A 57671-nucleotide genomic window follows, 5' to 3' on the forward strand; every position below is an offset into this window, starting at 1 on the left:
CCCCCTCCATGTTTTTAAATTAATTCATGATGCTTTATCAAATAACAATTGTGAATTGTTATTTGATAATTATAAATTTATACTAAGCTTTAAATTTTCTAAGTCTTAGTGCATTTGTAAGTACTGAAACTGAACTTAAACTCATTGCTGCTGCTGCTATCATAGGATTTAATAATGGACCTCCAAAGATATGAAGAACACCTATTGCAACGGGAATTCCAAGTATGTTATATCCAAATGCCCAGAATAAATTTTGTTTTATATTTTTAATAGTTGCATTGCTTAATTTAATTGCAGTTGTAACATCCATCAAATCACTTCTCATAAGAACTATATCAGCAGATTCAATTGCAACATCAGTACCTGATCCTATTGCAATTCCAACATCAGCTTGCGCTAGTGCGGGTGCATCATTTATTCCATCTCCCACCATAGCTACTTTTTGATTTTCTCCTTGAAGCTTTTTCACTTCATTTGCTTTATCTTCCGGTAGAACTTCTGCGAGTACTATATCAATTCCTACTTGTTTAGCTATAGCCTCTGCAGTTTTCTTATTATCACCAGTGATCATAGCAACTTTTATACCTATTTTATGAAGCGATTCCATGGCACTTTTACTGCTTGGCTTAACTGTATCGGCAACAGCTACTATGCCTCTTAGAATTCCATCAATTGCAATGTACATAGGCGTCTTTCCTTCACTTGCTAATTTATCCGAATCCTTGGCTAAAACATCTATATCTATGCTCTTTTCATATATTAATTTTTTATTTCCGATTAGAATAGTTTTACCATCTATATTTACTTCTATTCCATGCCCAGGAATTGCATTAAATTCTTCTATTGATTTAAGTTCTAGATTTTTTTCTTCTGCTCCTCTCACTATCGCTTCACCTAATGGATGTTCTGATCCTTTTTCAGCGCTTGCTGCTAATGCTAATATTTCATTTTCTGAAATTCCATTAGTTATAATATCTGTAACAACAGGTTTACCTTCTGTAATTGTACCTGTTTTATCAAATACAATAGTATTTATTTTGTGTGCTATTTCTAATGCCTCTCCACCTTTAATTAGTATACCATTTTCTGCACCTTTACCTGTCCCAACCATTATTGCAGTTGGAGTTGCAAGACCTAGTGCACATGGGCAAGCTATTACAAGTACTGCAATAAATATTGTTAGTGCAAATACTGGAGTTTCTCCAGCTATTAGCCAACCTATAGCTGATATTACAGCTAAAATAATTACTGTAGGAACAAAATATGCTGATATAACATCTGCAAGTTTTGCTATTGGGGCCTTTGATCCTTGTGCCTCTTCAACTAACTTAACAATTTGAGCAAGAGCAGTATCTTTCCCGACTTTTGTAGCTTTATACTTAATAAATCCTGTTTTATTAATACTCGCTCCTATTACATTGCTTCCTATACTCTTTTCTACAGGAATGCTTTCACCAGTTAGCATTGATTCATCAATTGCTGTGCTTCCCTCAATAACTTCTCCATCTACAGATAACTTTTCCCCTGGTTTAACTAAAACTATATCTCCAACTACTACTTCTTGAGCTGAAACAACTACTTCTTTACCATGACGTATAATTGTTGCAGTTTTAGGTGCTAATCCCATCAGAACTTTAATTGCTTGTGATGTTTTACCTTTTGAAACTGCTTCTAAATACTTTCCGAGTGTTATTAAAGTTAATATAACTGCCGCTGATTCAAAATACAAGTGCATTGCATATTCTGTATCACCCATGCTTATCTTATAAATACCAAATAAACCATATATAAATGCTGCTAAAGTACTTATAGCAATTAACGAATCCATATTAGGACTCAATTTAAATAAATTTTTAATCCCAATAGCATAAAACTTGTATCCCATTATCATTACAGGTAATGTTAACACTATTTGTACAATTGCAAAATTTAATGGATTCATCAAAGAATCAATTATCTCTGGAAGTGGCATTCCTATCATATGTCCCATAGTTATTATTAAAAGCGGAACTGTAAAAATTAAAGATCCTATAAATCTAAAGAACAGTAATTTACTTGCTTCTAACTTTTTCTTTCCTTTCGCTATTTCTTCTTCCTTAACTAATTTGTATCCAGCCTTTACTACTGCTGATTCAATGTTTTCATTGTTTAATTTTTTTTCATTAAACTCTACACTTAAAGTTTCTGTAGCAAAATTAACATTAGCATTATACACTCCATCTAATTTCCCAACAAATCTTTCAACTCTATTGGCACATGCAGAACATGTCATTCCTTCAATTTTTAGTGTTTTTTTATTCATAATTCACTTTCACCTCTTCACTTTTTTAATTCACTATTTACAGTTCACAATATACAATCGTTGATGAAATCTCCAAGGAGAAAGTTCGAAGAACGAGATATAAAATGCACGGTGTCAATTGTTCATTAAAATTACTATTTAGAAAGTAATTTTTCTAATACCTTATTAAGCTCTTCTATTTTTTCATCTGGATTGTTATTAAGACAAGCTTCCTTAACGCAATGACGTAAATGCCCTTGCAGAATCATTAAATCTGCTTTCTTTATTAAAGACTGCACTGCCAGTAATTGATTTGCTACATCTATACAATATCTATCATCTTCAATCATTTTTATTATTCCTTCAATTTGCCCCTTTGCAGTCTTCAATGATTGAACAGCTTTTTTTCTTTCTTCACTCATGCCTTCCCTCCCGCCCCCCCATGGGGGTGTCTTTACTATTAGTATATGCTAATAATTTATTCTGTCAATGTTTTTTAAATTAAAAGGTATGAAATTAATTACTCTTAATTAATCTCATACCTTACTTATTTACTATATATTAACATCTTGAAGTTCTCATTCTAGCTAATCATCAACTCAGTTTGTTTTAAATACTCTACAAATATTCTAACTATATCAGGATCGAATTGCTTTCCTGAACATCTTTCTAATTCTTTAATAGCATCTTTTTTACTTAAAACTTTTTTATAAAGAGAATTATTAATCATAGCATCATAGGAATCTGCAATACTAACAATTCTAGCTATTAGAGGTATACGTTCTCCTTTCGATTGGAGAGGATAACCATTTCCATCCCATCTCTCATGATGTGCTAAAACACCTTTAGCAACATTATCTAATTGATTACATGCCTTTATAATTCTATATCCCTTTTCTGTATGAGTTTTTACTATTTCAAATTCATCATCAGTTAAATTTCCTTCTTTAAGTAATATTTCTTCACTTATTCCTATTTTCCCTATATCATGAAGTTTTGCTACTATTGTAAGTTCATCCATTACAGCCATTGGAAGTAATAATCTTTCCCCAATAATCAAAGAATATTTCAAAACTCTTTCTATATGTTCTTCTGTTTCTAAACTCTTAGTTTGAAGTTCTGCTTGTAACGAAAACATCATTGAACTATTGAAACTGCTTTTCTGTAGTAATTTTTGCCTGTAAACCTTATCTTCTGCTTCTTGTAAAGCATCATATATACTCTTATCTAAACTATTAGTTATAGTTGTACCCAAAGATATGCTTATATCAATTAAGTCATGCTTATAATTCTTGCACTGATTAAATATCTTTTTGATCATATTTTCACATTCATAGTCAGTACTGTTAGGAACTAAAATTACAAATTCATCTCCACCTGTTCTAAATATTAACTGTCCCTCATTACAGACATCTCTAAGTACATTAGCTGTAAGCTTTAATAACTCATCCCCTTGAATGTGCCCTAATGTATCATTGACTAATTTCAAGCCATTTGCATCTCCCATTATAACTCCTACTGGAAGATATTCTTTTGATAAAAATTCCTTTGCCTTTTCTTCAAAATACGTTCTATTATATAATCCAGTTAAACTATCTGTAAAGCTTAAACTCTTTAATTTTTCTTCTGCTTCCTTCTTTTCAGTAACATCTAAAATAAGACCAACGACACCAATAACTTCATTATTATCATCCATTACAGGCACTTTTACGGCTTCTGTATATATCTCTTTTCCATCCTCTGAATGAAATGTTGTTTCAGCGTTTATACTCTGCTTATTTTCTATAACTTCATTATCTTCTTTTGTATATTTGATTGCTAATTCTTTCGAATGATGTATATCAAAATTTGTTTTGCCTACTACTTCATCCATACTATCTCTATTATAGAAATTATCAAATTCCTTATTTGCATAAATGTATTTACCATATTTATCTTTATAAAAAACCATCCCTGGTAACGCTTCCATTATTACCCTTAATATATTTTCTTGTTCTTCTATAATTTTATCTTTTCCATTTATAATATCTAAATTTTCATATATACCAGCTATAGCAGTTATTTGTCCATTTTCATCAATTAATGGAATTATAGTGACTTTTCTATGTTTCCCATCTATAGTCACTTCTTGTATTAATGGCTTTAGTGTATTTATAACCTTATTACAATATATATAGCAGTCTTCATTTACTGCTCCATAAATTATTTCTTCATCATTTCTCCCAATAAATTTCTTATTTCTGCCTTTATATATATTCTCATATTCTTTATTTACGTATATAAACCTCAAGTCAAGATCTTTTATCCATATAGGTTGTGGAATACTATCCACTAATAGTTTGAACATCTTGTACTCCATAGCATATCTCCCCTTTAAATTCACATAAAATAATTATACATCAAATATGTTCTCACAAAATAAAAATATATCTGAATTTAATTTATTTATTGAATTTATCATTACAATATATCCTTTTTAATTTTTATTTAAGTAATTTTGGCTGCACTTCAGGTTTCTTTTTATAGGTGAATATTTTTTTTCTAATATTTCTTTCAATACACCTTCTGCTAACTTAGCAAAATATTTTGAACAATTTAGAATTGCTTTTTCATCTACTTGATACTCTGGATGATGATGTGCAAAAGATTTTCCTGTTCCTATAGCAATAAATGCACCTGGTATCTTCTTTTGATAATATGCAAAGTCTTCTCCTTCTAACCCCATAGATATTTCCTTAACAGTATAACCTACTCTAGTTCCAAGTTTAGTACTAAAGTCAACCCATTCCTCAACGTTATTAGTTGCTGGAGAGCCTGAATGCCACGTAAGTTCTGCACTTCCACCAAAAGATTGTGCTATTCCAGTAATTATTTCATTCATTCTTTTATATATTAATTCACGTATATCTTCATTTAATGTTCTAACAGTTCCTTCAAGATATGCAGATTCAGGAATTACATTCCATGTATTTCCACCTTCTATATGTGTTACACTTAAAAGTGCTTTTTCTGTTGCACCTATGTTACGACTAATAATTGTTTGAAGGGATGTAACTATATTGCTTGCAATTATTATAGGATCAATTCCTCTTTCTGGTTTAGCCGCATGACTTCCAACTCCAGTGATTTTAATTTCAAATCTATCAACAGCTGCAGTCATAGCTCCAGTTTTTATCCCCATAATCCCAACCTCTGCATCTGAAACATTATGTACTCCAAAAATTGCATCTACATCATCTAAAACACCTGTTGATAAAATTTTCTTAGCCCCATCTGCACTTTCTTCTCCTGGTTGAAATATAAATTTTACTGTACCTATTAAAGATGCTTGATGCCTTTTAACTAAGTAAGCAGATCCTAAAATTGCCGCTGTGTGAAAATCATGTCCACATGCATGCATCTTACCCTTAATCTTAGACTTATAAGGTAGGCTTGTCTCTTCTTGAATCGGTAATGCATCTATATCACATCTAATAGCAACAACTGGACCACTCGGATTTCCTTTTATCTGAGCTACAAGACCTGTTTCTAGTGGTAAATCAAGCACTTCTATATCTGCTTTTTTTAATAACTTCTTTATTAATTTTGTTGTTTCAAATTCTTCATTAGGTAATTCAGGATTTTCATGTAATTTACGATATACACCTATAAGTTCGTCATTCAAATTCTCTATTATTGATAATAATATCTTATTCATCATATTAATCCCCCTTTGTTGATGTTTAAATTATAGCATCCATGCTTATTGTGTCAATATATATATGGATTCATTTATCATAGAAATCCCATAATATTCTGAATCTTCATTGCATTAGTTGCTATCATAAATCCAACTACAAATATTACATAAAAAGCTATATATGTTAATCCCCATGCTCCACTAAAAGCATATCTAACTTTTTCATAAGTCTTTAGTATTCTAGTATTTTCTTTTATTACTTCAATGAAATCTTTTCTATATTTAGTAACAAATAACGCAAGTGCTGAAATTCCAACTAATAAATATATACTTTCAAATATTGATTCTATTAATGGCATCTTTAATAATGATATTCCTAATAGTGTAAAAGTTATTGAGTTATTGAATATGTGTGCTATTATTGATGGCACAATAGACTTGGATTTAATTGCAATAAACGCTAAAACAATTCCCATTAGTACAGGATTAACAAATTGAACTAAATTTAAATGAAACATAGAAAATAAAATCGAAGATACAATAATTGCTGTTAAATTTCCATACTTTTGCATACTCTTAAGTATAAATCCTCTAAATATAATTTCTTCTAAAATAGGTCCTAATAAACATGCATATATTAAAAATAATATTAAATATACACTTTGTGTAGGAAAATTAAAATCCGGTTGGGGAATGGTTATGCCTTTAATATTTAAAATGGTTGAATATATGGCATATATTACACTTGAAATCATTCCTATTCCTATACAAGAAACTGTTCCTAAGAATATAAACATTTTAGGTGATTTATTTCTGCTGAATATATCTTTTTTAATTTTTACTTTTGTAGTCTTCATTGCTATAATAATTACTATAATATCACCAATTATGCACGGAAGGTATCCTAGCAAAAATTTATACGCATTACTTGAAATTCCTAAAATAGTATTTGTTTCGTCATTACTAGCTATATCTATCCCTAGAATTCTCGCCCTAATTTTAATACCTAACATAATTGCAAACCCTATTACATATACTGATATTCCTAATATAAGAAGCATCCTTGAACAATTTCCACCAGTTCTCTTTATATCTTCTTTTAGTGATAATTTTCTATTCATAATTTCTTGTTGAAAATCGTTTATCATCTCTTTACCCCACATCTCCTAACTAAGTATCTAAAAAATAGCTACTATATATTTCTTCTCTTCTATCCTTCTTTATATCAAATTTATCTTTAACATCTTTAATTCTTTCTATTTCTAAATTCTTTATAATCAACATTTCCTCAGAATTTATCTCATTTAAAATTTCTCCACTTGGGCTTACAAAAATTGATGCTCCATTGTACTGCAAGCCATCCCCTAATCCCACTCTATTTATACCAATAACATAACATTGATTTTCTATAGCTCTTGCTTTTAATAATATTATCCAATGTTGCTCTCTTGATTTGGGCCAACTTGCTGCTACAGTTATTATTTGTGCTTCTTTAGATGCTATTTGAAATATCTCTGGAAACCTTAAATCATAGCAGATAAAAGGAGTTATTTGAAACTCCTTTATTTTACAAATACATATTTCATCTCCACTATAATATTTATCGGCTTCTCCACCATAAGAAAATGGATGTATTTTAGTATACATAGCTAAAATTTTTCCCTCTTTAGAAACAATAACGTACTTATTTTTGCCTTTTTCATCAACTTTTATTGCAAATCCAAGACCTATATTTATATTGTTATTAATAGCTACTCTCTTAATCCAACTTATTATTTCCTCTTCAGATAATGAGAGTTTATTAATATTCATTGTAAAACCTGTTAATACCATCTCAGAAAATAAAATTAATTCTACTTTATTTTTCGAAGCCTTATTAATAAAGTCTTCAACCTTTTTCATATTTTCCCTATTATCTTCCCAAGTTACATTAATTTGAGCAATTCCAATAATCACTTTAAAGCACCCTTTTCCTAATTTCTTCGTTATAATCATAATTTACAGGTACACGTTTGATTTCTCCCGTAATTTTTTGCATAATATAATTTTATATCAGCTTCATGTATCATTTTCTGAATATCAAAATAACAAGTCCAAAATATATCGCATTTGGGACTTGTTATTTTCTTTCATATGCCTAAATTGAATGTTTTTATTATATTAACATCTATACTTAATTGAAAATTTTCTTATTAATTAGTTTTCGTCTCTTCGGATGGATATTTTCTAATTACAATAATTTCTACTCTTCTATTTTTAGTTCTACCTTCCTCTGTGCTATTGTCATATTTAGGCATATATTCACCATGAGCTTCAATAGATGCCTTATCTGCACTAATACCTGTGGAAGTAACCATTAGATTCATTACATTTATAGCACGCATTGCACTTAAATCCCAATTTGAGCGGAACTTAGCATTACTAATTGGTACATTATCTGTATGTCCTGCAATTTTAACCTGATTTCCTAAATCATGAAGCATATTGGAAATCTTTAAAAGCAATGGTGATACATCATTTAATATATCTGCCTCTCCTGATTTAAAAAGAACTGCATCTTGTATTGCAATCTCCAACCCTTCACTAGTAAGATCAACTTTAATCTTATCTGAATAGCCTTCTTTTCCAATTTCTTGTTCTAACATTTTCTTAATTTCAGTCATCTTATCCTCTTCAGCTTTAGCACTATTAATCCCAAATCCACCTTGACCATCCATAGGAATTACTGAGTTACCATCTTGCTGCATAACACCAGAGCCACCTGAAAAAATTGCGTTAAATTCTTTGCTCATTGCTTGAAATTTTGCTTTATCTGTTTGTCCCATTGCAAACATAACAATAAATAATGCCAATAGAAGTGTTAACATATCTGAATATGGAAGAAGCCATGCTTCATCAACATGCTCTTCATGATGTTGTTTTTTCTTACTCATCATTACTCTCCTTAATTAATTATCATTATTGCTTTCTTCAAATTTAATTCTTTCTTTTGGTGCTAACATTCCTACTAACTTTCTTTCAATACTTTTTGGATTATTTCCTGCTTGAATAGCTAAAATTCCTTCAAGCATAATATTCATATCCTTTACTTCTTCTAGAGATTTTCTTTTTAATCTGTTTGCAAATGGATGCCAAATTAAATATCCAGTAAAAATACCATAAACAGTTGCAACAAAGGCTGAGCATATACTTTCTCCAAGTTTTTCAATATCATTAAGATTTCCAAGGGCACCAATTAGTCCAATAACAGCTCCTAAAACTCCAAGAGTTGGAGCTGTACCACCTGCTGATGAAAACGCTGCGGCACCAAGACGATGTCTCTCTTCCATACTTTCAATTTCTATTTCTAATACTTCTTTTATAAGTTCTGGCTCTAAACCATCTACCACCATCTCTAATCCTTTTTTCAAAAACTTGTTTTCCAATGCTTGTATAGTACTTTCAAGAGATAATAAGCCATCTTTTCTAGTTGTTTGAGCCATTTCTACAAGCTGTGTTATAACTTCACTAGAGTCTTGTTTATTCTTATCACTAAAAAGAACACCAAAAATCTTAGGAATCTTAAGAAACTCATTTTTTGGAAAAGCATTCAATAAAGCTATTACAGTACCACCAAGAATTACCATTATAGCTTCGCCACTAATAAGTATAGAAAGACTTGCCCCTTTTTCTATCATAGCTGCAACTACAACTATAAAACCACTAATAATACCTATAATTAAAAATATATCCATGTTTGTCCTCCTTTTAATTCGTATAACTTACTCGACCTAAGGTGCTAAACTTTTCATTTATCACTTTAATTTTTATCCAAATATAATATAAAATAATTTAATTTCTACCTCATATCCTTAAAATTTCCTATAAAAATATAATACCATAATCTTTGTAAATCTAAAACTATATTATAATATATATCCGATATAATTTTCGACTTATCCTTATTTCACAAGAAATTTGTCTAGCAATAGCTTTAATTAAATGTTAATTTCATTACTATTATTCCTTATCCAAAATTGAATACTGCATATTGAATAAATAAAATAGTATAAAATTTACCTTAAGTTAAATAATAACTATATATTAGGCATATTCAAAAAATAGCAAGTCAGTATGCTAGCCTATTTTATGTTATATGCCTTATTTAAGATGAGGAGGTATAAAAAATTGAATGAAGGATTAGTAGTTTTAGTGCGTTCTATTATTGGATTCTTTTCTTTACTTATTTTTGCAAAGATATTGGGTAAGCAACAAATAAGTCAATTAACATTCTTCGATTATGTGCTTGGAATAACAATTGGATCTATTGCTGCAAGTCTTACTACAGACTTATCCAGTAGAGCATGGCCTCATTTTATAGGACTTTTCACTTGGGCTTTGCTTGGATATATAATGCAATACATCACTATGAAATGGAGATATGCTGCAAAATACATAGATGGAGAACCTACAATTGTTATCATGAATGGTAAAATAATGGAAAATGCTCTGCGGAAAATGAAGTACACAGTGTCTGATATTATGGCATTAGTAAGAAATAAAGATGTCTTTGACTTGTCACAGGTAGATTTTGCAATCATTGAACCAAATGGTCAGTTATCCGTACTTAAAAAACCAGAATATGAACCTTTAACACCTAAGGATATGAATATTCTTAAAGCACCAACTGGTATAAGTACAGAACTTATTTATGATGGAATACTTATAGATGAAAATCTAAGGCAGCTTAATAAAACCAAAGAATGGATTATGGATCAGTTAAAAATGCAAGAAATTAAAGACGTTTCAGAAGTATTTCTTGCAACGTTAAATCATTCAGGTTCCTTGTATGTAGATAAATATGATGATCATATAAAAAAAGTAACTGACATTGGTGATTTTAAAGGACCATATTAAGGAGGAAAATTATTATGAGAAAATTTTTAGTTATAACTATTCCAATAGTAACATTAGCTTTTTTTATATTAATTATGCTTACTAGCAGTATTTTAAAAGGACCTCTAGGAAAAGATGATAATATCCCTAAATCAATAGAATTAATCATTCAGGACATAGATTCAGAAAATTGGGAAGAGGCGAATAATAAAACAGAGAAGTTATCAAACACTTGGGAAAAAATAATTAAAAGAGTTCAGTTTAGTTCAGAAAGAGATGAAATAAATTCATTTAGTACAAATATAGCTCGTCTTCGAGGTACAATCATGGCAAAGGATAAATCAAGTTCATTTGCTGAATTAAATGAAGCTTATGATCATTGGAAAGAATTAGGTAACTAGATTTTAAAGGAGTTATTGATAAAAGTATCAATGACTCCTTTAAATATTCTATACGTTAATTATGCTACTAATGTTAGTCAACAATTATTTTTTATATTGTGAGTTTATTTATTTAATTAATTCATAATTTAATAATTCCGAAAGAACTTGAAATTACATTATATATTAATATACTCCCATATCTATAAAATTTAAATTTAACAGATACAGGAGTATATTAATTATTTGTTATATTGTGGTTCTTCTTGTTTTACAAAGTCAAATCTTGATTGAAGTGTTTGTGCTACGTTTTCCATTGTGCTTGAAAGTTGATTAAACATTTGTTTTGCTTCTTGATTATCTGTATCTAAAGAGAATGTCTTCATATCAGAAGCTAATCCTTTAGCACTAGCTAATGCTGTTTCAAGTTTGGTTCCTGTTGGCATAAAAATTCCTCCTTAATATTTTATTACAACTATATTTTGCTCATAACTAATTTAAATATTCAATTTATCCATAATAAAATATATACCTTTTTATTTATTATTTTCTTTTTGATTAAATCTTGTACAAATTCAAGTTATTATTCCAATTTAGGAATATCAACCTATTTCTTCTCAATCTTCACCACACACTCCACATGCTTAGTATTTGCAAACATATCCACTGGCTGTACTTCTATAGCCTCATACCCCAATGTCTCCAGATGTTTTAAATCTCTAGCCAAAGTACTAGGATCACAGGATACATATACTACTCTTTCAGGTTTTGCTTCACCTATTGCATCTAGCAATTTGACATCACACCCTTTTCTTGGTGGGTCTACAACTATTACATTTGGATTAACACCCTCTCCTATTAGTCTTGGAATTACTTCTTCTGATTTACCTACACAAAATTCAGAATTAATTATTTTATTTTGCTCAGCATTAACTTTTGCATTTTCTATTGCTTGTTCTAGAATTTCTACTCCGTAAACTTTTTTAGCATTTTGAGATAAAAATAGTGTTATTGTACCTGTACCGCAATAAGCATCAAATACAATTTCATCTCCACTTAAATTAGCATATTCTAAAACCTTATTATAAAGGACTTCTGTTTGAATTGGGTTTACTTGAAAAAAAGATAATGGAGATATATTAAACTTATATTCCTCTATGTGATCAGATATATAATCTTCTCCCCATAAAGTAATACATTTATCTCCAAGAACTAAATTAGTATCTCTAAAATTTATATTTTGAATTACACTCTTTAAATTCATAACTTCTTTATTCAATCCATCAATTAATTCATCCTTATGAGGAATTTCTTTATCAGTAGTAACTAATACAACCATAACTTCATTAGTCTTAAAGCCTTTTCTAATCATTATATTTTTAATTAAGCCCTGATCATAAAATAATCCCTCTTTTTTAGCTGGTACTATTAAATTCTTTTCCATCCAAACTCTTATGAATTTTATAATTTTATCAGCTTCTTCATCTTGAAGGAGGCAAGTATCCATGTTAATTATTTCATGAGTTTTTTCACTAAAAAATCCGATTGCAATTTTATCCTCTACTAGTCCAACCGAATATATAGCTTTATTTCTATACCTATATCCATTTTCCATACCTAATGGATATTTTACGATTTTTTCATCTAACCCCGCAATTTTCTTTATGCAATCTTTTACTCTGTCAAACTTAAAATCTAATTGACCTTCATAACTTAGATGCATTAATGTGCAACCACCACATTCCTTATAATTAGCACATTTAGGTTCTTTTCTTTCATTACTTTTTTCTATTACTTCTATAAGCTTTCCATAAGCATATTTTTTCTTGGCCTTAATTATTTCTGTTCTTACAGTTTCACTCTTTAATGCTCCAGGTATAAATATTGGATATCTATCTATTTTAGCAACACCTTCACCTTCATAGCCCAAGGAGTCAATCTTAACAGTATAATGTTTATTCTTTTCTAACACACACACACATCCTTCGTTAAATTTTCATTTATATTAAATGTTTTCTTGTTTTTTATGATTTTAGGCATAATAAAAAAATAAAAAGAGCACCTTTCGGTGCCAATACAGAATCAGTTGCCATTTAATTCCATAATCATTAAATTATTATTTCTCCTTTTGAGCAATAATATACATTATATATTATATATTCCTCATACAAATGTCAATTTTTCGTTAATTTTTATAATACATAATGATACAATCTTTTTTCTAAATTCTTTAATGCCTAATACAATACTTTTTATCTCAATTGAAAATATTATCTTAAGCTCAGAGCTCAAATTTATTTTTTATAAACTCCAGTAAAAAGTTTATCCCTTCATCCTAAATTAAAAACAAAAAGAGACTTCAGTAAAATAATTGCCAAAGTCTCTATGTATTTTAGACTTATTTTACAACGCTAACCTTTAATAGGTTTGTTGCTCCAACTTGATCAACAGGTACTCCTGCTGCTAATATAACTGTATCTCCATCTTTAACAAATTGATTGCTCTTAGCTATTTCAACTGACTTTTCTAACATTTCATCAGTTGATTCCATTTTATTAGCAACTATTGGATATACACCCCATGAGAATGCTAATTGTCTAGCAACTACTGCATCTGGAGTAACAGCTATAATTGGACATTCTGGTCTGCATTGAGAAATTCTCTTAGCAGTTGCACCAGTTTGAGTTGAACTTATTACAGCAGCTGCACCTAATTCATTAGCTGCATTACTAGCTGCTCTTGAAATAACTCCTGCAATAGCTGGAATATGTGATTTAGCTTGGGATACTGCTACTTTATATTCTAAAGATTTTTCAGTTTCTAAAGCTATTTTAGCCATTGTAGCAACAGCTTCTACTGGATAATCTCCATTAGCACTTTCTCCTGATAACATGATTACATCAGTACCATCTAAGATAGCATTAGCAACGTCTGAAACTTCTGCTCTTGTTGGTCTTGGATTTCTCATCATAGAATCTAACATTTGAGTTGCAGTTACAACTGGTTTTCCAGCAGCATTACATTTTTTAATTATCATCTTTTGAATTGCAGGAACTTGTTCTATTGGAATTTCAACTCCTAGATCTCCTCTAGCTACCATTATAAGGTCAGAAACTGCTAGGATTGAATCGATGTTATCAACACCTTCTTGATTTTCAATCTTTGAACAGATTAATATTCTGTCTCCACCATTTTCATTAAGAATTTTTCTAATCGTTTGTACGTCAGATGCTTTTCTTATGAATGAAGCTGCAATCATAGTAACTCCAACTTCACAACCAAAGATTAAATCAGATTTATCTTTTTCAGTAAGAGCTGGTAATTTAATAGATGCTCCTGGTACGTTAATTCCTTTATGAGTCCCAATAAATCCAGTATTTTGAACTTCACACTTTATAGCATTTCCTTCAACAGATTTAACAGTTAATCCTACTAAACCATCATCTATTAAAATAGTGCTTCCTGGTTTAACATCATTTGCTAATCCTTCATATGTAACAGCACACTTAGTAGTATCTCCAACTATTGACATATCTCCGGCATATATTGTAAATTCTGCACCTTTAGTTAATTCAAGTTTCTTTGGTTCTAACTTTCCAGTTCTGATTTCTGGCCCCTTAGTATCAAGGATTATTGCAATTTCCCTATTAAGCTTCTTTGATAATTCCTTAACCTTTGCAATTCTTCCACCATGTTCTTCATGATCACCATGTGAAAAATTATGTCTTGAAGCATTCATTCCTGCCAAAATTAATTTTTCTAATATTTCCATATCCTCACTTGCTGGCCCAATTGTACAAATCATTTTAGTTTTTCTCATTAAACTAACACTCCTCTTTATTTGATTAGTCACATGAAATAAAATAACAATCATACTGTTCTGCTATTTTTTGAATGTGTCCTTATTTATAAAATCTATATAAATAAGCTATATTATTATGATAATACTTGAGCAATATCATATAATTCTTGATCAAAAGCACTTTCCATATCTAAAGCTTCATCTATATCTTGATCAATAATCTTGTTATTCTTAATTCCTATTACTCTAGAAGTTTTTCCTTCTATTAATACTTCAATAGCTCTTGTTCCCATTCTTGAAGCTAAAACTCTATCTACAGCAGTAGGGCTTCCACCTCTTTGAATATGACCTAAGATTGTTGCTCTTGCTTCAATTCCTGTTACTTCTTCAACATATTTTGCAAGTTTAAACGCTCCACCAATTCCTTCTGCAAGGATTATTAAGTTGTGCATTTTCCCTTTGTTTTTGCCTTCTAAAATAGTTCTACAAAGATCATCTTTATTAAATTCAATTTCTGGTATTATGATTGCTTCTGATCCACCACAGATACCTGAGTATAAAGATAAATCTCCGCACTCTCTTCCCATAACTTCTACAATTGAAACTCTTTCATGAGAAGTAGAAGTATCTCTAATTTTATTTATAGCATCTACAACAGTATTTAAGGCTGTATCGAATCCTAAAGTGAAATCAGTGTAAGCTAAGTCATTATCAATTGTTCCTGGTAGACCTATTGTTTTAATTCCAAGCTTTGATAATAATTTTGCTCCCATAAATGAGCCATCTCCGCCTATAACTACTAAAGCTTCCACACCATAGGCTTGTAATATTTTAGCAGCTTTTTTTCTTACTTCTTCATTTTTAAATTCAGGGCATCTAGCAGTTCTTAAAATTGTTCCACCTCTTTGAATTATATCAGATACTGAATTTCTATCCATACTGAATAATTCTCCATTTATAAGTCCACTATATCCTCTTTGTACTCCCATAACTTCAATTCCTTTATGAAGTGCAGTTCTTACTACTGCTCTTATTGCAGCATTCATTCCTGGTGCATCCCCACCACTTGTTAACACAGCTATCCTTTTCATAATATATATTTCCTCCTTAAATACCGTCAGGGACACCTAAGGTCCCTTATGTACAAAATAGAACCATAATTTATTAACTAACAATTATTTTACATAAATTTCTATGAATTAGCAATAATATTTAACTAAATTAAAATATTGTTCTAAAATAAATATTTTAACTTTATGAAAAATTTCAAATTATGCATATATTCCTCATTATTTTACCTATTTTGCTATTTCATATATATTCTTAATTATAAATTTATTAATATAGTTACGTAAATTCTTAATTAGGATGCTAGATACATTTAATGTTCTATATTTCTTTATAACTATATACTAAACTTTAATTTACTTTCTTTATTATACCCAATAATCGATAAAATTATATAAATTAATATCATTTTTGCAATATTAATTTTTGCAATATTTTTCATTTACATATTTGATAATTCAATTAACAATTTAAACCTTACAATTCACAGTTTAATTGCTTTTCAATGTAGAATGGACTTTTTATACTTTACATCCAATGGACAATTTTTATTCTTGTACTTTTACATTTTCTTTACCTAAATTTTCTTTTAGCAAATCTATGACATCACTTTCCAATGACACCCATCTATCTCTTGGTATTCTGAATTTTTGTTTTTCTCTACTTGCAAATATATAAATAGGTGTATCTCCAAGATATTCTTTTATTAATAGCTCTTTAAGTTTTTTACTAAGCTCTTGCGCTGATATTGTATCCTCTGCTCTCAAATATACTTTTGAATTATCTATTTTTTCTAAAGGTTCTATACTTTCACAGATAAGCTTAGGTGGTTCATCTTCTTTTAAGCTTAATCTACCCTTTATTATAACTAAGCTATCAGTTACACATAGTTCTTTAACTTTATCTAAAGTTTTAGGAAAGACTATTACTTCAATTGTTCCTGTTAAATCTTCAAGTTTTAAAAATGCCATTATTGTATTATTTCTAGTTACCTTTTGATTAACTGATGCAAGTATTCCACCAAGAATTACTCTATCATTGTCTTGAAGAGTATCTTCTCTATTAAATATGGCAACTTCATCTATATCAGTTCCTAATGTATCATCAAGGGTCTCTTGAACTAAAAATATTTTAGATATTTCATTTGAAGTCTGCATCTTTAAGCTTTGAGCATAATCATCCAAGGGATGTCCTGTAATATAAAGTCCTGTCATTTCTTTTTCCATAGCTAATAAATTTTTTTTATTAAATTCTTTTATATTAGGATATTTCACTTCTGGATTCTTCAATTCTTCATTTGCAAATAAGCTTATTTGTCCCTCAATATTTCTTCTTTTATCACTGGATATATTTTCAATCGTCTTTTCATGAACTGCTAACATTTTTGATCTAAAAACTTTAAAATTGTCTAAAGCTCCAGCCTTTATTAAGCATTCAACTGCACGTTTATTTATTGTTGATGGTTCCATCTTATTTATAAAGTCTACTAACGATTCAAATTCACCATTGTCTTCTCTTGCTTTCACTATACTATCTACAACATTAGCTCCAACATTTTTAATAGCAGCTAAACCAAATCTGATTTTATCACCCTTAACTGTAAATCTTGAGAAGCTTTCATTTATATTAGGTGGTAATACTTGTATTCCTAATTCTTCTGCTATTCCAATGTAATATGCTACCTTTTCATTTATTCCCATAATTGAATTGAGCATAGCTGCAAGCATTTCTACAGGATAATATTTCATAATATATGCTGTTTGATATCCTACAACTGCATAAGCTGCTGATGTCGATAGGTAAGTCTTTGATACTATCTCCAACTTTTCCCCCGACCCAAACGGTACGTGCGACTTTCACCGCATACCGCTTTCCATCGAAATAGTTTTCCATCTAATGACTTCTTCTTTTAAATTAAAGTTGCCTTTAATTCAAAGTTTCACCTATTTTAATTAAGTTATCTTCTTCGAAAATTATATTTCTTAATTCTAAAATCTTTTTATTTTTAGTTTCTGTATTAGAATGAACTAACTCGTGACATTCATCACATAGAGTTATTAAGTTTGGAACTTTATTTATCTGATTTAAAGGAAGTTTCCGTCTTTTATGATGACATTTAACTATTCCAGTATATACAGATTTCTTACATGCCATACACATTCCCTTATCTCTGTTATAAGCATATTCTCTATTCATTACATATTCAAAATTATAAATGTTTCCTTTTCTTTCTTGATTTCCTGCTATTATAAATAATTCATATGGATTATATAGTGTTGGTCTAAGTTTCCCTCTTTGTTTTTTAGAGGTATTACTTTTCAATTCTCTACCTTCTTCTGTATATGGTGTCATTTTAGGATTAAATTTTCTTGCATAAATAATTGGTGTTATTGATGCTTTGGTTAATCCTATTTTTAAATCCTTATAATCAAAGAAGAATGTTTTTTGTTTATATCCCATATGTCTATTAGTAAGATTATTAACTTTGTCTATATCTATAAGTCTATCTTTTCCACTTCCGTATAACCTTCGTACCGTTTTATATCCAGTATAATATATTTTATTATCTATATTTTGTAATATAGATTTTGCAATGCTTATTTTATAATAATTTGCAATTCTAATAATCATACTATTTATTTTTTCTACAAGTACAACTGTCTTTAACGGTGTTTCTTGATATCTTATAGCCTCGACTTTATCTAATATTTCTCTGGTTTTAGTCTTAACCATTTCTCTATTAGGCATAACCTTACATACGAGATTGTTTGTTAATCTCTTTTTCTCTACAAATAGTTCAAATCCAAGAAATTTAGCATTTTCTTCTCTTAAATCTGTAATCATAGTTTTATCATCAGATAATTCTAATGATAATCTATGTTTGAAGAATTTCTTACATTGATAAAGTAGTTTATTTGCTTCGTTTTTACTTTCAGTTAATATTATCCAATCATCTGCATATCTTATTAAATACTTTTGAACATGTTCCTTTTTCAGTTTCTTCCTTGCATTATCCAATGCAACTTTTCTTACTGATGATTTTGCTTTGTTTATATAATCATCTAAAAAGGGATGTTCTTCATATTGTGTTGCCACATATTTATCAAATGCGTTTAGGTATATATTGGCTAATAACGGTGATATTATTCCACCTTGTGGAGTTCCAATGTCAGATTTATTATATTTTAAATCTTCCATTATTCCTGCTTTTAGCATTTTCTTAATCATATTTAGCACTCTTTTATCTCTTATTCCAAGTCCCCACATCATTTTAATTAATATGTTGTGATTAACATTGTCAAAGAAACTTTTAATGTCACCTTCAATTGCAACATAACATTTAGTTGTATTAACTAAACTTACAATTCGTGCAATTGCATGTTCTGTGTTTCTGTATGGTCTAAAACCATAACTATGATTAAAGAACTTTGCTTCCACTATAGGCTCTATAACAATTCTCGTTATCTCTTGTATAATCCTATCTATCATTGTTGGGATACCAAGAGGTCTTAGTTTCCCACTCTTTTTAGGTATATACACCCTTCTAACTGCATTTGGTTTATAGTTGTCGATACACTTTCTTATTAGATTTATTAACTTTGTTGTATCCATTTGCAAATATTTATCAATATTAACTTTATCTATTCCAGCAGTAAAACTACCTTTATTAGATTTAATATTGTGTATTGCAGTAATTATTGTTTGTTCATTCTTCATTACTTCAACTAAATCATAAAATTCAGTATTCTTTTTAGAATTTTCATACATTTTATCTAAAACATTAACTAATTGTTTTTCATTTTTAATAACATAACTTTTTAAACACATCTGCAAGGTTATCACCTCCGATTGTTTTTACTATTAAATTCCCACCTTCATTTGAAGGGTTCATGATGATATGTTATTAAATAGGCTACTTACTATTCCGACTGGTGTCCTTCGCTCCAAGTAGTTTTATCCATCCTTCTTACATTACTGTAAATAGTGACTATCGGCTACTCATCAACACTACTATGACACCTCTGACTCCTTCTAATTTTCATAGATATAGCAAATCTCCAATTAGAAGGTATCTCCAGTTCCAATAAAACTATCCCTTATTTTACTTCAGTTTAGGTTTCCTCTCTATGCCGAGGGCTACATTATAACTGACTACCATAATCATTATAAGTTGTAACTTTTATAAGTTATCATATACAACCGAACCACGAACGTTTGTATAAACCCTAAGATCCCACCTTCTGCTGTGGGGCAACAATTACGACATTTCACACGAGGATTCGTTGTCTAACCATGCTAAAGTTTTTAAGGATGCCCACTCCATTTAGTTACGTATGTCAAGTGTGTAACATCAGGCTCTGTCCTTACCGTGCTCTATACACCTTCGAGTGCTATCTGTTGAGTGCATAACGGGGTATCAGCAATATCACTACTGGTAGTTGTGATAGAAAGGATTTTCACCTTTCAATTCGTTTTATCAGTTTGAATTAATTATATTAATCCACTTGCTTTTATTCCTTATCTAAAGGCTTTTATATGCAAGAACTGGACGCACCATGGGATTTATTGAATGCATAAGACGCAAAATCCATCATAGAATCAAAAATTTTATTTGCCGCTTCCTCTGTAATTCCATTTCTTATACATCCTGGAACTACTACTTCATCATTTTCAACAATACCATGAATGAAATTTTTTCTTTCTTCTTCCATGACTTTGTGTTTTTTCTTAGACATAGCTCTTCGAACCATATCACTTCGTCCCATAGAGTATCCTGCTAAATCTCTAACAGCTTGCATTACTTGTTCTTGATATACCAAACATCCATAGGTTACTTTTAATATGTTTTCTAATTCTTTAGTTAGATAAGTAACTTTTTCTGGGTTTCTCTTCCCATCTATGTACCTTGGTATTTCAGCCATAGGACCTGGTCTATATAGTGAAATCCCTGCAATTATATCTTCTATAGAATCAGGTTTTAATTCTTTCATGAACGATGTCATACCAGCTGATTCTAATTGAAATACACCTGCTGTATTACCTTCACCAATCATTTTATAAACTTCTTTATCACTAAAATCTATCTTATCAAGGTCTATGTCAATATTTCTATTTTCTTTAACCATATTAATAGCATCATTCATAACAGTTAAAGTTCTAAGTCCTAAGAAATCCATCTTTAGTAGTCCAAGTTCTTCTAAGGTTCCCATACCAAATTGAGTTACTATCATTTCATCATTTTTTTGCAAAGGAACATACTCAACTAATGGTCTTGATGCAATAACTACACCTGCTGCATGGGTTGAAGAATGCCTTGGTAGACCTTCTAAGTCCTTTGCAACATCTATTAAGGTTTTTACTCTTTCCTCACTATCATAAGCTAATTTGAGCTCTGGATTAAATTCCAATGCCTTTTCTATAGTTATACCTAACATAGTTGGTATCATCTTAGCAATTCTATCAACTTCTGAATAATTGTAGTTCATAGCTCTTCCTACATCTCTTATACATACTCTAGGAGCCATTGTACCAAAGGTTATTATTTGTGAAACATTGCTTGCTCCATATTTCTCTACTACATAGTCAATTACTTCTTGTCTTCTTTCATAGCAGAAATCACTATCAATATCTGGCATAGATACTCTCTCTGGATTTAAAAAACGTTCAAATATTAAACTATATTTGATGGGATCTATCTTAGTAATTCCTAAAGTAAAAGCTACTATTGACCCAGCTGCAGAACCTCTACCTGGTCCTGTTGGAATTCCACTTTCATAAGAAAATCTAATGAAATCCCAAACAATTAAAAAATAATCAACATAACCCATTTGTTTTATTATTTCAAGCTCATATTCTAATCTATCTATATATTCTTTTGCCTTTTCACTAACTTCCATTATCTTATCTATTTCTTCATAATTTAAAGGTTTGTCAATTAATCCTTCAAATACATCATACCTATCTATAAGGCCTTTATAACAAGTATCTCTAAGATATTCATATGGTTCTTGCCCTTCTTCTAATGGAAATTTAGGCAACTTAGATTCATGAAACTTATATTCATAATTACACTCATCTGCAATTTTAATAGTATTTTCCAAAGCTTCTGGCACATATGAAAATATATCCCACATTTCTTCTGCTGACTTTAAATAAAATTGATCTGAAGGATATCTTCTTCTATGGGGATCATCTATAGTTTTAGCTGTTTGTATACACATTAGAACATCATGTGACTTAGAATCTTCTTTATTTATATAATGGACATCATTAGTAGCTACTAATGGTATCCCTGTTTCCTTAGATAATTTTATATTTTCTTCATTTACTTTTTTTTGTTCTTCCATTCCATGATTCTGTACTTCAAGATAAAAATCACCATTAAATATCTCTTTATATATTAAAGCTGTTTCTTTAGCTTTTTCATAATTTTCTTTAAGGTGATAAGATTGTACTTCTCCACCTAAACATGCACTTAAAGCAATTAATCCTTCACTATGCTTTCTTAAATAATCATGGTCAACTCTTGGCTTATAATAAAAGCCTTCAATTGATGCCGCTGATACTATTTTCATTAAATTTTCATATCCAATTTGATTTTTAACTAGTAAAACTAAATGGTACGTTGAATTTTCTTTATCTGGTTGCTTAATATGCATAGATTTTGGTACTGCATATACTTCACAACCTAAAATTGGCTTTATTTCATTTTCCTTTGCAGCCTTATAAAAATCTACAAGTCCATATAGAACTCCATGATCTGTTATAGCTACGCTCTTCATCCCTAATTCTTTAGCTTTTGCCATAAGCTTTCCAATTTTGCCTGACCCATCTAATAAACTATACTCTGTATGAAGATGTAGATGTACAAATTCCTTTTCTTTATCCATATAAATCCTCCTTTCTTTATTATAATTATATCAATAAATTCTTTGAAATTATCTACTTTTTTATTATAACAATCTATGACTTTTTTTTATATAAAAAAAACGAAAATTCCAGTCCATTGTTTTGACTGGAATTTTCAGCAATCATCCTATTATTGCATCTTAGAAATCTATAGTTTTACTTTTTTCCAAATAAGGTCCTATAACCTTCTTAACATTTTCCACATGAAATTCATTAACATCATAAGCTAAGTAGTCTTCTTTAGAATCAAATCTTGTTATAATAGCCACATCATAGCTTCTATCACTTCTTATAACATCTACTCCTACTTCTAATTCCTTTAATTCCTTTATGTTTCCTTTCATTGATAAAAGTGTCTTTCTTAAAAACTCTAAATTTTCACCTGTAGGTTCTTTTGCTTTAAATAATACAATATGTGTAAACATAATATCCTCCTTTTTCAATTAACTAATTAAACTATCTGCTACTTCTCAATTCTTCAGCTATTTTCTCTATCTTTCTTAATCTATGATTTATCCCCGATTTTCCTACAGGAGGCTCTAACATTTCTCCTAATTCCTTTAGTGACTCATCTGGGTAATTCAATCTTAATTCTGCAATTTCTCTTAAGTTATCTGGTAATCTTTGAAGACCTATTTGCGATTGTATTAGTTTTATGCTTTCAACTTGCCTTACAGCTGCATTTACTGTCTTTGAAAGATTTGCAGTTTCACAATTAACAAGTCTATTTACATTGTTTCTCATTTCTTTCATTATTCTTATATTTTCAATTTCTAATAAAGATGAATGAGCTCCTATTACATTAAGTAAATCTACAATTTGTTCTCCTTCTTTAAGGTATACTATAAAACTGTTCTTCCTTTGTATTACTTTTGAATTTAAATTAAAAGTATTAATAAGATTAGATAAGTCTATAGCATATTCCTCACTATGAGTTACAAATTCTAAATGGTAAGTTTTTTCCGGATTGCTTATGCTTCCCCCACCAATAAAAGCTCCCCTAAGATATGCTTTTTTTATACCTTCATCTTTAAAAATGTGCTCCTCTATTCTGTAATCTAAACTCATTATTCCATCAACTTCTTTAAGTATACCAGTTTCACTTAGTAATCCTCTAACACCCATTTCTTCTGTAATCACTACCATATAAATGTTATTCTTTTTTAATGAGTTACTCTTTTTTACCATTAATTTCGAATGAATATTAAAATACTCTTTTAAAAGTGTAAAAATCAACCTAGCACTAGCTGGATTTTCTGTGGTCATTTTAAAACTAAGTCCACTTCCACTAAAAGCTAATGTGCCACCAACTTTCATTATAGCTGATATTTCTGCCAACGCTTCTTTCTTAGAAATATCTATATATCTGCATATTTCTCCTTTAACTTTTGATGAAAATGACATCTTGTTTCCTTCCTTATCTATAAATATTGCAATGTACAATTAAATTTAATCAATTTCTTTTCCTTTTTCTTCTCTCACTCTTTCTTTAATACGTTGTGATAAATACATATATTCAATAATCTTCTTTTTGTCATACAAAAGTTTCTTTTCCATTATTGTATCTACTAATACTTCTGCTAACTTATCTGCATCATGTTTTATTAATCCATTTTTAATTTTCACTAAATTTTCCCCAACTATTTTTACTCCTAAACTATTTATATCTTCTCTATCTAACTTAACAAGTTCTGCACCATCTTGTTGATATTTTTCTTTTAACTCGTCTGTTATTTCTCCAGTATTGGCGATTACATAGTCAACAATATCTTTTCCACCATATTTAAACAAAACCTTTAAGTGATCCGATGCTTTAAAACCTGTAGTTTCACCGGGTTGGGTCATTATATTAGAAATATAAATTTTAATTGCGTTACTTTTTCCAATTTCTTTTGCAATGTCTTTAACAAGTAAATTAGATGTTATGCTGGTATATAAACTTCCAGGTCCCATAACTATAGAATCAGCTTCTCTTAATGCATCTAGTGCTTCTTTTAATGCCTCTGCATTTTCTGGATTTATTTTGAGTTCTTCTATTCTCGAATTCTGCCTAATAGCTTCTTCCGGAATTTGAGATTCACCTTCCACAATATTGCCATTTTGAAGCTTTGCTACTAATTGCATGTTATCTAAGGTAACTGGTATAACCTTACCTGTTACTGCAAGGACTGAGCTCATTTTTTGAACTGCTTCTTCAAAATTATCTGATATTCCAGCCATAGCGGCTAAAAATAAATTTCCAAAACTTTGATTTTTCAATCGTCCATCTTTAAATCTATATTGGAGTAAATCTTCTAGTATAGGTTCAGTATCTGCAAGTGCTAAAATACAATTTCTTATATCTCCTGGTGGTAACATTCCTAAATCTTCTCTTAAATCTCCAGAGCCACCACCATCATCCCCTACTGTTACTATTGCAGTAATATTAGATGTATAGTATTTTAATCCTCTAAGCATTGTTGAAAGACCAGTTCCTCCGCCAATTACAACTATTTTAGGACCTTTAACTAATAATCTTTTTTCATATATTAAACTCTCAATTTTTTTACTATCTAATGATACTTTAAGATATCCTCTATTAACTAGTGCAATTATAGACTTCATTATTTCTGTAACTGAAATATATAATACAAATATTCCTGTGATATTTAGAAATACATAAAAAATCTGATAGTATAAATCATAAACTCTATGCGTTACTAATTCTGTGAAACCAAATGCTATTAATAATACTCCAAACACTCCAAATGCCAGCCATCGTTTTACTTTAATACCTACTTTAAGCCAATCTCGTATTCTCATAGCTTCTTTTCCCCTTTATGAAGATCTTCTGCTACATCTCTATGCTCTATTCTAGAATTATAGTTTTCCCTATTTAATCTTTCATAAACTTCATTAGCAATTGCAACAGAGCGATGTCTTCCCCCTGTACATCCTATAGATATTATTAGCTGCCTTTTTCCTTCTTTAATGTAATTAGGAATCAAATACTTTAACATATCCACTAATTTTTCTATGAAATTAACAGTTTCTGTTTGCTTTAATACATATTCTTTAACTGGATCATCATTCCCTGAATACTGCTTTAATTCTGGAATATAAAATGGATTTGGTATAAATCTAACATCAAAAACCAAATCAGAATCTACAGGTATTCCATATTTAAATCCAAAGCTCAATATTGTCACTGATAATTGCTTTTCTGGATAAGTATGATCTCCGTAAGCTTTATTTATCTTTTCTCTCAAATGTCTTATTTCATATTTAGATGTGTCAATTATAATATCTGCCACATTTTTAATCTCTCTTAGCTTCTCTCTTTCTTGAATAATACCAGTTAAAACTCTGCCATCAGGTGATAATGGATGGCTTCGTCTTGTTTCTTTAAATCTTTTTATAAGAACTTCATCGGTTGCCTCTAAAAATAAAATTTCATATTTAAACTCATTTTGTTTTAGATAATTTAGAGTTTCAAAAAAATCATCAAAGAAAACTCCACCTCTAATATCTATAACTAATGCTACTTTTTCAATATTTCCGCCACTTTGCGTACACATTTCTGCGAACTTTGAAATTAACTTTGGTGGAAGATTATCTACACAAAAATACCCCAAATCTTCTAACGCTCTTGTTGCTTGTGTTTTTCCTGCTCCTGATAATCCTGTAACTATAACAAATCTCATATTACACACTCCCCTTTGCCAAAGATAGCTTTTTAGGCACATGTGCCTGTTTTCTTAAATGTGCCTTAACATTAGAATTATATCATACTATTATAATTAAATCATAAAAAACCCAAAAGTCATAAACTTTTGAGTTTCAATATTCAACTTAACATTGGTATCTTTAAATACCTTTAGCATATAAAAAAATAACAAGTACGTAGCTAGATATTTGACTTGTTATTTTCTTTCACATGCCTTAATCTTCACCTAAGATTCTAACTTCCGGATGCAATTCTACACCAAACTGTTTTTTCACTTCATTTTTAACATGATATATTACACTTAGCACATCTTTAGCAGTTCCATTTGCGCTGTTAATAACAAAACCAGCATGCTTATCTGAAACGCATGCCCCCCCTATAGTAAAGCCTTTTAATCCTGCATCTTCAATTAATTTCCCTGCAAAATACCCTTCTGGTCTCTTAAAGGTACTTCCTGCTGAAGGAAATTCTAGTGGTTGTCTTTCTTCTCTTCTTTTAGTTAATGAATCAACCCTAGCTTGAATCATTTCTTTATCTCCAGAGATTAAATCAAAAGTTGCACTTAATACTACATATCCTTTTTGCATAACTAAAGATTGTCTATACCCTAAGTTTAATTCTTCTTTAGAAAGAACTCTAACTTCTTCATTATCATCTAATACTTCTGCCTTCTCAATAACAAATGATATTTCTCCATCATAGGCTCCTGCATTCATGAATACAGCTCCACCTACGCTACCTGGAATTCCACAGGCAAATTGGAATCCTGATAAGGCCCCTTCTGTAGCTTCTGCTGAAACATCTTTAAGTAAGGCTCCACATTCTGCGGTAATTTTATTACCTACACGTTCTATCTTATTAAGTTCGCATAACTTTATAACAACACCTCTAATACCACCATCCCTAACTAAAAGGTTAGATCCATTTCCTATAACATAAAAAGGGATTTTATTTTGTTTACAAATAGTGATAGTTTCTTTTAGTTGCTCTACATTATTGGGAGTTAAAAGTATATCTACTGTTCCTCCAACTTTAAAGTATATATGTTCACTCATTTTCGCATCTAACTGAATTTGTGACTCTTCGTATATTTTATTAAACAAATTCTTATATTTTCCATACTGATTCATGCTAAAACTCCTCAAACACTTATATTGATATCATTTATTTACATCATATAGAATAATCTATATACCAAACTAACACAAGTAAAACTTTATTCATATTAGTTTTCAGTATATTTTTACATAAAATAATACAAGTAAAATTTTATTAATATTATCTTATATGCAGTAAATTTTTATTCCGTATTATTATAGCATAATTTATTTATTTTGTTCATGTTTTTTGTTATATTCAAAAAAAATACCAAGTCAGTATGCTAGTATATTTGACTCGTTATTTTATTTCACATTCCTAAAATATGTGAAAATGCTATTTGCTGTCTTATTATCAATTGACTCAGTTTCAATGAGTTCCTCTAATGTAGCTTTTTTAATATTATCAATACTTCCAAATTTCATAAGAAGTGACATTCGCCTTTTCTGTCCAATATTTGGTATATCATCTAATATTGAATGCAATGTCCTCTTATCTCTTAAACTTCTATGATAAGTAATTGCAAATCTATGAGCTTCATCTTGAATTCTTCTTATTAATTGCATTAAATTAGAACTCCTATTTATCACTAATTCTCTATTATTATATATTATTCCTCTTGTTGCATGATGATCATCTTTAACTAATCCACAAACTGGTATACTTATTCCTAATTTAGCTAAAACTTCAAGAGCTATATTCACTTGACCCTTTCCACCATCCATCATAATTAAATCTGGAAAATTAGAAAATTTTCCACTAGAAAATTTAATTTCTTTATCTTGGATTTCTTTAATTTCCTTTAATCCATGAGTAAATCTTCTTTCCAAAATCTCTCTCATACTCTCATAATCATTAGCATTTTTAACAGTTTTTATATGGAATCTTCTATAATCACTACTTTTAGCTTTTCCATCCTCAAATACAATCATAGAACCAACAGAATCTACTCCCTGTATATTAGATATATCATAAGCTTCTATTCTTAATGGAATACTATCTAGTTCTAATAAATTTTGCATTTGTTCTAAACAAATTCTATTTATTTCTTTATCTCTTAAAATCTTATCCTTGAATTGGTCTAAAGTAACCTTTGCATTATTTTTCACCAATTCTAACATATCTTTTTTCTCACCTTTTATTGGAATTTTAACAAAAACTTTTGATCCCCTTTTTACACTTAGGAATTCTTCTAAAGCTTCTATTTCATCACTTTCTGGAATATAAATATTTTTAGGCACCTTCGGAGTGCCTCCATAAAATGATATTATAAACTGAGATATAATAATACGATCTTCTTCATGAGAACTATTTTCGAGAATAAGATGTTCTCTTCCTGTGACTTTTCCATCTCTTAAGAAGAAAATTTGGATGCAACAGTCCTTTTCACCCTTATACATATTAATGAAATCCTCATCACTTTCTTGAGATTTAAATACTTTTTGTTTTTCAGCTATATTTTCTATAGCTAAAATCTTATCTCTTAGTGATGCGGCTTTTTCGAATTCTAACTTCGAAGAAGCTCCCTGCATTTCTTTTTTTAATTTATTTAATAAAGTTCTATCTCTACCGCTCAGAACATCCATAATTTCATCTATCATATTTCTATAATTAACTTTTGAAATATGTCCTTCACATGGAGCTTTACATTTTTTTATGTGATAATTTAAACATGGCCTTGTTTGCTTTCCACCTTCTACAATAAATTTCTTGCACGTTCTTAACGGAAAAATTTTTCTTATTAAGCTTATTGTCTCATGTACAGCTCCAGCGTTAGGATATGGTCCAAAATACCTATTCCCATCCTTTGCATAATTTCTAGTTATAAACACTTTCGGAAAATCCTCATTAACAGTTATTTTTATAAAAGGATAGAATTTGTCATCTTTTAAGGAAATATTGTATTTAGGACTATGTTTCTTTATTAAATTACATTCTAATATCAACGCTTCCATTTCAGAATCTGTAACTATATATTCAAATTCGGAAATATTTTTAACCATTGCTTTTACTTTTTCTGAATGATTCTTTGAATTTTGAAAGTATTGTCTAACTCTATTTTTTAATACTTTTGCTTTTCCTACATAAATAATTTCTCCAAGAGTGTTTTTCATTAAATACACTCCCGGTTTATCTGGTAAAATTTTTAATTGTGCCTTAAAATCAAACATAATATCCACCTCCTTTTACAATATACATTGCTATTTAGCCAGTTCTGCCTGAATAACTTTTCCTGCTATTGGAGCTGCTGCACTTGCTCCATATCCTCCATTTTCTACTATTACTGCAACTGCGACCTTTGGATTATTTGCTGGTGCAAATCCAATAAACCACGAATGAGGTTTGGCACTTTGACCATTAGCAAGATTATAATCTGCTGTACCTGTTTTACCAGCAGCATCAGTTCCCTGGAAAAAACCCCAAGAAGAATTAACTTTAGAATCAACTAGATTTTTCATATAATCTTTTATAGTAGCTGCATTAGTTGTACTAAGAACTTGTTTATATACTTTTGAATCTATAGTTTTAACCACGTTTCCATCTTTATCAATTACTGAATTAACAAGTCTTGGTTCCATCATCTTTCCATTATTAGCTATAGTACTTGAAATTAAAGCCATTTGCATTGGTGTTGCTAAAATGCTACTTTGCCCAATTCCTGTTTGTGCTATACTACCAACCTCTGCCTTAGTTAACTTTGGAAATTGACTTTGAGTTATATTAAATCCATCCCCCTCAATGGTACTATTAAAGCCATATTTTTCAGCAGTAGTTTTTAACTTATCATTTCCAAGTTCCATTGCTAATGTACCAAATACAAAGTTACTTGATAATCTAAATGCCTCTTTTAAATTTATAGTTCCATTAACTTCTCCATTATCATTACTTAAAGATTGCTTTTCATTAAATACGATTTTCCCAGTATCATCAAATGTCCTTCTTGTAACATCTGGCATGTTTTCTAAAGCACTGCTAAGAGTAACAGTTTTAAATGTTGACCCTGGAGGATAAAGTCCTGATGTTGCTCTATTTATAAGTGGACTATTATCTGCTGTACCTGCATTTGCTGCTTTCATTGAACTTTCCAAATCATTAGGATTGTACGTTGGCTTTGAAACCATGGCAAGTACTTCTCCTGTTTTCGGATTTAGCGCAACTACAGCTCCCTTACTATTCCCAAGAGCATCATATGCTATCTTTTGAAGCGCAGGATCTAACGTAGTTATAACCCCATTACCAATCTTAATATCATCTTCTTTTCTGCTTTTAAAAATTTCTTTTAATTTATCCATGCTAAAGTCTTTAGCTAAGTTTAGAAAATTGTTTGTAAGCTTATTGTATGTTGTTAATTGACTATCATAATTTGCTTCTAAGCCTGTTAATCCATACCTCGGATCTACATATCCTAAAGCATGAACATATAAATCTCCATTAACATAAGTTCTTTTTTGTGTAAGCGCATCTACTCTTTCACTTTTTGTCAATGAATTTTTATTTCTATCATATATAGTTCCTCTTAACACTTCATTTCTTCTTGCCCATAGCCTTTGATTTCCTTGTTGATCTGCTATATTAGGTGCTGAAAAAACTTGAAAATATGCAATATATGAGATGAGAGCTACAAAGCAAAATATAAAAACTACCATTACTTGTTTTATACTATTAGAAACATCTTTCATTTTTAGCCCTCCTCTGATATTTTTTGAAGTATTGCCAATGCAAAGAACATACTTAGTATGGAAGATCCGCCATAACTAACAAGCGGTAATGTAATTCCTGTAAGCGGTATTACTGCGAACACACCACCAATTATAACCAATACCTGGCAAGCTATCATAGCACTCATTCCTATTGTACTAAGTTGTGAAAACTTATCTTTAACTCTAAATGATGCTCTCATACCTCTATAGAAAAATAAGAAATATATTATCATAATACCAAGACCAAATACCATTCCTAATTCTTCACAAATTACTGCAAAGATATAATCTGAAGTATTAACTGGCACAAATCCTGGATACCCTTCTCCAAGTCCTGATCCAAACATTCCACCTGAAGAAACTGCATATAATCCTTGGACTATTTGGTACCCTTCTGTATTTGAATATTTCCATGGATTCCTCCAAATCAATATTCTTTCTCTTACATGCGGAAATAACTGGTATGCAAGAAATGAACCAACTATAAATGATATAAAAGTAATTACTACATATTTTTTCTTTCCAGTAGCAACATAAAGCATTGTTATTGCAATACCAAAAAATATTAAAGCTGAACCTAAATCTTTTTGCATAAACAAACATCCTAATGAATACATAACTACTAATGCAGGTTGCCAAAGCTGTTTAAGATCCTCTATAATATTATTTTTATCTTCGTAATCTTTTAATACGGATGCAAGATAAATTACAAAACTGATTTTACCAAATTCAGATGGTTGAAATCCCATGCCTCCAATCATAACCCAGTTAGTTGCCCCATAAACTTCTTTTCCAAAAATTAATGCCATAGGCATAAATATAATAGTTATAATCAAATAGATTTTCTTATATTTTGCAAAGTTTCTTAAGTCTGGGATTGCTACTACTAACGCAATAAATATAATAATGCCAGCAGTAAACCACATTAATTGCTTAATTGCAGTGCTAGTATCCAATCGATACAATACAGCCATACCTATAACTGACAATATACATGCAAATATTATTAAAAATTTATCTCCATGTGGATAAAATTTTCTAATTAAAATCTGAGTAATTGTTAATAACACGCATACTATTAACCCCATATATATTGCGCCCATATCCATAGGATCCTTTAATATAGCTATATTGGTAAAAAGAGCCATACACAAAAGATAAGTTAAGATTAATAACTTTACCTCATCCTTTTTAATCTTCAATCCATATCACCTCTTACGTTTATTGCTTTTAGGCACATTCAAAAAAATAACAAGTCAGTATGCTAACTTATTTTCTTTGATATGCCTTGATTTTTTTTGTAAAGCCCAGTAGAAGATATCCTGTACATAATCTTCTCCTGAGCCTAATTCATCTAAATTCTTTAATTTATACCTAGCCAACTGTAATATCTCTTACTATCTACTGTACTTCCGATTCTTACCTTAAAATCTTAAAAACTGATGTTCCAATCTTTATTTCATCTTTATTCGCTAATTTCGCTTTACCACTTATCTTGTTTGCATTTAAATAGGTACCATTTGTGCTATTCAAATCTTCTATAAATAATGAATCATTTCTCACTATAATTTTTGCATGATTTCCAGAAACATGTTTATCGCATAAAACAATTGAATTATCATCTTTTCTCCCTATTGTTAAATCTGACCTTATAGGAATAATAGACCCATCTTTTAAATCTTTACTATTTCCTGAATTTATTATTTCTAATCCATAATTTCCTTTGACCATTGATGGTCGTTTCTTCTTACCCCCATTTTTAACATCCTTATACATTATCTTTAATGCATAGTATATTATTACGTATAGTATAACAATAAAAACTACTCCAAAAGCTCCAGCAATTATTTTTGAAAAACTCATATTTTCACCTCAATATCTATTACTGTGTCATAGGCCTCTAAAAAAATAACTATCCAAAGATATTATTCATATTTTACGTGTGCCCTATTAATGATTATACAACAAAAAGGCAAATATGCCATACTAAAAGTATTACTTTTCAATTAACAATGTACTTTCAATACACAATTAACAGTTAATACTGCTTAATTATAGTACAATTTCCTTTGAAAATTGAATTACTAAAATAATATTTTTTTTAAATATTTTCCTGTATATGATGCTTCAACATTGCATAGTTCTTCTGGAGTTCCTGCTTTAATAAGAGTTCCGCCCTTATCTCCACCTTCTGGTCCTAAATCAATTAAATAATCTGCACATTTTATCACATCTAGATTATGTTCAATTACAACTACAGTATTCCCTGATTCCACCAATCTTTGAAGTATTTTTATTAATCTACTAACATCACCTACATGTAATCCCGTTGTTGGCTCATCTAATATGTACAGTGTCTTTCCTGTACTTCTTTTTGACAATTCAGATGCTAATTTTATTCTTTGAGCCTCTCCACCTGATAATTGAGTTGATGGCTGACCTAATCTAATATATCCAAGTCCTACATCATTTAATGTTCTTAATTTATTTTCTATCCTAGGTATATTTTCAAAAAATTTCACTGCTTCTTCAACTGTCATGTTTAATATATCGTCTATATTTTTACCTTTGTACTTAACCTCTAGTGTTTCCCTATTGTATCTCTTACCTTTGCAAACTTCACATGGTACATATACATCAGATAAAAATTGCATTTCTATTTTTATAATTCCATCTCCTGAACAAGCCTCACATCTTCCACCTTTAACATTAAAACTAAATCTTCCTGGTTTATACCCTCTCATTTTAGCTTCTTGAGTTTGTGAAAAAAGTTCTCTTATTATATCGAATGTACCTGTATAAGTGGCTGGATTAGAACGTGGTGTTCTTCCTATTGGGCTTTGATTTATATCTATTATTTTATCTATATTTTCATATCCAATTATTTCTTTATGCCTTCCCACAGGATTTTTACTTTTATTTACCATTTTATTTAATCCCTTATAAAGAATTTCATTTACCAAAGTACTTTTCCCAGACCCTGAAACACCTGTAACTGCTGTTAATGTTCCAAGTGGAATTGATATATTTATGTTCTTTAAGTTATTTTCTTTCGCTCCTATGATTTTTATATTTTGTTCATTACCTTTTCTTCTTATTTCAGGTACTTTAATTAATTTCTTTTCTGTTAAGTATTGACCTGTTATAGATTTTTCACAAGCCTTAACTTCATCAAGAGTTCCAGCAACAACAACTTCTCCTCCATGTTCACCTGCGCCAGGTCCAATATCAACAATATAGTCAGCTTCTTTTATAGTATCCTCATCATGTTCTACAACTATTACTGTATTCCCAACATCTCTTAAATTTTTTAGAGTTTGTATTAGTCTATCATTATCTCTTTGGTGCAAACCAATACTCGGTTCATCTAAAATATATAAAACACCCATAAGTGACGAACCTATTTGAGTTGCAAGTCTTATTCTTTGAGATTCTCCTCCTGATAAAGTTCCTGAATTCCTTGATAAACTTAAGTAATCAAGCCCTACATCCAATAAAAATTGTAGCCTGTTTTTAATCTCTTTTATAATTTGTTCACTAATAATTCCATTCTTTTCTGAAAATTCTATTCCATTTATAAAATCTAATTCTTCTCTTATTGGCATACTCGTAAGTTCAAATACATTTTTCCCACCAACAGTAACTGCTAATGCATCATCCTTTAATCTTGAACCTTTACATTTAGGGCAAAAATCATTACTCATATATTGCTCTATTTCACCCTTTATCATATCTGAATTAGTTTCTCTATATCTTCTATTCAAAGAATTTATTTCTCCATCGAATGCATAATTATATATTGCCTTAACGCCCTCTTTTGTATATTCAACTTTAAGTTTATTTCCTTTTGTACCATATAAAAGTAAATCTACATTTTTCTTATCTAAATCTTTTATAGGAGCATTTAAGTCTAGTCCATATTCTCTACTTAAAGCTTGAAGTATGGCATAAGTCCATGATTCTTCTTTAAGTCTTCCATTACCCCAACTAGCTACAGCACCTTCCATAATACTTAATTCTTTATTTGGAATTACTAATTTCTCATCTATTTCAATTAATGTTCCAAGTCCATCACAATGATCACACTTACCAAATGGAGAATTAAATGAAAATAACCTAGGTGCTAATTCATCAATGCTTATTCCACATTCTGCACAAGCAAATTTTTCACTAAATAAAGTATCCTGTCCTCCAATAATACTTGCTATTGCTAAACCTTCTCCTATTTTTAATGATGCTTCTATAGACTCTGCAAGTCTTCCTTCAATTCCTTCTTTTATAACAATTCTATCTATAACAGCTTCAATATTATGTTTTTTATTTTTATCTAATTTTACTTCTTCTTCAGTTAAATCATAAATTTCGCCATCAATCCTAGCTCTTACAAATCCATTTTTCTTTATATTTTCTAATACTTTTTCATGGGTTCCTTTTCTTCCTTTAATTATAGGCGCTAATATTTGAAGCTTTGTTTTATCCCTATAATTCATAATCTTATCCACAATTTGATCAACAGATTGTTGAGTAATTTCTTTTCCACACTTTGGACAATGCGGAGTTCCAACTCTTGCATATAGTAATCTTAAATAATCATAAATTTCTGTTATTGTTCCAACTGTAGATCTTGGATTTTTGCTTGTAGTCTTTTGATCTATTGATATAGCTGGTGATAGCCCTTCTATGTACTCAACATCTGGCTTATCCATTTGACCTAAAAATTGTCTTGCATAGGAAGATAATGATTCTACATATCTTCTTTGTCCCTCTGCATACAAAGTATCAAAAGCTAATGACGACTTACCTGAACCTGATAAACCTGTAAATACAATTAACTTATCTCTTGGTATTTCTAAACTAACATTCTTTAAATTATTAACCTTGGCACCTTTGATTATTATCTTATCGTTCATAACAACCCCCACAATTCAGTTAACAGTTAACAAGTAACAGTTAACAATTAATGTTGAAATTCCTTGACGGAATTTCTAAAAAAACTTCATATCAACATCCTATCTTAATATATAATTCTATTTAGCAATTGACAGTTAATACCTTTTAGAATACCTTATTGACAAGTAACAGTTAATAGTACGATTCTTTAAAGGAAATCTCCCGAAATTATAATTATTCACTGTTAACTCTTAACTGAGTTAATTATGTCTCTAAGTTCAGCTGCTCTCTCAAATTGCAGATTTTTTGCAGCTAATAACATTTCTTCTGTATATTCTTTAATTAACTTATCCTTTTCCTTCTTAGTAAGTTTCTTCTTGCCTTCTACCTTATAGTCTGCTACTTCTTCAGCAATCTTTGTAGCTTCTATAATGTCTCTTACCTCTTTAATTATAGTTGTTGGAATTATTCCATTCTTGCTGTTGTATTCTTTTTGTATAGCTCTTCTTCTTTCTGTTTCCTTTAAGGCTTTATCCATGGATTTTGTTATATTATCTGCATACATTATAACTTTACTTTCTGAATTTCTAGCTGCTCTTCCAATTGTTTGCATCAAGGATGTTTCTGACCTTAGAAATCCTTCTTTATCAGCATCTAAAATTGCAACTAAAGCAACTTCTGGTATATCTAAACCTTCTCTTAAAAGGTTTATTCCAACTAATACATCATATTCACCAAGCCTTAAATCTCTTATAATTTTCATTCTTTCCAGAGTATCAATATCTGAATGCATATAAGTGGCTTTAACACCAAGCTCTATTAAATACTTAGTTAAATCTTCTGCCATACGTTTAGTCAAAGTTGTTATTAATGTTCTAAATCCACATTCTTTAGCTTTATTAACTTCTCCATATAAATCATCTATTTGTCCTTTGATTGGTCTTATAATGATTTCTGGATCTAATAATCCTGTAGGTCTTATAATTTGTTCAGCAATTTCTTCTGAATGATCTATTTCATAAGCAGCTGGAGTTGCACTCACAAAAACCACTTGATTAATTTTCTTTTCAAATTCTTCAAACTTTAGCGGCCTATTATCATATGCACATGGAAGTCTAAATCCATAATCAACTAAAGTATTTTTTCTAGATCTATCTCCAGCATACATTGCTCTGACTTGAGGCAATGTTACATGACTTTCATCAACAAACATAAAAAAGTCTTTTGGAAAATAATCTATCAAAGTTTTAGGTGGTGTTCCAGAAGCTCTACCATCCAATATTCTTGAATAATTCTCTATACCACTGCAATATCCCATCTCCTTTATCATCTCAATATCAAAGTTAGTTCTCTGTCTTAATCTTTGAGCTTCTAAAAGTTTATCTTGAGCATTAAGTTCTCTCAATCTTTCCTCTAATTCACCTTCAATAATTCCAATTGATTTCTCAACAGTTTCTCTAGAAGTTGCAAAGTGGGAAGCAGGAGTTATTGCTACATGATTTCTTTCTCCAAGGATAGTTCCTGTTAAAACATCAAATTCTCTTATTCTATCAATTTCGTCTCCAAAGAATTCAATTCTAATTCCCTTGCCTGAATATGATGCTGGAATTATATCTAAAGAATCGCCTCTAACTCTGAAGGTTCCTCTTGAAAAATCTATATCATTTCGCTCATATTGAATTTCTATAAGCTTTTTTATAACTTCATTTCTTTCTTTTTCCATTCCAGTTCGAAGGCTTATGGTTAATTTTTTATATTCATCCGGATTACCCAGCCCATATATACAAGAAACAGATGCCACAATTATTACATCTCTTCTTTCAAAAAGAGCTGATGTAGCTGAATGCCTTAATTTATCTATTTCATCATTTATAGATGCATCCTTTTCTATAAAGGTATCTGTTTGGGGTACATATGCTTCTGGTTGATAATAGTCGTAGTAAGACACAAAATATTCAACTATATTATCTGGAAAAAACTCCTTAAATTCTGAGCATAACTGTGCTGCTAAAGTTTTATTATGAGCTAAAATTATAGTAGGTCTTTGCAACTTTTCTATAATATTTGCCATAGTAAATGTTTTTCCTGAACCAGTCACCCCAAGCAAAGTTTGGCATCTATTATTATGCTTTATTGAATTCACTAACTTATTAATAGCTTGTGGCTGATCTCCTGTAGGTCTAAATTTAGAATATATTTTAAATTCTCCCATTAAACTACCTCCGCGTTCGAACAAACATTCGCATTATATATATATTTTACTTTTCCTTAGCTATTAAGTCAACAACTTATGTTATTTATTTTTTTAATTTACAATGGACAATTGACAATTATGGTTCAATTTTCTTTAGGAATTGAATCATTAATTGTAAATTGTATAAATCCACATACATTAAAGAAAAAGATGGCTAAGCCATCTTGTATAAATTATAGTTTCTTATCTTTATTTTCTTCATATTGGTTAGTTTTATCCTCATTAATTTTATCTTCTATCTTATATTTTTCTTTATGTTCTGAATTTTTACATTTGCTAAAAACACTTTTAAAGCTGCTATCACTAACTGGTATAATATCTTCTTTATCTACGTTTCTAGGTACTAATAATAAACCTAGTCGAGTATTTTTATTATGACTAAATTCAATATCTCTTATAATTCCCTTTGAATCTTTAATCTTCAAAATTGCATTATACCAATTTGCTTTTAAAATGGAATAACTCTCTGCTTCCGAGTTAATATTTTTATTATTTATTGATAAAAGTTTACTTCCAACATCAACACCAAATTTTCTAACTTGTGAATCTGCTGAGATCTCTAAAATCATTAATCCCTCTTCATCACTTACAAATTTAGGTTTTCTCTTTTCTTCACTTTTTACTTGAAGATTTAACATAAATTCATGAGCAAATGGTGTGAAAATTAGAACTAGTATTTCACCCCAAACTCCAAACCTAGTGATTTGAGCTACAATAGTTAAAATGATTCCATAAATTAATATATAACATCCTGACGATATTGCCTTTTCCCTTTTACTTCTCGTAAAAGTAATTGAGGAGTATCCCAAAATTGCATAAAATGGCAGTATTGAAATTACACTGCTTGCTATTAATTTAAATCCTGAAGATGATTTGATTAATGGCCACCAATCTGGATTTTGTATAGATTCTGTCATATAATTTAGTGATGAATCATTCATAGTTATCGCAATCATTATAGCTACAGGTAATGCCCAATACCTCTTTAGTGCATATCCCCCTAAAATTTTCCCATCCTTGTTTGTGAATACTGGAACTGCACCTCTGTCACCATCAATCATTACCAATATACCTTCAATAATATGAAAAACACCTATAAAAATTATTAAATAAATGATATCAATGTTAAAGATTATACCATTTGAAAGTCTTGGTAGAAATTGACTTGCTAATTTAATTAAAATACTTATAGCTCCTAAAATAGCACCCGAATAGGAGAAACATATTAATCTCAGTTTCATAAACATTAATAATATAGATATAATAAACAAATATTCGATTCCTGAATTTTCACTAAAAACCACACCTAAGCTAGTAAGGATTAGACTTCCTATACATCCCCCTACAATTCCTAAAACAAGTTGAGATAGCGTAAGTTCAATAGATGAATTTACACTACCTCCTAAAATCATTTTTTGCATGATTACTATTTTCTTATTTTTCAGATATAACATGATTATTAAAGTAATTAAGAGAAATACTAGTGGGGGAGCTATTATTGCACCAGCAACATTCCTTAATGTATATATTAATAAACTCATTCTATTTCCCCCTACTGTATCTTTTCCTCTATTTTTTGCATTGCTGCTTTTAATTGTTCATCTGTATTTTTATCATATCCACTTTCATCTATTCCTACTTTTGTTGTAACTTCAACATCTGGTGTTATTCCTTTTTTATGAATATTTTCACCATTTGGTGTGTAATATTTAGAAATAGTTACTTTAAGACCACCAATATTATTATCAAATTTAATTGATTGCTGAACTATTCCCTTTCCAAAAGTAGTTTGACCTATAGTTTTTGCTACACCATAATCTCTCAAGGCTCCTGTAACAACTTCCGAAGCACTAGCACTATTTCCATTAACTAATACAACTAATGGTGTACCCTCTGCCACTCCACCAATTGATAATGATTCATTTCTGTTATCATACTTATCAATAGTATAAGTTATTATTTTACCTTTTGGTATAAACTGTGATGCAACTCCTACAGCTTCTGTTAATAATCCACCTGGATTTTCTCTTAAATCCAAGATTATTCCCTTCATACCTTTGGATTTCAATTCTTCAATAGTAGTTTTAAAGTCTTCTGTTGTATTTTCATTCATAAAAGTCTTTATACGAATATAACCTATAGATGAATTCAGCATAGCACCCTCGACAGATTTAATTTTTACCTCTTCTGGTACAACCTTAACATCAAATTCATCTGCATTAGCTCTTTTAATTGTTAATTTTATTTCTGAGTTATTAGCTTCTGCAATCATAGATACTGCCTTTTCCATATCATCTCCAGATATATCTACATCATTTATCTTTTCAATAATATCATTTTCTGTGAGTTCAGCCCTATCAGCAGGTGAATCTTTGATTATAGATACAATTGTCAATTTATTATCTTTTGGGGTTATAGTAACACCTATTCCCTTAATACTGCCATTACTTTGTTTGATTAAATTATCAAATTCTTTTTGATTCATAAACACTGTATATTGATCATTTAATGAATTAGTCATACCCTTAATAGCTCCTTCTAAAAGAACATTATCATCAATTTCACCATCAAACTTTTCGATTAACTTATCCCTAACTGTAAAAAGCGCTGAGTATTTACTTTTATCATTAATTTGTTCTGCAGTGATTTCGACTTGTGGCGATGCTTTCACTAAAAATATTCCTTTAGTTGCCATATAATTTCCTGCTAAAAAAGATACACACATTAAAATTACCGAAAAACAAATTAGTGGTATTATTACAATTGATTTTCTTTTCCGTTTATTATTTGCAAACATATAATTTTTTGATCTTTTCACCTATAAAGACTTCCTTTCCCATGCATTATACATATAACTCCAATAATATCTTTATAGATTTACATGTAGATTTCCCGTAAAGATTCTATGGTGTTAGATTTAATTTTGCTTTATTCTCATTGTATTTATAATTATACTTATTTGCAAAAATTATACTACCAAAAATTTTCTTAATGCAATTACACTAGCAATTGCTCCAACTACAATTCCACCAACCATAAATTGCCATGATATTGTTGTTAAAATATAAGTTGTTGGTACAAGGCTTATAAATACTAATTGTGAAGAAATCCATTTAACTAGCCCATTATATGCAAAAAATAATACCCCACAAGCCAAAGTTGATCCAATTAAGCCTATAACCATACCTTCTATAACAAACGGCCATCTAATAAACCAATCAGTAGCACCTACAAATTTCATAATTCCAACTTCTCTTCTTCTTGAAAATACAGTTAGTTTTGTTGTATTCATTATTAAGAAAATAGAAACACCTATTAATATTGCAAATAATCCAAATCCAACTACCTTTACACCATTTACAATTCCTATAATCTTATCAACTAATTCTTGTTGTGCTCCAATAGTTTCAATACCTTCAAAGTCTTTTATTCCTTGAGTTATAGCAGCTGCATATTCAGGAGACTCCAATTTTACAGTAAATGATGCATTGAATGGATTGTGTTGCAATGTATATCCCTTTAATAATCCTTCATTGCCATTTGTAGTATTTTGAAAGTTTGTAAATTCTTCTTCCTTTGATTGATATACTACATCTTTAACCCCATGAAATTCTCTTAACTTTATTTCAATTTCTCTTTGATCAATAAGTTTTATATCATCTTTAAGAAAAATTTTAAGTTCCACTTTATTTTGAACATTAGTAATTCCTTTGTTTATATTAGTAGCAACCAACATAAATATTCCTAAAACAAAAAAAGTTATAAGAACAGTAATTACTGAAGCAATACTAATAGTTTTATTTCTCTTTAAACTTATAAATGCATCTTTAATAAAGTGTATAATAGTATTAATTTTCATCTTCGTACTTACCTCTTTTCTCATCTCTGACGATTTCGCCTTTTTCAATAGCTATAACTCTTTTTTTCATATAATCAACAATTTCTTTAGCATGAGTAGCCATTAAAACAGTAGTTCCCGCCTTATTTATATCCTCAAGTAATGCCATTATTTCTCTTGCTGTATCTGGGTCTAAGTTACCAGTAGGTTCATCAGCAATTAAAACAGATGGATTATTAACCAATGCTCTTGCTAGTGAAACTCTTTGCTGTTCTCCTCCAGATAGTTCATTTGGAAACATTTTATATTTATGAGATAGTCCAACTAAAGATAACACCATTGGAACTCTTCTTCTTATATCTTTCGGTGATGCCTCTACAACTCTCATTGCAAATGCAACATTTTCATATATGTTAAGGTTTGGTATTAATCTAAAGTCTTGGAATACCATTCCTATTTTTCTTCTATAATAAGGTACTTGCTTTCTAGTAATAGTCGACAAATCTTTATCTGCAACTATTACCTTTCCATTAGTAGGTTCAATTTCTTTTAAAATCATTTTTATAAAAGTAGATTTACCAGATCCACTTGGTCCAACTAAAAATACAAATTCTCCAGCTTCTATTTGAACGTTAAGATCTGATAAGGCTTTTACATTATTATTATAAATTTTAGATATTCCTCTAAATTCGATCATACTCAAACACTCCTTCTTTATCTCATGTCTAGCAATAACATTCTCATCGCTTTGAATTATATTAAGAATGGTACTACCCTAGATTAGGTACCTCTTGTGGGTATTGTTTTAACTAAACTTATCTAGAATGTAAAATTCCAGCTAAAAAATTTCAATATATATATCCTCAAATTTATTGCAAAACCTACAAAATCAATTATAACATAAGAATACTTTGTAATGTTATACAATTTTATTAAATATAAATGATAATTAGACTAAATTTGAGTTTGTTAATCTAACATTAAAGGACTTTTGGGATAATCTCTTCTAAATATGATTTTCTTATACTGTTTTTAACCTATGTCTTTAAATCCTTCACCCAATACTTCATGAACCTCTCCTACTGTTATAAAAGCTTCTGGATCTATCTCTTTTATAAATTTCTTTAATTTTATAAATTGATTTCTGCTTATAACTGCATATAGTATATTATTTGATTCACCTGAATAAGCTCCCGTTCCATTTAAAAATGTACATCCACGATCTAGAGTGTCTATTATAAACTTACTTATTTCATGATTGTGTCTGCTTATAATAAATATACTCTTACATATATTAAATCCTTCTATAAGTCTATCAACTATTATTCCAAGCAATATCACACTTAGCATAGAATATAAAGCCAAATCTATTCCAAATGCTAATGCACTTGCAAAAGTTATTACAAAATCAACCATTAATAGAGATTTGCCTATATCTAAATGAAAAAATTTATTTAGAATTTTAGCTAATATATCAGTCCCTCCAGTTGATGCATTTTCATTAAATACAAGTGCCATACCAATTGCTGAAATTAATGTTCCAAAAACAGTAGCCATTATTAAATCATTAGTTATGGCTACTGGATTCAAAAACTTTTCTATTATCCATAATAATATAGATAATCCTAAACTAGCATAAATTGTTTTTACTCCAAAATTCCCATCAATAAACGCAAATGCAAGTAAAAACAATACAACATTTAAAACCAAAGTTACTATTCCTATTGATAAGTTAGGAATCATTGCATTTATAACTATAGCTGCTCCTGTTACTCCACCTGCTGCAATATTGTTAGGTGCAAAAAAATACTCTACTGATAGTGCAACTAGAATGATTCCTAATGTTATTATTATATATTCTTTAAATTTCTCTGCTTTCATCTTATATCCCCTTTTTTTATTTGTATATGCTTTAAAACTGTGTTGATATTAAAACAGATACTTATATTTTTATTCGTAAGAAACTTCTTATGAAAAGTTTCACTTTATAGTTTTCCTTGTTTGTCTTTGATTATTCAAAGAACAGAAAAATACAGGATATGTGCTATTTCATAAGCTTTATATCCTGTATTTTTAATATACTATATTTTATTATGCGATAGTTAGCATCTGTAACACTCCCACTTCTTTATGTGGAAAATAACAGCTACATGCTCCTGGACATTATACCCCTCAAGGGTATAAGTCCTTCTAAGCTTCAGGCGGAGAACATTATATTCCTATTAGGAAAACTTCACCTGAAGCTAAGAATCACTTTATTTTTAATCTTGAATTATTTTACTTATTACGCAAATTTAGGATTCAATTATTTCTTTAATGAAATAGCCCTTTTACTATACTCTACTATAACTTGAGTTGTTAAACCATAAACTTTCAATAATTCATTTGGTTTACCACTTTCACCGAAAGTATCTTTTATTCCAACTTTTAATATTGGAACTGGACATTCTTCTGTCACAACTTCAGCAATCGCTGAACCTAAGCCACCAATCACACTATGTTCCTCTGCTGTAACTATTGCTCCAGTTTCTTTAGCTGCTTTGATTAATAATTCTTTATCAATTGGCTTTATTGTATGTATATTTATTATTCTTGCATTAATTCCATCTTTAGCCAATTCATCTTTAGCCTCTAAAGCTAATTCAACCATCATTCCTGTTGCTACTATAGTAATATCATCACCTTGTGCTAATGTTATGCCTTTTCCAATTTCAAATTTATAGTTCTTTTCATCATTTATAACACTAACTGCTAATCTTCCTAATCTTACATAACAAGGACCATTATATTCTGCTACTGCTAATATTGCTGCTTCTGTTTCTACAGCATCTGCTGGATTAATTACTGTCATATTTGGAATACTTCTCATTAATGATATATCTTCAATTGATTGATGAGTAGCTCCATCTTCTCCAACTGTTAACCCTGCATGAGTTGCACACACTTTAACATTTAGCTTTGGGTAGCATATTGAATTTCTAATTTGTTCAAAAGCTCTTCCAGCTGCAAACATTGCAAAAGTACTAGCAAACGGAATCTTTCCACAAGTTGAAAGACCTGCTGCAACTCCCATCATATTTGACTCTGCTATTCCCATATTTATAAATCTTTCTGGTGAAACAGCCTTAAAATCTGCTGTTTTAGTTGATTTTGATAAATCTGCGTCTAATACTACAACATTTTTATTTAAATTTGAAAGTTTTACTAAAGCTTTACCATAAGCCTCTCTAGTTGCTATTTTATTCCCCATTAGTTTTCCCCTCCAATTTCCTTTAGTGCTTGCTCACATTGTTCTTTACTTGGAGCAGTTCCATGCCACGCTGCTTTATTTTCCATAAATGAAACACCCTTACCTTTAATTGTGTTACATATGATAGCAGTTGGTTTTCCTTTAAATTCTTTTGCTTTTGCAATTGCAGTTATAATTTCATCATAATCATGACCATTGATTTTTAAAACATTCCACCCAAAAGCTTCGAATTTCTTATCTATTGGACCTGGATTCATTACATCCTCTATATTTCCATCTATTTGTAATCCATTATTATCTATAAATGCAGTTAAATTATCTAATTTATAATGAGCTGCTGACATTGATGCTTCCCAAACTTGACCTTCTTCAAGTTCTCCATCACCCATGATTACATATACTCTATAATCCTTTTTATCAATTTTTCCTGCCAATGCCATTCCTACAGCTGCAGATATTCCTTGACCCAATGAACCTGTAGACATATCAATTCCTGGTAAATCATTCATATTAGGATGACCTTGTAATCTTGATCCTGTTTGTCTTAATGTTTTCAATTCCTCTACTTCAAAGTATCCTTTTCTAGCTAAAGCACTATATAATGCTGGTGCTGCATGACCCTTTGATAAAACAAATCTATCTCTATTAGGATCATTTACTTTAGATGTATCTATATTCATTTCTTTAAAGAATAATACTGCCATAATATCAGTTATTGATAAAGATCCTCCTGGATGCCCCGATGCTGATTCTGTAAGCATAGATACTATATCTTTTCTTATTAGCTTTGAAACTTCTTCAAGTTTGTATTCATTATTCATTATAGAACCCCCTATTATTAATTATTTACTCATTTATAGTATGTTTATTTTTAACATATTTATTCTAACATAGAAGATATTATTTGTATACTCTATTTATTAATGTGATATACTTTTATCGTTCTACTTACTCTATATAGTAATTAATAGCATAAAAAGAGTAGTATAAATATTATTCTACTTATACTACTCTGAAACAATTGCTAATTATACATTGAAATTCTTTTTGTCAATTTAAATTTAAACTAACTGCTAATGCCTTATCAACCTTTTTCATGTCTACTTCAGTCATATGTCCAATTTTTTCTTTTAGCCTTTTCTTATCTAAAGTTCTTATTTGCTCTAATAAGACAACAGAATCCCTATTTAATCCATATTCCTCTGAAGAAATCTCAACATGAATAGGCAATTTAGCTTTATTTATTTGAGATGTTATTGCTGCTACAATAACAGTAGGACTATATCTATTTCCAATATCATTTTGTATTATAATAACAGGTCTTATTCCACCTTGCTCAGATCCTATGACTGGACTTAAATCCGCATAGAAAATTTCCCCTCTTTTTACCACAATGTTTGCCATTTTAAATAATCACACTCCGCAAATCCATGCCTCATACTCATTAACATCATCTAACATATATTCGAAACCTAAATTAGAATATTCTAAATTTATTTCAGCCATCTCTTGATAACCATTTTTCATTATTTTTTCAAAATCAGCTGAAAATCCTTCGTTAATATATTGTATTAACGATTTCTCCATTATTCCACTACTTTTTTTAATTTTCTTATTTTTCATATTACTTAGCTTAATTATTGACATATCTTCGCCTCCATAGCAGTAAAAAGTTCTTCTTAACTATGATTATATTGCAAATTATGTCAATTTGTCAAAGGCTTTGTATGACTTATTTGTCATTTATAAGATAATTTTTTGTTTTTATCATTTTTCACAACAATTTATATATGTACTTTCAGTATCTTATAATGTTAGTATATCTTTTTTTAATGATAATGTTGGCTTGATTATTATTTAATAAATTTATTTTTTAAAATAAATTATTATTTAAATTCTTTTCTTTTTTAAAATCTTTATAAGTTATTATAACTCTTTCTTTATTGTTATCATCTAAAATCTTCAATAACACGGGAACCCTTTTATCTTTATCTACATAAAATTCTGCCTTATTTAAATGTTTATTTTTACTATTATATTTCATATCTACTTGTAAATAAGTTCCTTCACCCCACGCTGCTTTAACTTCTTTAATTTCACCGCTTTGTGGATTGGATAAAACATTCTCTATAAATGCTAATGGATATATTATATCTATATTCTTATCTAGAATATATTCATCATCCTGGTTTCCTTCTACTTTAATCTCTTCACCCTTGTAAACCTTAACACCCTCATATCCATCATTAAACTCTATTCTCAATCCTCTATCAAAACTATAATACTGCATTGTACTTTCCTCAAATTGTGATTTTGAATTTTTAAATACATATTCAACTTTACTGCTATAACATTTTGTATTCCTCAATTCATTTATTATATCTACATTTGAAGGTGTAATTACATGCCTAAACATAACAACTAGCAAAATTATAAATATTGGAATAGAAATTAATATACTAGTTATTAATATTTTATTAATGAAAATTTTTTTTGAATTCATAAGTCCTCCAAAGATTTATTACTATGTACTACTATTTATGAAAATCTCCAGACTTTTATTCTTAATTAATAAATTATACTATTAATTTCTTTAGGCAATTCATTTATAATATCCCTTGCATTTACTATGTAAGCTTGTTTCCTAAATTTGTCAGCTATATTTCCATGAATATATGCACCTAGAAGTGCTGCTTGTACTAAATTAACACCTTGTGAAAGAAATGCATTTATTATTCCTGTTAATGCATCTCCCATACCTCCTGATGCCATTTTACTATTTCCAGTTGGATTTATATAAATATCTTTCCCATTTGAAATTACAGTATTATACCCCTTTAATAAAACAACTATTCCGTATTTCTTTGCAACCGCTCTTGTTATATTAGTTCTATCACATTCCACATCTTCAACAGTTATTCCTAAAAATCGTGCCATTTCACCTGGATGTGGAGTAATAATTGCTCTGCCTTTTAAATTATCTAGCAAAGACTTGTCTTTCCCGATTAAAGTTATTCCATCTGCATCAATTACTATTGGACATTTGCTATTGTTTATAACTTGTTTCAATAATTTTTCTTGCCTGTCACCCGTTCCAATTCCAGGTCCAAAAGCAATAGAACTTGCATTTTTCATCAGCTCTATCACATTATTATTATCCCAAGTTAATGTCATAGCTTCTATCAATCTGCTTGATAGGGCTATTTGAACCTCTTCGCTACATATCAATGTAGTTAATCCAGCACCTGACCTAACTGTACATTCTGTAGTGATGAAAGCTGCTCCTGTAAATCCAATTCTCCCTGCTATAACTAATGCTCTACCATAACTTCCTTTGTGACCATAAATCTCTCTTTTACAAAGTAATTGTTTATATTCCTGCTTTTCTAAAATATAAAAATTTCCAGAGTTTATTTTTTTAATACATTCTGGTACCCCTATTTTTAACATTTTCATATTTCCAACACAATTAATTGCTTTATAATTTAAAAATCCTTGTTTAATAACCTCAAATGTATAAGTAATATCAGCATGTACTGCAATTCCCCTCTCAATTCCCAAATCACAATCCAAACCTGATGGAATATCAATTGATACTATGAACTTTCCATAGATATTTACATATTCTATAACTTTCTTAAACATCCCTGTTAAATCTTTATTAAGTCCAACACCAAAAATCCCATCTATTACTACGTCATAATTTTTAAGGTCATTAATTATATTCCCATTTATATTATTTTCTGATTTTATAAAGAAAATTTCTCTTTTATTAATTAAGTTTTTTAATATATTGAAATTAATCTTAAAATCATCTGTATAATGTTCATCTTCATTTACTATATAAACCTTTACTTTTTTCCCCTCTAGTATTAAATGCCTACATAATGCTAGGGCGTCCCCTCCATTGTTACCTTTTCCACATATTATTAAAAATGATTCGCCTTTATCCACCAATTCTCTGAATATACCTATTGCAGCATTCTCCATAAGTATACTTCCTGGAATTCCGATATTATCAATAGTCTGTTTATCCATTTCTTTGCACTGATTAGCTGAAAAAATTTCAAACATTATATCGCCTCCATCACTGCATAAGCTATTGCACTTTCTTTACTATGTGAAATACTGACATGTATATTAAATTCCTTTATATCTAATAACTTATAAATCTTATGACTCAAATTCACAATTGGCTTTCCTAACTCATCTCGAAGCACTTCAATGTCTTGCAATCCAAAACCTCTAAATCCCGTTCCTAAGGCTTTACTAATTGCTTCTTTAGCCGCAAAATTTCCAGCTATTACATTACCCTTTAACCCTTTTAATTTAAAATATTCAATCTCATTACTAGTAAATGATTTTTCAATAAAACTACTTGTTCTCATTATTACCTTTTCTATTCTATTAATTTCTATTATATCAGTACCAATTCCAATAATCATAATTTATCGCCTCTCTTAGTAATATATTACTACATATTAGCGTAAATATTTAATTATTGCTATCTTTTGCTACTAATTTATAGCTTGTTCTTGTATTCCAATATCAAATTCATAAATATGTTCATCTACATAACTCCCTATAATATCAATTAAATGGAGAGGCGATACTTGATTATTATATAACTTCATGAGTAATTGTTTTACCTTATATCTATTAGGCGAAATTATATCTATCTTTTCTCTCTCCAAATTTATATTTATTAAATCTACATAATCTTTTCTTTCAATTTCAATTCCGTATGCTATTATTCCCTTATAATCCTTTTTTATAAGTCTGTAAGCATACCTAAACTCCACATCATCATCATCCCCATTAATAGATGTGTATTCCTCAACTAAATTCATACCCATTCAACTCCTTGATTAATAGTTCTTATTTACATATTAATACTATCACATGATATGTTAATAAATTGTCAAAGCATGTCCGCTATTTCAAAATTCATATTTTTTTTTATTGACAATAAAACTTTTCTCGTTGGCTTTTACAACATATAGATGCTTCAAATCCTCATAATTATAATTTCATTTGTCGAAATTTGATTGACATCATTTCCATAATTATTAATACAATACTTCTTTAACAATAAAAATATATATTGCAAATAAAAAAAGAGCTAATAGCTCTTTCTTATCTCATAATCTCTTTTTTTATTTAACCATAATTGAAAAATATTTCGTAGATATCGTTTACGCGTCTATTATAACACACTACTTACTAAATGCAACACTTTTTGTATAAATATTTTTTATATCCTGTTATTTTCAATATAATCCATATCTTTTATTTTTATCGCCACATATTTAGTATTATTAAATCAAAACAAATAGTATTATTAATAATCATATTATTTGTTTTATATTAATATATCTATCTGTTGAAAGAGTTCATCCAAATATATTGCTTGTTTTGTATGTTAAAATATTTCTTAAAACATTTTTATCCTTATCGATTTTATAATCCCATGATAGATAAATAAAAATTCGATCTTTCAGCTTTAAATTTTTCTTTAATCAAGTAATCAAATATAACTTATTAATTCTCCAAAGCCTGTGTTTCAGTTCTCTTATTTTCAAGAAATTTAAAATCTTCTGCCACAACTTCTGCTATATATTTTCGGTTCCCATCCTTATCATCATAACTACCTGTTCTAAGTCTTCCACTTAAAGTTATAAGGCTACCTTTTTTCATATACTTGACTATAGCTTCAGCTTTTTTACCCCAAACTATAATTGGTATAAAATCTGCTTCTCTAACTCCATCAGGTAGTTTAAAATTTCTCTGTACAGCAATTGTAAATTTAGTATAAATCTTATCACTATTTTCAGTGTGTCTTAGTTCAGGGTCCTTAACCAATCTTCCTAATAATATTATTTTATTCATATTTTACCTCCTGAATATTTTTCTTCTAAAGTTATATCCACTTCAGTGATTTATATTCATTAAAAATAAAAATTAAATATAATAAAATCCACTTATGGAATTTGTATATCAATTTCCACTTGTGAATGTTCATTAAAAAACAAAATAAATATGCTATCTCAAAATACAATGTAGCATATTTACTCCTATGATTATTTAATTTTTGATATGACAAAATTTATTTCTACTCCTAAAATAATTATTATTGATATGAGAAATAACCAAGTCATAAGTATAAATACAGCACCAAGACTTCCATAAAATCTAGAATAATTATTAAAATTATCAATATAAAATGAGAAGGCAAAAGATACTAATATCCAACCTATTGTACTAAATATAGAACCTGGAATAACTTCTTTCCATGTAAGCCTTTTAGCTGGCACAAGCCTATAAATGATTGCAAATATGAATATCATAATAATAAATATAAAAGCATATCGAAATATATTCCAAATAATAAATATAATCTTATAAAATCCAGCAGTGTTTTTAATATATTCCCCTATTACATTCCCAAATACTAACATTGTTAAGGCTAATATAATAATTAATGCCAATGCCAATATTCCTAACATCGATATAATTGAGAGTTTAATAAACGATCTATCTTCTTCAAAGTTATAAGCCTTATTTACACTTTTAATTATAGCTTTAAAAGCAGAGGATGCTGTCCATATCATCAATACTATAGATAATCCTAATAATCCTGTATATTGATTGTCAGATACCTCTTTAATCGTTGACTGTGTTAACTCCAGTATTTTCTGGGGTAAAATAAGACTTAACCCCTCTAATATTTCACTAGAACTTAAATCACTAAACCCAACTAATGTCATTAAAAATAACATAAATGGGAAAAAAGACAACATTAAATAATATGCTAATTGAGATGCTAATGCAAATACATCATCTTTCTCAATTTTAGCTATAAGATGTGTCAATAAATTTAATTTATTCCTCAATTTTGAATTTATATCTCTCATTTAATCACCAATTCCTATTTCAATCTTTATATATATTTATTTAGATTTCATAAATTCTATAATATTTATTTTACTCTGTTTTTATAAATTATATGTAGTCTCACAAATATAATATAAATAAAACCTTTTTACTACAAATATATTTTTAAAGTGGTTATCTTGAAATTTCAAAGATAACCACTTTAAAAATATATTGCAAAATTATATTGCAATTAAATTTTAGACATATTCAAAAAAATATTAAATCAGTTAAAGTTTCCTCCTATTTTGAATATAAATATCCCGAAAATAATAATAAGCCAAAACATGCTATATGAAATGTTACTACTATTTGAATATACTGAAACCATTTTTCTTTTTTATGTTTTTTATAAAATTTTGAATTATGTTGATATATATCTGTACCTACTAATGCTAAACCTTGATAAAGTCCATATATAATATAATACCATTTTAAATCATGCCATACTCCCATAATGAACATTGTTAATAATTGTCCTATATGTGAAGCCTTAATCCTATTTTTAAATCTTTTATTTCTCATACTATTTAATACAAATCTTGAATATATATAATCTCCAAACCATTTTGATAATGATATATGCCATCTAGTCCAAAATTCTTTCATGTCTTTACTTAAAAATGGTTTATTAAAATTCTCTGGCATTCTTATACCTAATATATAACTTGTACCTACTGCAAAAGCTGTGTATCCTGCAAAATCAAAAAACAGATATAAGCTATATGCATACATATAATTTAATGAATTTATAAATGTTACCTCAGTAGGAATTTTAGTCATCCACAATGCATTAATTAAGTCAGCTATTACGAATTTGTATATTATTCCTCTAATTATACGTTTTATACCAAAATATAAATAATCCTTAATATATTCTTCTCTATTTATACTTTTTTCTAAGTCATTTTCAAATCTTCTTGATCTATCTATCGGCCCAGAAATTAATGTCGGAAAAAATAAAAAGAAATATAATGTTTTTAATATACTAACTTCTTTAATAGTTCCATCATATATTTCAATAACCATCTGTATAGCTTTAAAATTAAGATATGAAAGCCCTATAAATCCTATACTTCTTACAGTTGTTATAGCACTTACTTTAAAAATAATTACTGGTAACATAGAACAAAATAAAACAAAATAATATAAATATTTATTATCTGTCTTTTTTCTCAAGATAAAATATACTTTAATTAATGTAATTTCTGATAATAGAAACAATGGAAATACTTTTCCTATTCCCATAATTGCCATTATCATTAAAATTGATAAAAAAACACCATAATACTTAATCTGTTTTTCTAATAATCCTAAAATAATAGCTGGTATTAAAGCAATCATTAATACATACAAATAAAAATAATCACCGTATTGAACTAATGTCATTTTGATTCCTCCATAAGTTTGTTTCTGGTAATATCAGTAATGCTGATGTGAATTCTTAATTAAAATATTTGATAGAAGTTATATTTTTTCTATTAAAATTGACTATACACAAATGGCAAATCAGATGATGAATAAAAGAAATATACTACTAAAACTGCCACCAAAAATGCTGTTAACATTACTGTTCTATTAAACTCTTTATTATTTGTTAAAATGTTTATAAATTTCTTCACTTACTTTTAACCACCCTTCATTTCCTAAATGTTTTGGATCTGCTAGAAAACCTTCTTTGTTCTCATATTCTTGTAAATTAAGGACTTCAACTTTATTATCTTCTGCTATTTTTTTTACCTTGTCATAATACTCATCTCTTTTATCTTTAGGAAGTTCTACATAATTATAATACCATCCATTGACTGGAAGCAAAATAACATAGGGTTCTATATTAAGATCCTTGCAAACACTTAAGAAAAATTTATAATCATCTATCTCTTTTGACTCAATAGGATTTTCACCACTTGATATTCCTTTAGTTTTAGTCAATTCCGCTAAATTTTTTTTATAATATTTATCATCTAAATGGAATTCATTAGTATATGTGTTTTTATCATTTTCTTCTTTGACCTTCGCATATTCATCTGCCCAATTAATTTCTTTCAATTCTTGCTTATTACTTTTTAGGGGCAAATCCTTCAGCTCTTTATAAAGTAATGCTTTATCTTGAATATCTAATAAATACTCTTTAATTTTATAATACGGTTCAAACATTAGCATTATAGCTTTTTTTAACATTGTTGGTTTATAATATAATCTAGCATAAAATGCTTCTGCTGGATACTTTTTAGCCTTATTTAACATTGTGTATATGCGTTCACAATAATACTGTTTATTTACTTCACTTATTTTAGGATTATTTAAAAATTTATAAAACTGCATATCTGAAAAGTTAACAGCAAAATTATATGGTAATATAGCATCCTTTTCTTCAAACCATTGCATTGAAAGTAAAAGAGTTACCTTTTGATTTTCTTGTATGTTTCCTGAACCCAGATAAGTGGCTTGTTGTAAGTCTTGAACAAATGCTCTTCCAAAACAGCTTGTTCTATATTCAGCCCCTTTAAATGGAAACATATTTATTGAATTCTGTGGAACTTGCACTCCCATTTCAGATGATCCTAGTAAAAACAGAGTTCCTTCATTGGACAACAATGTCTTATCTAGTGCACTTTTATCTTTAACTACATCTCCATAGTTGTTACCAATTAAAGAAACATCTCTTTCTTGCATTAGACTAGCTAACTTATTATCTAATGTTGTATTTATAATAAATGTGACTATAATTGCAATCACAATTGATATTATTATTGGTATTAAAAAACTCATTATTTTTTTCATTTCTTTGTAACCTCTTTATATATTAAAAAAATTTTTCTAGATTTATATTTAAAACTCAACAATGTACATAATTACCATATGTTTTAGTTATATAAATAGCAAAAATCAAGATTTCTCTTCATAAATACCGCCTACTGATTTCGCATAATCAATAATCCCATATAATTCTGCACATGCTAATTAGTACAAACCACTTGCCTACCAAGTTTATTCAATTATTCTAATTCACAATAAAAAATGGAATGTTTAGACATCCCATTTTATTATAATATTCTACTATATACTTTTCAAGACTTTATGCAATTTTACTTTGTAAAAATGCTATTAAATTGTTAACTGTAGCCATATCTTTCTTTTCTAAATCTGTTGGTTGTAACTTTAATCCAAAAACTTCTTCAATTTTTAGTATCACTTCTATAATTCCTAAAGAATCAAGTAGTCCTGCTTCAAATAAGTCTATGTCTTTTTCTTCAGCGATATCGTCACTTCCTGTAACTTCTATCAACATATCCAATACTTTTTCTTCCATTTTAACTCCTCCTATTTAGTAAATAAATATCCTGAAAATATTAATAATCCAAAACATGCTATATGAAATGTTATTATTATTTGCACATATTGAAACCATTTTTCTTTTTTATGAGCTTTATAGAACTTTGATTTTCTTTGATACATATCAGTGAATACTAATGCTGCTCCTTGATATAAACCATATATAATATAAAACACTTCAAATCCATGCCAAAATCCCATAATACCCATTGTTATCATTTGCCCCACATGAGAAGCAATTATTCTATTTTTAAATCTTTTTTTTCTCATGCTATTTAAAACAAATCTTGAATATATGTAATCTCCAAACCATTTTGATAATGATATGTGCCATCTATTCCAAAATTCTTTCATATCCTTACTTAAGAAAGGTTTATTAAAGTTTTCTGGTGCTCTAATTCCTAAAATATAGCTTGTTCCTACTGCAAAGGCACTATATCCTGCAAAATCAAAGAATAGATACAAACTATAAGCATACATGTAGTTTAATGAATTAATAAATGTAACTTGTGTTGGAATTTTGTTCATCCACAATGTACTTATAATTACTGAAATTACAAATTTATATAAAAAGCCTCTAAATATATGTTCACATCCTGAAATTAAATAATCATTTACGTACTCTTTTCTACTTATCTTTTTTTCTATATCTTCATTGAATCTTCTTGATCTGTCTACTGGCCCAGAACTTAATGTTGGAAAAAACAAAAAAAAGTACAATGTGTTTAAAATGCTTAGTTCTGTTATAGTTTTATCATATATTTCAATAATCATTTGTATGGCTTTGAAATTAAGATATGAAAGACCTATAAATCCTATTGTTCCTAGTTTAGTTAAAGGTGTTATTTTTAAAATTATTATTGGTAACATTGAGCTGAATAAGACAGAATAATATAAGTACTTGTTATCAGTCTTTTTTCTTATCTCAAAATATCCTTTTATTAATATAATTTCCCCTATTAAAAATATAAGAAATAACACAATTTGTATCTTATCATCTAATATAGCATGGTATATGCCTTTCATAGATAATGAAATATTATTTATATTATCAAATCTAACTCCCATAATAGCAACTATCATTACTACTGATAAAAATAATCCATAATACTTAATAGGCTTTTGTAATAATCCCAAAATGATAGCTGGGATTAAAGAAATCATTAATATATATAAATAAAAATAATCTCCATATTGAGTTAACGTCATCTCAAGTCCTCCATAAGTTTCTTTCTGTCAATCTTCCCATTAGTATTTAAAGGGAATCTCTTTAAAATCTTAATATTCCTTGGGATCATATATGCTGGTATAAACTTTTTCAATTCTTCTTTTATTATTATTGAATTTTTTAAATTTGATAAATCATTTTCTTTGTTAAGAACTATAAATGCTGTTAAATGAGCAATCTTATTTTCATCATTATATACAGGAAGTACTGCTACATTATTTATATTTTCCACTTTTCTTAAATTATTTTCTATATCCTCAATTTCAATTCTGAATCCATTTAACTTTATTTGAAAATCTTTTCTTCCAGAATAATATAATATCCCATTCTCATAATAAGCTAAATCTCCTGTTTTATAACCTTGTTTATCACCATTAGTTTTAAAGAAAACCTTGTTAGTCATTTCTTCATTATTAAGATATCCTATACTTACATTATCTCCT

The 57671-nt window shown here is 29.1% G+C and carries 48 protein-coding genes and 2 pseudogenes (1 of these 50 running past the window's edge); 2 read left to right on the top strand and 48 right to left on the bottom strand.

Annotation, left to right across the window (positions count from 1 at the left end; translation table 11 throughout):
- Positions 1-82: 82 nt before the first annotated feature.
- The 8 genes from LLF98_RS06575 to motA all read right to left on the bottom strand — a co-directional run bounded on the left by LLF98_RS06575 (position 83) and on the right by motA (position 9694).
- Positions 83-2302 carry a heavy metal translocating P-type ATPase gene (locus tag LLF98_RS06575; protein WP_291702053.1) on the bottom strand — a complete coding sequence of 740 codons (2220 nt, stop codon included), beginning with the start codon at positions 2300-2302 and terminating at the stop codon, positions 83-85.
- 134 nt (positions 2303-2436) lie between these two features.
- Positions 2437-2703: a metal-sensing transcriptional repressor gene (locus LLF98_RS06580; RefSeq protein ID WP_291702055.1), complete on the bottom strand. Its 267-nt coding sequence runs from the start codon at positions 2701-2703 to the stop codon at positions 2437-2439.
- A 161-nt stretch (positions 2704-2864) separates the two neighbouring features.
- Positions 2865-4640, bottom strand: a complete 1776-nt coding sequence (locus LLF98_RS06585) for an HD domain-containing phosphohydrolase (protein WP_291702057.1) — start codon at positions 4638-4640, stop codon at positions 2865-2867.
- Between the two features lie 117 nt (positions 4641-4757).
- Positions 4758-5981, bottom strand: coding sequence for an amidohydrolase (locus LLF98_RS06590; protein WP_291702059.1), 1224 nt, complete (start codon positions 5979-5981; stop codon positions 4758-4760).
- 74 nt (positions 5982-6055) lie between these two features.
- Complete coding sequence (locus LLF98_RS06595) at positions 6056-7108, bottom strand: CPBP family glutamic-type intramembrane protease (RefSeq protein ID WP_291702062.1); 1053 nt, start codon at positions 7106-7108, stop codon at positions 6056-6058.
- 22 nt (positions 7109-7130) lie between these two features.
- Positions 7131-7916 carry a nitrilase-related carbon-nitrogen hydrolase gene (locus LLF98_RS06600; RefSeq protein ID WP_291702064.1) on the bottom strand — a complete coding sequence of 262 codons (786 nt, stop codon included), beginning with the start codon at positions 7914-7916 and terminating at the stop codon, positions 7131-7133.
- Positions 7917-8152: 236 nt separating this feature from the next.
- Positions 8153-8893, bottom strand: a complete 741-nt coding sequence (locus LLF98_RS06605; RefSeq protein ID WP_291702066.1) for a flagellar motor protein MotB — start codon at positions 8891-8893, stop codon at positions 8153-8155.
- Positions 8894-8908: 15 nt separating this feature from the next.
- The gene (motA, locus tag LLF98_RS06610; protein ID WP_291702068.1) at positions 8909-9694 is read right to left on the bottom strand and encodes a flagellar motor stator protein MotA; all 786 of its coding nucleotides are present in this window, start codon (positions 9692-9694) and stop codon (positions 8909-8911) included.
- 433 nt (positions 9695-10127) lie between these two features.
- On the opposite strand from motA, the gene LLF98_RS06615 reads away from it, so the two are divergent.
- Complete coding sequence (locus LLF98_RS06615; RefSeq protein ID WP_291702070.1) at positions 10128-10856, top strand: DUF421 domain-containing protein; 729 nt, start codon at positions 10128-10130, stop codon at positions 10854-10856.
- A 14-nt stretch (positions 10857-10870) separates the two neighbouring features.
- Positions 10871-11236: a DUF4363 family protein gene (locus LLF98_RS06620; RefSeq protein ID WP_291702072.1), complete on the top strand. Its 366-nt coding sequence runs from the start codon at positions 10871-10873 to the stop codon at positions 11234-11236.
- A gap of 221 nt (positions 11237-11457) precedes the next feature.
- Here the strand turns inward: LLF98_RS06620 and LLF98_RS06625 are convergent, their stop codons facing one another.
- From LLF98_RS06625 to dltA, 40 genes and pseudogenes are all read right to left on the bottom strand, one after another.
- Positions 11458-11661, bottom strand: coding sequence for a DUF1657 domain-containing protein (locus LLF98_RS06625; protein WP_291702074.1), 204 nt, complete (start codon positions 11659-11661; stop codon positions 11458-11460).
- Between the two features lie 161 nt (positions 11662-11822).
- On the bottom strand, positions 11823-13187 hold the full coding sequence (gene rlmD, locus LLF98_RS06630; RefSeq protein ID WP_291702075.1) for a 23S rRNA (uracil(1939)-C(5))-methyltransferase RlmD: 1365 nt from the start codon (positions 13185-13187) through the stop codon (positions 11823-11825).
- A 426-nt stretch (positions 13188-13613) separates the two neighbouring features.
- Positions 13614-15035, bottom strand: coding sequence for a pyruvate kinase (gene pyk, locus LLF98_RS06635; protein WP_291702078.1), 1422 nt, complete (start codon positions 15033-15035; stop codon positions 13614-13616).
- A 116-nt stretch (positions 15036-15151) separates the two neighbouring features.
- Positions 15152-16108 (bottom strand): 6-phosphofructokinase, encoded by a 957-nt coding sequence (pfkA, locus tag LLF98_RS06640; protein WP_291702082.1) that lies wholly within the window; start codon positions 16106-16108, stop codon positions 15152-15154.
- Between the two features lie 525 nt (positions 16109-16633).
- Positions 16634-17875 (bottom strand): annotated as a pseudogene (locus LLF98_RS06645) (OB-fold nucleic acid binding domain-containing protein); the annotation flags it as partial.
- Positions 17876-18011: 136 nt separating this feature from the next.
- Positions 18012-19913 (bottom strand): group II intron reverse transcriptase/maturase, encoded by a 1902-nt coding sequence (gene ltrA / locus LLF98_RS06650; RefSeq protein ID WP_291702186.1) that lies wholly within the window; start codon positions 19911-19913, stop codon positions 18012-18014.
- A gap of 719 nt (positions 19914-20632) precedes the next feature.
- Positions 20633-22975, bottom strand: a pseudogene (locus LLF98_RS06655) (DNA polymerase III subunit alpha); the annotation flags it as partial.
- A 159-nt stretch (positions 22976-23134) separates the two neighbouring features.
- Entirely contained in the window at positions 23135-23419 is a 285-nt protein-coding gene (locus LLF98_RS06660; protein WP_291702086.1) for a Dabb family protein, read from the bottom strand.
- Between the two features lie 31 nt (positions 23420-23450).
- Positions 23451-24398, bottom strand: coding sequence for a DNA-binding protein WhiA (gene whiA / locus LLF98_RS06665; protein WP_291702089.1), 948 nt, complete (start codon positions 24396-24398; stop codon positions 23451-23453).
- A gap of 45 nt (positions 24399-24443) precedes the next feature.
- Positions 24444-25796 (bottom strand): YvcK family protein, encoded by a 1353-nt coding sequence (locus LLF98_RS06670; RefSeq protein ID WP_291702091.1) that lies wholly within the window; start codon positions 25794-25796, stop codon positions 24444-24446.
- Positions 25793-26677, bottom strand: coding sequence for an RNase adapter RapZ (rapZ, locus tag LLF98_RS06675; protein ID WP_291702093.1), 885 nt, complete (start codon positions 26675-26677; stop codon positions 25793-25795). The genes LLF98_RS06670 and rapZ overlap by 4 nt, the downstream gene beginning before the upstream one ends.
- A gap of 238 nt (positions 26678-26915) precedes the next feature.
- A complete protein-coding gene (gene murB / locus LLF98_RS06680; RefSeq protein WP_291702096.1) occupies positions 26916-27830 on the bottom strand; it encodes a UDP-N-acetylmuramate dehydrogenase in 915 nt (304 codons plus the stop codon).
- Positions 27831-28103: 273 nt separating this feature from the next.
- Complete coding sequence (gene uvrC / locus LLF98_RS06685; protein WP_291702097.1) at positions 28104-29969, bottom strand: excinuclease ABC subunit UvrC; 1866 nt, start codon at positions 29967-29969, stop codon at positions 28104-28106.
- Positions 29970-29999: 30 nt separating this feature from the next.
- Positions 30000-31478 carry a penicillin-binding transpeptidase domain-containing protein gene (locus tag LLF98_RS06690; RefSeq protein ID WP_291702099.1) on the bottom strand — a complete coding sequence of 493 codons (1479 nt, stop codon included), beginning with the start codon at positions 31476-31478 and terminating at the stop codon, positions 30000-30002.
- Positions 31479-31480: 2 nt separating this feature from the next.
- The gene (locus tag LLF98_RS06695) at positions 31481-32701 is read right to left on the bottom strand and encodes an FtsW/RodA/SpoVE family cell cycle protein (RefSeq protein WP_291702101.1); all 1221 of its coding nucleotides are present in this window, start codon (positions 32699-32701) and stop codon (positions 31481-31483) included.
- Positions 32702-32755: 54 nt separating this feature from the next.
- Positions 32756-32881, bottom strand: a complete 126-nt coding sequence (locus LLF98_RS06700; protein WP_291702103.1) for a hypothetical protein — start codon at positions 32879-32881, stop codon at positions 32756-32758.
- Between the two features lie 37 nt (positions 32882-32918).
- Positions 32919-33362 carry an FHA domain-containing protein gene (locus LLF98_RS06705; protein ID WP_291702105.1) on the bottom strand — a complete coding sequence of 148 codons (444 nt, stop codon included), beginning with the start codon at positions 33360-33362 and terminating at the stop codon, positions 32919-32921.
- 221 nt (positions 33363-33583) lie between these two features.
- A complete protein-coding gene (gene uvrA, locus LLF98_RS06710) occupies positions 33584-36409 on the bottom strand; it encodes an excinuclease ABC subunit UvrA (protein WP_291702107.1) in 2826 nt (941 codons plus the stop codon).
- A 224-nt stretch (positions 36410-36633) separates the two neighbouring features.
- Positions 36634-38601 (bottom strand): excinuclease ABC subunit UvrB, encoded by a 1968-nt coding sequence (gene uvrB, locus LLF98_RS06715; protein WP_291702109.1) that lies wholly within the window; start codon positions 38599-38601, stop codon positions 36634-36636.
- Positions 38602-38816: 215 nt separating this feature from the next.
- Positions 38817-40184 carry a signal protein PDZ gene (locus tag LLF98_RS06720; protein ID WP_291702111.1) on the bottom strand — a complete coding sequence of 456 codons (1368 nt, stop codon included), beginning with the start codon at positions 40182-40184 and terminating at the stop codon, positions 38817-38819.
- A gap of 11 nt (positions 40185-40195) precedes the next feature.
- Positions 40196-41461: a S41 family peptidase gene (locus LLF98_RS06725; RefSeq protein WP_291702113.1), complete on the bottom strand. Its 1266-nt coding sequence runs from the start codon at positions 41459-41461 to the stop codon at positions 40196-40198.
- Positions 41462-41611: 150 nt separating this feature from the next.
- Positions 41612-42502: a permease-like cell division protein FtsX gene (ftsX, locus tag LLF98_RS06730; protein ID WP_291702114.1), complete on the bottom strand. Its 891-nt coding sequence runs from the start codon at positions 42500-42502 to the stop codon at positions 41612-41614.
- Positions 42492-43178: a cell division ATP-binding protein FtsE gene (ftsE, locus tag LLF98_RS06735; protein WP_291702116.1), complete on the bottom strand. Its 687-nt coding sequence runs from the start codon at positions 43176-43178 to the stop codon at positions 42492-42494. The genes ftsX and ftsE overlap by 11 nt, the downstream gene beginning before the upstream one ends.
- Positions 43179-43513: 335 nt before the next feature.
- Positions 43514-44362: a YitT family protein gene (locus LLF98_RS06740; RefSeq protein WP_291702117.1), complete on the bottom strand. Its 849-nt coding sequence runs from the start codon at positions 44360-44362 to the stop codon at positions 43514-43516.
- Positions 44363-44786: 424 nt separating this feature from the next.
- Positions 44787-45731 (bottom strand): transketolase family protein, encoded by a 945-nt coding sequence (locus tag LLF98_RS06745; protein WP_291702118.1) that lies wholly within the window; start codon positions 45729-45731, stop codon positions 44787-44789.
- Positions 45731-46552, bottom strand: a complete 822-nt coding sequence (locus tag LLF98_RS06750; RefSeq protein ID WP_291702120.1) for a transketolase — start codon at positions 46550-46552, stop codon at positions 45731-45733. Before LLF98_RS06750 ends, LLF98_RS06745 begins: the two co-directional genes overlap by 1 nt.
- Before the next feature lie 229 nt (positions 46553-46781).
- The gene (locus LLF98_RS06755; protein WP_291702121.1) at positions 46782-47135 is read right to left on the bottom strand and encodes a type II toxin-antitoxin system PemK/MazF family toxin; all 354 of its coding nucleotides are present in this window, start codon (positions 47133-47135) and stop codon (positions 46782-46784) included.
- A gap of 9 nt (positions 47136-47144) precedes the next feature.
- A complete protein-coding gene (locus LLF98_RS06760; RefSeq protein ID WP_291702123.1) occupies positions 47145-47378 on the bottom strand; it encodes a hypothetical protein in 234 nt (77 codons plus the stop codon).
- A 226-nt stretch (positions 47379-47604) separates the two neighbouring features.
- Positions 47605-48234: a germination lipoprotein GerS-related protein gene (locus tag LLF98_RS06765; RefSeq protein WP_291702124.1), complete on the bottom strand. Its 630-nt coding sequence runs from the start codon at positions 48232-48234 to the stop codon at positions 47605-47607.
- 65 nt (positions 48235-48299) lie between these two features.
- Positions 48300-49805 (bottom strand): NAD(P)H-hydrate dehydratase, encoded by a 1506-nt coding sequence (locus LLF98_RS06770; protein WP_291702125.1) that lies wholly within the window; start codon positions 49803-49805, stop codon positions 48300-48302.
- On the bottom strand, positions 49805-50176 hold the full coding sequence (gene acpS / locus LLF98_RS06775; protein ID WP_291702127.1) for a holo-ACP synthase: 372 nt from the start codon (positions 50174-50176) through the stop codon (positions 49805-49807). Before acpS ends, LLF98_RS06770 begins: the two co-directional genes overlap by 1 nt.
- Positions 50177-50248: 72 nt before the next feature.
- Entirely contained in the window at positions 50249-50581 is a 333-nt protein-coding gene (locus LLF98_RS06780) for a DUF6514 family protein (protein ID WP_291702128.1), read from the bottom strand.
- Positions 50582-51272: 691 nt separating this feature from the next.
- Positions 51273-51620, bottom strand: a complete 348-nt coding sequence (locus tag LLF98_RS06785) for a single-stranded DNA-binding protein (RefSeq protein ID WP_291702129.1) — start codon at positions 51618-51620, stop codon at positions 51273-51275.
- A 191-nt stretch (positions 51621-51811) separates the two neighbouring features.
- Positions 51812-52645, bottom strand: coding sequence for a YihY/virulence factor BrkB family protein (locus tag LLF98_RS06790; RefSeq protein WP_291702131.1), 834 nt, complete (start codon positions 52643-52645; stop codon positions 51812-51814).
- A gap of 262 nt (positions 52646-52907) precedes the next feature.
- Entirely contained in the window at positions 52908-54053 is a 1146-nt protein-coding gene (dltB, locus tag LLF98_RS06795; protein WP_291702133.1) for a D-alanyl-lipoteichoic acid biosynthesis protein DltB, read from the bottom strand.
- A gap of 92 nt (positions 54054-54145) precedes the next feature.
- Positions 54146-54286 carry a hypothetical protein gene (locus LLF98_RS06800; RefSeq protein ID WP_291702134.1) on the bottom strand — a complete coding sequence of 47 codons (141 nt, stop codon included), beginning with the start codon at positions 54284-54286 and terminating at the stop codon, positions 54146-54148.
- Positions 54255-55448: a D-alanyl-lipoteichoic acid biosynthesis protein DltD gene (gene dltD, locus LLF98_RS06805; protein ID WP_291702135.1), complete on the bottom strand. Its 1194-nt coding sequence runs from the start codon at positions 55446-55448 to the stop codon at positions 54255-54257. The genes LLF98_RS06800 and dltD overlap by 32 nt, the downstream gene beginning before the upstream one ends.
- Positions 55449-55743: 295 nt before the next feature.
- Complete coding sequence (dltC, locus tag LLF98_RS06810; RefSeq protein WP_291702137.1) at positions 55744-55977, bottom strand: D-alanine--poly(phosphoribitol) ligase subunit 2; 234 nt, start codon at positions 55975-55977, stop codon at positions 55744-55746.
- Between the two features lie 11 nt (positions 55978-55988).
- Positions 55989-57209 carry a D-alanyl-lipoteichoic acid biosynthesis protein DltB gene (dltB, locus tag LLF98_RS06815; RefSeq protein ID WP_291702138.1) on the bottom strand — a complete coding sequence of 407 codons (1221 nt, stop codon included), beginning with the start codon at positions 57207-57209 and terminating at the stop codon, positions 55989-55991.
- Positions 57206-57671, bottom strand: the 3' portion of a protein-coding gene (dltA, locus tag LLF98_RS06820) for a D-alanine--poly(phosphoribitol) ligase subunit DltA (protein WP_291702140.1). 1049 nt of this gene lie beyond the right edge of the window; 466 of the gene's 1515 nt are visible here — the last part of the coding sequence; its start codon lies beyond the right edge, outside the window; it ends in the stop codon at positions 57206-57208. The genes dltB (LLF98_RS06815) and dltA overlap by 4 nt, the downstream gene beginning before the upstream one ends.

The organism is Clostridium sp. (genome assembly GCF_021372645.1).
Classification (GTDB): domain Bacteria; phylum Bacillota; class Clostridia; order Clostridiales; family Clostridiaceae; genus Clostridium.

Excerpts from the sequence above, each read along its gene's own strand:
- LLF98_RS06575 (WP_291702053.1), bottom strand. The coding sequence starts at position 2,302 with ATGAATAAAAAAACACTAAAAATTGAAGGAATGACATGTTCTGCATGT.
- LLF98_RS06580 (WP_291702055.1), bottom strand. The coding sequence starts at position 2,703 with ATGAGTGAAGAAAGAAAAAAAGCTGTTCAATCATTGAAGACTGCAAAG.
- LLF98_RS06585 (WP_291702057.1), bottom strand. The coding sequence starts at position 4,640 with ATGGAGTACAAGATGTTCAAACTATTAGTGGATAGTATTCCACAACCT.
- LLF98_RS06590 (WP_291702059.1), bottom strand. The coding sequence starts at position 5,981 with ATGATGAATAAGATATTATTATCAATAATAGAGAATTTGAATGACGAA.
- LLF98_RS06595 (WP_291702062.1), bottom strand. The coding sequence starts at position 7,108 with ATGATAAACGATTTTCAACAAGAAATTATGAATAGAAAATTATCACTA.
- LLF98_RS06605 (WP_291702066.1), bottom strand. The coding sequence starts at position 8,893 with ATGAGTAAGAAAAAACAACATCATGAAGAGCATGTTGATGAAGCATGG.
- motA (WP_291702068.1), bottom strand. The coding sequence starts at position 9,694 with ATGGATATATTTTTAATTATAGGTATTATTAGTGGTTTTATAGTTGTA.
- LLF98_RS06620 (WP_291702072.1), top strand. The coding sequence starts at position 10,871 with ATGAGAAAATTTTTAGTTATAACTATTCCAATAGTAACATTAGCTTTT.
- LLF98_RS06625 (WP_291702074.1), bottom strand. The coding sequence starts at position 11,661 with ATGCCAACAGGAACCAAACTTGAAACAGCATTAGCTAGTGCTAAAGGA.
- pyk (WP_291702078.1), bottom strand. The coding sequence starts at position 15,035 with ATGAGAAAAACTAAAATGATTTGTACAATTGGGCCAGCAAGTGAGGAT.
- pfkA (WP_291702082.1), bottom strand. The coding sequence starts at position 16,108 with ATGAAAAGGATAGCTGTGTTAACAAGTGGTGGGGATGCACCAGGAATG.
- ltrA (WP_291702186.1), bottom strand. The coding sequence starts at position 19,913 with ATGTGTTTAAAAAGTTATGTTATTAAAAATGAAAAACAATTAGTTAAT.
- LLF98_RS06660 (WP_291702086.1), bottom strand. The coding sequence starts at position 23,419 with ATGTTTACACATATTGTATTATTTAAAGCAAAAGAACCTACAGGTGAA.
- whiA (WP_291702089.1), bottom strand. The coding sequence starts at position 24,398 with ATGTCATTTTCATCAAAAGTTAAAGGAGAAATATGCAGATATATAGAT.
- LLF98_RS06670 (WP_291702091.1), bottom strand. The coding sequence starts at position 25,796 with ATGAGAATACGAGATTGGCTTAAAGTAGGTATTAAAGTAAAACGATGG.
- rapZ (WP_291702093.1), bottom strand. The coding sequence starts at position 26,677 with ATGAGATTTGTTATAGTTACAGGATTATCAGGAGCAGGAAAAACACAA.
- murB (WP_291702096.1), bottom strand. The coding sequence starts at position 27,830 with ATGAATCAGTATGGAAAATATAAGAATTTGTTTAATAAAATATACGAA.
- uvrC (WP_291702097.1), bottom strand. The coding sequence starts at position 29,969 with ATGTTTGATTTTAAGGCACAATTAAAAATTTTACCAGATAAACCGGGA.
- LLF98_RS06690 (WP_291702099.1), bottom strand. The coding sequence starts at position 31,478 with ATGAAAGATGTTTCTAATAGTATAAAACAAGTAATGGTAGTTTTTATA.
- LLF98_RS06705 (WP_291702105.1), bottom strand. The coding sequence starts at position 33,362 with ATGAGTTTTTCAAAAATAATTGCTGGAGCTTTTGGAGTAGTTTTTATT.
- uvrA (WP_291702107.1), bottom strand. The coding sequence starts at position 36,409 with ATGAACGATAAGATAATAATCAAAGGTGCCAAGGTTAATAATTTAAAG.
- uvrB (WP_291702109.1), bottom strand. The coding sequence starts at position 38,601 with ATGGGAGAATTTAAAATATATTCTAAATTTAGACCTACAGGAGATCAG.
- LLF98_RS06720 (WP_291702111.1), bottom strand. The coding sequence starts at position 40,184 with ATGAGTTTATTAATATATACATTAAGGAATGTTGCTGGTGCAATAATA.
- ftsX (WP_291702114.1), bottom strand. The coding sequence starts at position 42,502 with ATGAAAATTAATACTATTATACACTTTATTAAAGATGCATTTATAAGT.
- ftsE (WP_291702116.1), bottom strand. The coding sequence starts at position 43,178 with ATGATCGAATTTAGAGGAATATCTAAAATTTATAATAATAATGTAAAA.
- LLF98_RS06740 (WP_291702117.1), bottom strand. The coding sequence starts at position 44,362 with ATGAAAGCAGAGAAATTTAAAGAATATATAATAATAACATTAGGAATC.
- LLF98_RS06745 (WP_291702118.1), bottom strand. The coding sequence starts at position 45,731 with ATGGGGAATAAAATAGCAACTAGAGAGGCTTATGGTAAAGCTTTAGTA.
- LLF98_RS06750 (WP_291702120.1), bottom strand. The coding sequence starts at position 46,552 with ATGAATAATGAATACAAACTTGAAGAAGTTTCAAAGCTAATAAGAAAA.
- LLF98_RS06755 (WP_291702121.1), bottom strand. The coding sequence starts at position 47,135 with ATGGCAAACATTGTGGTAAAAAGAGGGGAAATTTTCTATGCGGATTTA.
- LLF98_RS06760 (WP_291702123.1), bottom strand. The coding sequence starts at position 47,378 with ATGTCAATAATTAAGCTAAGTAATATGAAAAATAAGAAAATTAAAAAA.
- LLF98_RS06765 (WP_291702124.1), bottom strand. The coding sequence starts at position 48,234 with ATGAATTCAAAAAAAATTTTCATTAATAAAATATTAATAACTAGTATA.
- LLF98_RS06770 (WP_291702125.1), bottom strand. The coding sequence starts at position 49,805 with ATGTTTGAAATTTTTTCAGCTAATCAGTGCAAAGAAATGGATAAACAG.
- acpS (WP_291702127.1), bottom strand. The coding sequence starts at position 50,176 with ATGATTATTGGAATTGGTACTGATATAATAGAAATTAATAGAATAGAA.
- LLF98_RS06780 (WP_291702128.1), bottom strand. The coding sequence starts at position 50,581 with ATGAATTTAGTTGAGGAATACACATCTATTAATGGGGATGATGATGAT.
- LLF98_RS06785 (WP_291702129.1), bottom strand. The coding sequence starts at position 51,620 with ATGAATAAAATAATATTATTAGGAAGATTGGTTAAGGACCCTGAACTA.
- LLF98_RS06790 (WP_291702131.1), bottom strand. The coding sequence starts at position 52,645 with ATGAGAGATATAAATTCAAAATTGAGGAATAAATTAAATTTATTGACA.
- dltB (WP_291702133.1), bottom strand. The coding sequence starts at position 54,053 with ATGACATTAGTTCAATACGGTGATTATTTTTATTTGTATGTATTAATG.
- dltD (WP_291702135.1), bottom strand. The coding sequence starts at position 55,448 with ATGAAAAAAATAATGAGTTTTTTAATACCAATAATAATATCAATTGTG.
- dltC (WP_291702137.1), bottom strand. The coding sequence starts at position 55,977 with ATGGAAGAAAAAGTATTGGATATGTTGATAGAAGTTACAGGAAGTGAC.
- dltB (WP_291702138.1), bottom strand. The coding sequence starts at position 57,209 with ATGACGTTAACTCAATATGGAGATTATTTTTATTTATATATATTAATG.